Here is a 57671-nt window from a genome sequence, read left to right on the forward strand (position 1 = left end):
TTGTCGGCATCTACACCATCATGATCACCATCGTCGGCGCCCGCTTCAAGGGCGGCGACCTGGTGGGCATCTATGCGGTGGGCGGCCTGTTCTGGGGCCTCGGCGCCCTGGTGGGGCCGCTGGGCGCGGGCATCTCCATGCAGCTCCATGCCCATGGCCTCGCCCTGTTCGCGGCGGCGGCCTGCGGCGCCTTCGCCCTGGCCGCGTGGCGCCTGCGCAGCGCCTGCTGATCGCCGGGCCGGCCCGCCGGCGGCAAGGAGGAGAGAGCCCATGTCGGAAGCGGACCTGCCGGCCATCGCCATGGAGGCCCTGCGCGCCCATGTGGAGCATGCCATCGCCGACCTGCCAGGCGCGCCGACGGCGCTGGTGAGCTCGCCGTGGCGGGCGCCCGAGCACGGCGTGTTCGTGCACCTCCACGCGCTGGCGCCGATTCTCGGACAGGACGCGCGGCCTCGCCCCGCGACATCCACGCCCCCTTCTGCGGGCTGGGCGCTGCGGGTGCTCATCGGCGCCTTCGGCCCCCATGACCTGGCCGTGCACCGGCTCATGGGGCGGGTCGCCGCCACGCTTCAGGGCGCGCCCGTGCTCACCGCGGAGGCGCTGGCGGCGGCGGCCCGCGCGCTGGAGCTGGATGGGGCAGCGGTGGCGGGACGCCGGGCTCAGCTGATGCGCGAGGACCTCGGCATCGACGACATGACACGGCTGTGGCAGCGCTTCGCGCCCATGCGCTACAGCCTTTCGGAACCGTGCCGCATTCTCCTGGCCTGAGGCCCCGCCCGGCGGCTCCGAATCAGCGCCCTTCGCCGGCGACGGGCCGGAAATGTTCTGTGATAAATACGATTGATCGGTTCCCAGAACTCCTGCAACCTGGGGCACGACCGCCCGCGTATCCGGCGGAATGGCATGTTCGTCGACCGCTCAAGCCCGCCGCCCGCGCGGCGCTTCGGAACGTGAGGACAAGACCCATGACGACCGCGATCTTTTCCGTCGTCACCGTGGTGGCACTGCTCTGGATGCTGCGGGTGGAAGCCCGGCTCCGGGAGATCTTCGACCGCCTCGAGCGCCTGCAACGCCAACCCGGGCAACTGCCTGAGGGCCCGCAGGACCCCATCCGCTTCTTTTAGCCCGCCGCCCGCTCCATCGAGCGGGCATGCCAAGGACCGGGACGCGCCGGGCACGGCGGCAGCGCACACCGCATCCGCGCGCCGCGCCGATCCCGCCGGCATCGGCCGGGCCCGCGGGCCGCCCGATGCCCAGCCGGGGCCGCCCCCGGAGGGGAAGCACCCAGGCGCCGGAACCGCGCCGCCCGCCATTGACCTGCCGCCCACCCCGGGGGCACCGCCCGCCGGGTTCGCACGCCGACAGCATGCGGTGATGGCCTCCGCAGGATCAAGGTCACCGCAGGATCATTGGCGACCGATCCCCGATCCGGCCCGAGCACGGCGGTGCAGGGCATCGAATCACCCCGATGACGCCGGAGCGCACCGCCTTCGCACGGCGGCGCATCCACAGGGGACCGCGCGCGGATGCACACCCCCTGGAGAATCAACCCGCCGGGGCACCGCGTCCCCCTCCGCGATCGGTCCGCCCGTGATCGCGCAGCGGCCCGCCCCGGGCGCCGAAACCGCCCTGAAGGCCAGCCTGTCGCCGCGCCGGGCCAAGCCACGATGGCGCGATATGGCGGCCGCTGGCGCGCACGCCGCGCCGAACACGCCCGCCGCCGCAGCGCGAAGACGAGCCAGCTGCGTAGCCAGGGCCATGGCGAATAAGATGAGCTGTGGAAGAGCGGTGAGAAAGCGGGATCAGGTCCCGATGATCCGTCCCCGTGGGCAGGACTGGATTTCTAAGCGAAGCTTAGCTGGTCGGAGTGGCAGGATTTGAACCTGCGACCCCCACGTCCCGAACGTGGTGCGCTACCAGACTGCGCTACACTCCGTGGCCAGGGCTGAGCGTCTAGCATGGGTTTTTGCCGGGGCGCAAGTGCCAAGTTGAACCTTGCTCGCTTGAACGGTGGATGGCCCCATGTCATAGGAAGCCGGCCCGAGAGCGTCTCCCCTGTTCCGGAGTTGGCCCGCGCGGCATCAATGGCTTGAGAATGCGGAGTATGGGCAAATGGCGACGGACGGTTTCGCGAGCGGTCTTCTGAAGGGCAAGCGCGGGCTGATCCTGGGTGTGGCCAACAATCGCTCCATCGCCTACGGAATCGCCAAGGCGGCCCGCGCCCATGGCGCCGAGGTCGCCCTCACCTACCAGGGCGAGGCGCTGAAGAAGCGGGTGGAGCCGCTGGCCACGGAGCTCGGCGGCCATCTCGTCGGCCATTGCGACGTGACGGAGCCGGAGACCCTGGACGCCGTGTTCGCCGAGACCGAGCGGCTGTTCGGCACCCTGGATTTCGTGGTCCACGCCATCGCCTTCTCCAACAAGGACGAGCTGGACGGCCGCTACGTGGACACCACGGCCGACAATTTCACCAAGACCATGTTCATTTCCTGCTATTCCTTCACCGCCATCGCCCAGCGGGCGGAGAAGCTGATGACGGACGGCGGCTCGCTGCTCACCCTCACCTATTACGGCGCCGAGAAGTGGATGCCCCACTACAACGTGATGGGCGTGGCCAAGGCGGCGCTGGAAGCCTCGGTGCGGTATCTTGCCGCTGACCTCGGCCCCAAGGCGATTCGCGTGAACGCCATCTCCGCCGGCCCCATCAAGACGCTGGCGGCTTCCGGCATCGGCGACTTCCGCTACATCCTGAAGTGGAACGAGCTGAACTCGCCGCTGCGCCGCACCGTCACCACCGACGAGGTGGGCGACACCGGCGTCTACCTGCTGTCCGATTTGTCGCGGGGTGTGACCGGAGAGGTTCACCATGTGGACGCCGGATATCATATCGTCGGCATGAAGCACCCCGACGCGCCGGACCTCGCGCTGGTGCGCGACTGAGCCGGACCGGAGCAAGCCGAACGCGCGACGCGGCGTGATCGCCCGCGCGAACAGGAGACCGATGATGCGGACCGACCTGCGCCTCGCCCTCGCCGCCCTGGCGCTGCCGCTGGCCCTCGGCGCGGCGGCAACCGGCGCCGGCGCGCAGAGCCTGCCGACGCTGGAGCAGTACCCCCTGCGCGAGCGCATCCTGGGTCCGGGCGGCGCCTTCTTCCCGAACTATGTGACGCCGAGCCAGCCCGGCATCGCCTATGTCACCGGAGAAGGCGCGCGCGCCGGCCTGCCGAAAGGCGCCGTCTTCGCCGCCGGCACTGTCGATTTCCTGTGCCAGCAGAGCCAGGTCCCGACGATCAAGGTGCTCGCCGCACCGCCCGGCGCCAAGGTCAGCGTGGCCTATGGCCCGTTCGTCGCAACCGGCACCGACGGCGGCGCCGCCAACCCCTGCGTCGGCCGCCCGGCCAAGGGCGCGGTGGTGAGCGTCAAGGGCCGCCGCGCCGCCAACCAGAGCGTGACGCTGCGCGTCACCTATCCCACCCTCGGCGCGTGGTACGACCACGTCGTCCCGGTGCCCGCCCGCTGATGGCCGCCGCGGCGCCGCGCGGGCGAACGGCTCGACCTGCGGGCCCGGGCTCCCGGCCCGGCGAACGGCGAACGGCATCCGCGGCGGCGGGCCGCCCATGACCTCCTCCACCCGCCCGCCAGCCGATTCGACGCCGCCAGCCCCCGCCGATGCCGCCGCCGCGCCGCGTCGCTTCTTCCTGGTCCGCCACGGGGAGACCGACTGGAACGTGGCCGGCCGCCTGCAGGGCCGCCGCGACGTGCCACTGAACGCCCTCGGCCGCATCCAGGCCAGCCGCGTCGGCCGCGTCCTGCACCAGCTCGCAGGCGCGCCGCAGGCGCTCACCTTCGTCTCCAGCCCGCTGGTGCGCGCCACCGAGACCATGCGCATCCTGCGCACCAGCCTCGACCTGCCGGCGCACGAATTCGCCACCGACATCCGCTTCGCGGAGCTCTCGTTCGGCCGCTGGGAAGGACAGACCTGGCCGGAGCTGCGACGCCGCGACTTCGACGCGGTGCGCCGGCGCGACCTCCACCCCTGGACCTTCACCCCGCCCGAGGGCGAGAATTACGTGGACCTGTCGCAACGGGTGACCCGCGCCATCGAGGCGCTGCCGGGCGACGCCGTCATCGTCTCCCACGGCGGCGTCATCCGCGCGGCCCTGCACGTGCTGGCCGGCATGCCGCCGGACGAGGCGGCCGCGCTGCCGGTGCGCCAGGGCGCGGTCTATGTGGTGTCCGGCGGGCGATTCGCCGTCGCCGACTGACGCCGGCCCGGCACCGGACCGCCGTCTCTCCGGGGCTGGCGCACGCCGCTGAAGCCCGCCTCCGCAGGCCACGCCGCCACCCGGCAACGCCCTGCTGGCCCCTCGCCCCCTGGCGGGCCCTCCCTTGGCATTTTTCTTGCTGCGTCAGGCTGTTCGGGCCGGGCTGTCGCGAAGGCGACGCGGGTCCGGCGGGGCGGCGCGGCCAAATGCGCCCGCGTGCCTTTCCGACGTGGCTTTCTTTCAACCCTTCGTTCTCTCGTTTCAGGGGATTTCCATGACCGACATGGCCGAGCTGCAAAAGCGCAAGATGCCCCTCAACCTGGCCATCGTGCACGTGGACCCGGAGGCCTTCATCGCCAATTACCTGGGCTGGCTGGAGATCACCACCTACATCATGGCCCAGCGCGCGGGCGAGCCGGTGGCCCCGGTGGACGGCAAGACCCCGCCCCTGAGCCCCCAGCAGCTCGCCACCGGCGGCGTGCACACGGTGGGCAACGACACCGTGTTCGCCTTCTGCATGACGGCGGCGCTGAAGGGCGACAAGGCGGCCGTGGACAGGGTGGAAGCCGCCTTCGTCGAGAGCATGGGCAAGGAGTATCCGGGCAATTTCGCGCTCTGGCATTTCCGCGCCCAGATCGACGCGCCGCAGACCCTGGAGGACTTCGTGGGTCAGGCCGGCAAGAAGATGCTGGCCGGCGACCTCCCCCCGCCGCCCATGCGCTCCAAGGAGAACTGGAGCGCCGGGCTGCGCTTCTTCGAGAAGGCGCGCAAGTCGAACTTCGTGCACGAGATCATGTTCCCGCTCGCGCGCTGGACCCGGGAGAAGTTCACCGAGACCCAGGAGAAGGGCATCGCCTTCCTCGCCCACATCGAGGACAGCGTGCCGGTGCTGCGCGAGGCGCTGGAGGACCCGCGCAACGACCAGGCCTTCATCGCCAACATGCTGCTGAAGATGGCCCCGGCCGTGGACATGGAGCTGACCGACGAATACCAGGGCTTCCTGCGGTCGCTCGCCCGGCGCGACTGACACGCGGCGGCGCCCCCGGCTCCGCTCCAGGAGCGGAGCCGGGGGCGCGCCTCACTCGCCGTCGGCGGCCTTCTGCCGGTGCAGCACGTGGGGGCGCGAGACCAGCAGCTTGTCGATGCGCCGCCCGTCCATGTCGACGATCTCGAAGCGCCAGCCGTGGGCGTGGAAGACCTGCCCCTCCTCCGGCAACTCCTTGACGTGCGACAGCACGAAGCCCGCCACCGTGTGGAAGTCATGGTCCACCGGAATATTCACGTCGAGGATTTCCATCAGCTCGTCCACCGGCGCGTCGCCCGCCACCAGATAGGAGCCGTCCTGGCGCTCGATGACGTTGCGCTGCTCCTGGGTGTCCACCGGCACGGTGCTGGTGATGGCGTCCAGCAGGTCGTAGCCGGTGACCACGCCGACCATGTCGCCGTATTCGTCCACAACGATGCCCATGGGCACCTGCGAGCCGCGCAGGATGCGCATCGCCTCCAGGGCGCCCACGGTCTCCACCAGGAACGGCGCCGGCTGCACGAAGTCGCGCGGGTCGGGATTCTCGCCCTTCAGATAGGCGTCGAGCACGCGCTTGGCCTGGATGACGCCGATGGTCTCCTCCGGCGAGCCCTCGCAGGCGGGCAGGCGCGAATGGGGGGTCTCCAGCAGCTCGGCGCGCACCGCGTCGGGGCTCTTGGAGATGTCCACCCATTCCACGTCGGGCCGGGGCGTCATGATGGCGGTAACCGGCCGATCAGCGAGGCGCATCACGCCGGAGATCATCCGCCGCTCCGCCGGATCGATGACGCCGGCGGTCTCGGCCTCGGTGATGATGGCGCGGATTTCCTCGTCGGTCACACCGTTGGCGCCGGACGAGCCCTCCCCCAGCAGCCGCAGCACCAGCCGCGTGGAGGCGTCGAGCGCCCACACCGCCGGCGCCGAGACCTTCGACAGGGTGATCATGGCCGGAGCCACCATGCAGGCCAGCTTTTCCGGGTTCTGCAGTGCCAGGCGCTTGGGAATCAGCTCGCCGATCACCAGCGACACATAGGTGATGGCCGCCACCACGGTGGCATAGCCCACCGGCCCGGCCACGCCCACCGGCACGCCGGCATCGCGCAGCGTGTCGCCGAGCTGGGCGCCGAGGCTGGCGCCGGAGAAGGCGCCGGCCAGGATGCCGATGAGGGTGATGCCGATCTGCACCGTGGAGAGAAAGCGGCCGGGCTCGGCCCCCAGCGCCAGCGCCGCCTGGGCGCCGCGCTGGCCGCGATCGGCCATGGGTTTCAGCCGTGCCGGCCGCGACGAGACAATGGACAGCTCCGCCGCCGCAAGCACCGCGTTCAACAGCACCAGGGCGACGACAATGAGAATTTCAAGAAGAGGCATGGCGGGAAATGAGGCTCCGTCATCCCCTCCATAGCACACTCGAAGCGGCTTGTGGGACCCGTCCCGTGGATGACCATGGCCTGAGTACCTCCAAGCGGGACCGACGATGGCGCGCGGCGATTTCCATCGGCGCCATCCTCGTCTATGCAACCCCGACAGAACACAAGGCCGCGTCATGTCTTTCAACACGTTCGGGCATCTTTTCCGCGTCACCACCTTCGGCGAAAGCCACGGGCCGGCCATCGGCTGCGTGGTGGACGGCTGCCCGCCCAACCTGCGCTTCGACGTCGCGGACATTCAGGCCGCCCTCGACCGGCGCCGGCCCGGCCAGTCGCGCTTCACCACCCAGCGCCGCGAGCCGGATGCGGTGAAGGTGCTGTCCGGCACGCTGGAGCATCCCGACGGCGGCCTCGTCAGCACCGGCACGCCGATCGCGCTGCTGATCGAGAACGTGGACCAGCGCTCCAAGGACTATGCCGACATCGCCGGCGCCTACCGGCCCGGGCACGCCGACTTCACCTATGACATCAAGTACGGCATCCGCGACCATCGCGGCGGCGGCCGCTCCTCGGCGCGCGAGACGGCGACACGGGTGGCGGCGGGGGCCATCGCCGCCCGGGTGCTGCCCGGCGTCACCGTGCGCGGCGCCCTCACCCAGATCGGCGACATCGCCATCGACCGCGGCCGCTGGGATTGGGCCGAGGTGGACAACAATCCCTTCTTCTGCCCCGACGCCGAGACGGTGCCGGTGTGGAGCGACTATCTCGACGGCATCCGCAAGAAGGGCTCCTCGGTGGGCGCGGTGGTGGAGCTGGTGGCGGAAGGGGTGCCGCCCGGCCTCGGCGCGCCGCTTTATGGCAAGCTCGACGCCGATCTCGCCAGCGCCCTCATGGGCATCAACGCGGTAAAGGCGGTGGAGATCGGCGAGGGCTTCAACGCCGCCCGCCTCACCGGCGAGGACAATGCCGACGAGATGCGGCGCGGCAACGCGGGGCACCCCCAGTTCCTGGCCAACCATGCCGGCGGCATCCTGGGCGGCATTTCCACCGGGGCGCCGGTGGTGGCGCGGTTCGCGGTCAAGCCCACCTCGTCCATCCTCACGCCCCGCCGGACGGTGGACAAGTTCGGGGCGGAAACCGACCTGCTCACCAAGGGCCGCCACGACCCCTGCGTGGGCATCCGCGCCGTGCCGGTGGGCGAGGCCATGGTGTGGTGCGTGCTGGCCGACCACCTGCTGCGCCATCGCGGCCAGGTGGGAGAGACGCCGCACTGGCCGTTCAGCCGCTGAAGCCGCCGGGGACCGGACGGCCGCGGGCGGCATTGTGCTTCACCCGCACCAGGATGGCGCCGTGCACCAGCAGCGCCACCGCCAGCGCGAACAGATGCTGGGCCAGGGTGCCCGGCACGATGGCGAGGCCGAGCAGGCCGAACGGCACGAACAGCGCCACCCCGCTCCACAGCCCGGGATTATAGGCCCTGAGGCGCACCGCCATGGCCACATGGGCAAGGCCGTTGAGGCCGATGAGATAGATCGCCGCCAGCCCCCAGCCCGGCGCCAGCAGGCGCGCCGCATAGAGCGCGGCCAGGTTGATGCCCCACACGCCGGGCAGGTTGATCCACAGCACGTCGGCCACGGTCAGCGCCTCCACCCCGCCGAACACGCGGGTGTTGACGAAGCGGCGGAAGCGGTCGCCCCAATGCTCCTCCACCTGGTGCGCCATGTAGAGCGGGCCGGCGAGAAAGATCACCCGCTCCGCCCCGCCGGGGAACAGCGGGGCCAGCGCGAACAGGGCCCCGCTCATGAACAGCGCCCCGGTCACCCAATGGTCGGCAAGCCAGCCCCTCATCGTCCGCCCCCATCCCATGCCCCGCTCCAGCTTGGCCGTGGGGTCGGGCCGGCGCAAGGCCCATGATTGGGCCGGGCCGGGCCGCGCGCGCCGGCCTCCATCTGCCTCGATCGGCTGAAACCCGCGCCAATTTCAGCAATACTGAATTTCAGATAATTTCATTGCCAGTGAAATCAGCGATGATATGCTCGCCCCATGAAGCTCGCGGACTGGCTTTCGAGCACCGGCACCAAGCGGAGCGCGTTCGCGCGGCAGGTGGGGTTGTCCCCCGCCAGCGTCACCGCCTTGTGCAATGACGAGAAGGCCTGGATCTCCCGCGAGACGGCCGGGCGGATCGCAGAGGCCACCGGCCACGAGGTAACCCCCAACGACTTCCTCGGTCTACCTCCGCAAAGTCTCCGAGGTGTCCCCGTGACCGACAGCACGCAGTCCCGCGTCCAAGCTGCCATCGAAGCCTTCGCCCGTGGCGAGATCATTGTCGTGACCGACGACGACGACCGGGAGAACGAAGGCGACCTGATCCTCGCCGCCTCGCTGGCGACGCCGGAGAAGATGGCCTTCATCATCCGCAACACCTCGGGCATCGTCTGCACGCCGCTGCCGCCGTCGGAGGCCAAGCGCCTGCGGCTCGACCCCATGGTGTCCAACAACGACGCCCCGCTCGGCACCGCCTTCACCATCTCCATCGACGTGAAGCACGGCACCACCACCGGCATCTCGGCGGAAGAGCGCACCAACACCGTGCGCGCGCTCGCCAATCCCAACATGGGCGCGGCGGATTTCGTGCGGCCGGGCCACGTGTTCCCGCTCATCGCCAAGGAAGGCGGCGTGCTGATGCGCTCCGGCCACACCGAGGCGGCGGTGGACCTGTGCCGCCTTGCCGGCCTGCCGCCGGTGGGCGTCATCTCCGAGCTGGTGAATGACGACGGCACCGTGCAGCGCGGCCCCCAGGTGACCGCCTTCGCTGACACCCACAAGCTGACCCGCATCTCGGTGGCCGATCTCATCGCCTACCGCCAGGCGCGCGAGAAGCTGGTGACGCGGGCGGCCGAATTCCCCGTGCCCACCTGCGTCGGCGAGCTTCAGGGCTACTCTTATACCACCCCGTTCGACGTGGTGAATCATCTGGCCCTGGTGAAGGGCCGCATCGGCGACGGCGAGAAGGTGCTGGTGCGCCTGCACCGGGCCGACCCCATCGCCGATGCCTTCGGCGGCGGCAAGTCGATCCAGAAGGCGCTGGAGCGCATCGAGGCCGAGGGCCGCGGCGTGCTGGTCTATCTGCGCGACGGCACCGCCGGCGTGCCGGCCTCGGCGCTCGGCGCCGGGGAGAAGTCCTCCAGCGAGGTGGAGCGCGACCGCCATTGGCGCGAGGTGGGCCTGGGCGCGCAGATCCTGCGCGACCTCGGCATCGTCTCCATCCGCCTCCTGGCCTCCAAGGCCCGCACCTATGTGGGCCTGGGCGGCTTCGGCATCGAGATCGTCGAGACCGAAACCCTGGATCAGTGAGGCCGGCCGCCGCCGCTGCGCAAAAATGCGGCAGCGGCGGCGGCAAGCAGGCGACCGTAAGCCATTGCCGCCGGGCCCCGCCCGCCCCGCGCACGGCCAAGCTCCAGCCGTGCTGCCGCTTCGCGGCGCGGCCAGGGCGATCAAAAGAGGCGGCTAAGGTCTTTTGCACCCGACCGGAAGGTGTCAGCATCATCGCGACGTGATGTCGCGGCTGACCCGAACGAGGGAGCAAGGGACCATGCGCCCACGCAGGCTCTGGTACGGATCGTGGACGGCGTGTCTGGTGGCGCTGGCGGGGCTCACCCTGGGGGCGGCGCCGGCGCGGGCGGGCGGTGCCGGCGGCACGCCGGTGGACCTCGAGCTGGTGCTCGCGGTGGATATCTCCTACTCCATGGACGTGGAGGAACAGGCGCTCCAGCGCGACGGATACGCCAGCGCGGTCACCTCTCCCGAATTCCTGGAGGCGCTGCGCCTCGGGCCCCAGGGTCGCATCGCGGTGGCCTATGTGGAATGGGCCGGCGAGCACGAGCAGGAGGTGGTCGTGGCCTGGCGCACCATCGACGACCGCGCCAGCGCGAAGGCCTTCGCCGACGCCATCAAGGCGGCGCCGCTGCGGCGGGTCTACCGCACCTCCATCTCAGGCGCCCTGCTCTATGCCGCCGACCAGTTCGAGGCCAACGGCTTCAAGGGCCTGCGGCGGGTCATCGACATCTCCGGCGACGGCGTGAACAACCAGGGGCCGCCGGTGCAGCTGGCCCGCGATTCGGTGCTCCGGCGCGGCATCACCGTAAACGGCCTGCCGCTGGTGCTGAAGCGCGGCACCGCCTCCGCCATCGACGTGCCCGAGCTCGATCTTTACTATGAGGATTGCGTCATCGGCGGCGCCGGGGCGTTCGTGATCCCGGTCGAGCACATCTCTGAATTCGCCCGCGCCATCAAGACCAAGCTGGTGCTGGAGGTGGCCGGGGTGGTGCCGCCGCCCGGCGCGGGCGGGCTGGTGGTGCCCGCCGCCGCGCAACAGCCGCGCGTGTCCTGCACCATCGGCGAGAAGATGTGGCAGGACCATTGGGCCAATTGAGCCGCGGCCCATAGCGGCGCGGCGGTTGATATGCGGCGGTTGAGGCCCTGCGGAGGGCGCCCGGCGCCAGCGGGCCGGGGATCGCCTCAGGCCTCCTCGAGCAGCGGCACCCGGCGCAGCGCCGCCAGGTCGCGGGCGCCGCAGACGAAGCACGCCACCTGGAGCTGGTCCCGCAGCACCGAGAAATGCTCCACCACCGCCGCCGTCGACTCCAGCGCCGCCGGCAGCGCCGCCGCCGCCTGCCCGGCGAGATCGGCGCCGAGGCGGATGGCCTTCGCCATATCCACCCCGTCGCGCACGCCGCCGGAGGCGATCAGCGGCACCCGCGGGCAGGCGGCCCGCACCTGGCGCACCGCCGTGGCGGTGGGAATGCCCCAGCCGGCGAAGGCGGCGGCGACGGCCCGGGCCCGCCCCTCGCCCCGCGCGCCCTCCACAAGCGCCCAATTGGTTCCGCCCGCCCCTGCCACGTCGAGGGCGGCGATGCCACGCTCCACCAGCGCCCGCGCCACGGCGGCGGAGAGGCCGAAGCCCACCTCCTTCACCACCACCGGCACCGGCAGCACCGCCGCCACCCCGGCCACGGCGTCGAGCGCGCCGCGCCAGTCGCGGTCGCCGCCCGGCTGAACCGCCTCCTGCAGCGGGTTGAGGTGGATGACGAGGGCATCGGCTCCCAGCATTTCCACCGCGCGGCGGGCCTCGTCCAGCCCATAGCCGCGCACGAACTGGGCGGCGCCGAGATTGGCCAGCAGCAGGATGTCCGGCGCCAGCCGCCGCAGTTGCGGCCCGAGGCCGCCCGACCCGCTGCGCTCCAGCGCGATGCGCTGCGAGCCCACCCCCAGCGCCAGGCCCAGCTCCTGCGCCGCCTCGGCGAGGTGGATGTTGATCCGCTCCGCCAGCGCCGGCCCGCCGGTCATGGCCGAGATGAGCAGGGGCGCGCGCAACGCCCGGCCCAGGAAGGTGGTGGCGAGGCTCACCTCGTCCAGCGCCAGCTCCGGCGCCGCGCAATGGGTGAGCCGCACCGCATCGAACCCGGGGTCGCAACGGCTGAGGGCGCGGCCTGCGAGCACCACCGCGATATGGTCGCTCTTGCGCCGTCCGGCCGTCTCCCCACCTTCTGGCGGCGCCGGATCGGCGCCGGGGGACACGGGCGGGGCGGCGGTGTCGCGCTCTGAGGCCATGCCGTCCTCCCCCTGGGGCGCCGGCCTGAAACCGCGCGGCGACCGCGCCCCCGGCTCCTCTCATGCCCCACCTTCCGCCCCGCGTCCACGCCCAACCGCCGGCTCTGCTCCGGCGCTGCGGACACCGGCGGCGGAGCCGTCGCCGGGCTTGCCTCGCCTCGCCCGTCCCTTCCCGGCCCCGCCTCGCTTCCGCCGCGCCGGCGATGCAGCTTTCACACAGAACCGCACGAACCGACACCGGCACCGGCCTCTCTCCAGCCCTCCCCTGGCATCGGGCGGCGAGGGATGGTCTAAAGTCATTCAAGACAGACCCTGCCGCCCCAACCCGGGGCACAGGGAGGTCGCGAACGGAGAGCGGATGCCCATGACGCAGCAGGCAGGCCGAGGCGGCGGCGCGGACGACGCGCGCCCCGTCCCCCCGGTGGACGCGCAGCCCGCGCCAGAGGGGGCGAGCGAGGACCGGGGACCGGTCCTGCGCTCGCGGGAGCTCACCTATCTGCGCGCGGTGGTGGATCGCCGGCTCGGCCTGCTGGTGCCGCCGCCATCCGCCCACCCGGCGGCGCTGCACGCGGCCATGCGGCACATCCTGCTGGCGCCCGGCAAGCGGCTGCGGCCGCTGCTGGCCCTGGCGGCGGCGCTCCAGCTCGACGTGTCCGAGCATGCGGTGCTCGACTTCGGCTGCGCGCTGGAGATGATCCACGCCGCCTCCCTCATCATCGACGACCTGCCCTGCATGGACGACGCCGCCATGCGCCGGGCCCAGCCCACCACCCACGTGCAGTTCGGCGAGGACGTGGCGCTGCTGGCGGCGGTGGCGCTGCTGTCCCGGGCCTTCGGGGTGGCGGCGGACGCGCCGGTGGTGCCGCCCCAGGTGCGGCTGGACGCGGTGGCCGCCCTGTCGCTCGCGGTGGGCTCGCTCGGCCTGTGCGGCGGGCAGTTCGACGACCTGCGCCCCGCCCCCGGCCGCACCGTGAAGGCCACCGAGGACGTGAACCGCCGCAAGACCGGCGTGCTGTTCATCGCCGCCGCCGAGATCGCCGGCCGCGTCGCCGGGGTCGACGAGGATCGCGGCGCCCACCTGAAGTCCTTCGCCGCCCATGTGGGGCGCGCCTACCAGATCCTCGACGACATCCTCGACGCCACCGCCTCCAGCGCCAGCCTCGGCAAGGATGTGGGCAAGGATGTCCACAAGGCCACCCTGATCGCCGAGCTCGGCACGCCGCGCGCCCGCAAGCTGCTGGTGGAGCACCTGGCCAGCGCCGCGAACGCCTCGCGCCTGATCGGCGCCAATGCGGAGGGCCACGAGCCCCTCCGCCTGTTCCTCCAGTCCGCCTTCGGCGAGCTGGCGCCGGAGAGGGCGCCGTGAGCCGCGCCCCGCTGCGGCTGGTGCCGCCAGAGCCGGTGCCGGCGCCGGCCCCGGCAGCCGATGCCGCGCCGCCGCCGCTGGCCGTCGCCGGCCTCCACGCCGGCTATGGCCGCGCCCGGGTGCTCCATGGCGTGGATCTGACGGTGCCGGCGGGCGGCATCACCGTGCTGATGGGGCCGAACGGGGCCGGCAAGTCCACCCTGGTGCGGGCCATCTGCGGGCGGCTGCGGGCGCGGGCGGGCACGGTCCGCGTCTGCGGCCTGCGGGCCGACAGCGCCGCCGCGCGGTGCCAGATCGGCCTCGCGCCGCAGGAGATCGCCCTGTATCGCACCCTCACCCTCACCGAGAACCTGAGCGTGTTCGCCGAACTGTCCGGCCTGTCCATGGCCGGGGTCCGGGCCCGGGTGGAGGAGGTGCTGGCACGCACCGGCACCGCCACCCGGCGCGACACCCGCATCGATCGCCTCTCGGGCGGCTGGCAGCGCCGGGCCAATCTGGCCGCCGCCCTCATGGGGGCGCCGCGTCTGCTGCTGCTGGACGAACCCACCGTGGGCGTGGACGCCCCGGCGCGAGAGGACCTGGCGCGGCTGCTGCGCGCCCTCGCCGCCGACGGACTGGCGATGCTGCTGGTCACCCACGATTTCGACTTCGCCGAGCAGGTGGCCGACCGCGCCGCCATCCTGGTGGGCGGGCGCATCGTCCTCGAAGGACCGCTCGCGGCCCTGCTCGACGCCCGCTTCGCCCATCGCCGGCTGGTGGAGCTGACGTTCGCGGCGCCGCCGCCGGCCCTGCGCCTCGGCCCGTTGGCCACCCTGGGCCTGAGCGTGGACGGCGCCCGCGCCCAGGGCCTCATCGCCGACACGCCGCGCGCGGCGAGCGACCTGCTGACACGGCTGGAGGCGCTGGGTGCGTCGCCGCGGGCGATGACCCTGAAGACCCCCGGCCTTGCCGCCCTGTACGGCGCCGTCACCGCCGCGGAGGCGTGATGGCCGCGGTGATGGCAGCCATGGCGCTGACGCTGCTGCGCGACCGGGGCGCGCTGGCGATGACCTTCGTGCTGCCGCCGCTGCTGTTCCTGCTGTTCGCCGCCGTGTTCTCCGGCGCCGGCGGCGAGGCCGGGACCCTGAAGGTGGCCGCCGCCCGCACCTCCGACGCCGCCGCCGCCGGTGCCGTGCTCGACGCCCTCGCCGCCCAGCCCGGCACCCGCCTCGCCCTGCAGGCCGGCGCCGACCCGGTGGCGCAGGTGGACGCGCGCGTGAGGGACGGCAGCGCAGACGTCGGCCTCGTCGTGCGCGGCGACCCCGCCGCCGCCACCCGGGAACCGCCGCTGGTGATCGTCACCGATCCGGGCCGGGCCGTGGCCGGGGCGGTGCTGATGGCGCGCCTCCAGGACCTCATCGCCTCCACCCTGCCGGGGGTGGCGCTGTCGCGGGTGGCGGCGCAGATCCAGATCCTGGTGGGCCCCTTCAGCCCGGAACAGGCCGAGCGGCTGAAGGACGCCGTCGCCCGCGCGCCGGAGCTGGTGGCCGGCGGCGGCGCCGAGCTGGTGGCGCGCCGCGCCGTGGAAAGCGCCCGGGCGCAGCCGGCGGTCGCCTATTACGCAGGGGCCATCGCCCTGCTGTTCCTGCTGTTCACCGCTGCGCAGGGGGCCGCGAGCCTGGTGGAGGAGCGCCGCTCCGGGGTGTTCGACCGCATCGTGATGACGGATGGCGGGGTACGGGCGCTGGTGGCAGGCAAGCTCGCCTTCCTGGTGCTGCAGGGACTGGCGCTGGCGGCGGTGCTGTTCGCGGTGGCGCAGCTGGTCTACGGGGTGGACGTGAGCGGCCACTTCACGGCCTGGCTGCTGGTGTCGCTGGCGGCCTCAGCCGCCGCCGCCGGGGTGACGCTGCCGCTGGCCGCCGTGAGCCGCACCCGCCAGCAGGCGCAGACCCTTTCCACCTTCGTGGTGCTGCTGCTGTCGGCGGTGGGCGGTTCCATGGCGCCGCGCTTCCTGATGCCGGCGTGGCTGCAGCAGCTCGGCGTGCTCACCCCCACCGCCTGGGGCATCGAAGCTTACCAGGATGCCCTGTGGCGGGGCGCGCCGCTCGCCACCCTGGCGCTGCCGCTGGCGGTGCTGGCGGCCTATGGCCTCGCCGGCGCGCTGGCAACCGCGTGGCTGCTGCGCCGCGCGGCGCGCATGGGCTGAGCCCCCGGGGCCCCAGCCAGCCGCGGCATCCCCGGCGTCGCAGCGCCGCGACGGCGATGGCGCCCCAAGCCTTGGCGCGGCCAGGGCGCGCGAGGAGCGCGGCGCCGAGGGAACGGTGCCGAGGGAACGGTGCCAAACGGACGGCGCCGGAGGGGCGGACCAGGGCTGCGATGCAGGACCTTCGCGCGCGACCGTGCGCGGCGCCATAGGGCCCCGCTCCGGCCGCAGCCGGCAGGAGGTTGACTATCCATTGCATTCGGGTTGAACTGAAAAAAAGATCATTTAAGGGTTGCAACACCCGCAGCGGAACGGGGGCAGGGATGCGCATCGCCATTCTTCTTCTCTTGAGCGGCACCGTGGCGGCGGCCGCCGCCGAGCCCCAGCGCTATGTCGGCATCTGCGAGCCGTCCGGCGGCGCCTTCATCGACGCCACCCATTTCGCCGTGGCCAGCGACGAATCCAACGTCCTGCGGATCTACAAGCGCGGATCGCCCGACATCGTCGATTCACCGAATCTCACGAAATTCCTCGACTACGACAAATCCGACATCGAGGGCGCGGCGGTGGGCGACGGCGTCATCTATTGGACCGCCTCGCAGTCGGAGAACTCGAATCACAGGGACGGGAAGCGGAAGGTGGTCTTCAAGACCGCGATCAAGGCCGGCGAGAGGTCCCCCACCCTGGAGCCGGTGGGCGTGGTGCGCGAAGATCTCAAGGCCGACATCGTCCGCCTTTCGGGCGCCACGGCGCAGACCATCAACGTGGAAGGCCTCGCCGCCACGCCCAGCGGCGGCCTGCTGTTCGGCCTGCGCAACCTGGTGGATGGCAAGGCGGTGGTGGTGCACCTGGAAAATGCGGACGCCGTCCTCGCCGCCCAGGATAACCGGCCCCAGTTCGGCGAAACCGCGCGCCTCGACCTTCAGGGACGCGGCGTCCGGAGCCTTGAACGGGTGGGCGAGCGCTATCTGATCGTCGCCGGTAAACCGGAGGACCAGGGTTTCGTCGGCTATGCCCTGTATTGGTGGGACGGCACTCCACAGCACGCCGCGGAGCCCTGGAGCCGGCAGCCGGACTTCGCCGGGCTGGATCCCGAGGTCGCCATGCCGCTGCCCGGCGGCAAGATCATCCAGATCATCAGCGACGACGGCGACCGCTGCCCGAAGGTGAAGCTGGAGGACCCGCCCGTGTCCACGCGTGGCTTCCTCAGCATCGACGTGCCGTTCTGAGAGCCGGCCGGGCGCACGATCCAGGACGGCAACCCCTCTGGAGTACCGCCAGAGCGAGAACCGCGCCACGTCGACGCCGGCCGGAGCAGCCGGGCGGCAAGCCTCGGCAAGGGGCGAACCGCCGCCACGGCAGGGCTCGGGGCGGCGGCGCCAGCCGGGGAACCAGGCAGGAGCGCTCGCCCCCGGGCCGGGTGGCGACGGCTCATCCCCGAGCGGGTTTTGATTTTCACCATGGCGCCGCCGGCCGCCTGCGCCTAAAGCTCGTGAATTCCCTGCCAGGGAGCCGCGGGGCCGCGCGTCATGACCATCGTCTTCAACCTGCTGATCGTGCTGCTCACCGTGGCCGCCATGGAGGCCATTGCCTGGACCGCGCACAAATATGTCATGCACGGATTCGGCTGGGGCTGGCACAAGTCGCACCACGAGCCGCGCACCGGCGTGTTCGAGCGCAACGACCTTTATGCCGTGCTGTTCGCCGCCCTCGCCATCGTTCTCATCGCCATCGGCCGCCATGGCGCGCCGGTGCTGTGGGTGGGGGTGGGGATGACGGTCTATGGCTTCCTTTATTTCCTGGCCCACGACGGCATCGCCCACCAGCGCTGGCCGTTTCGCTACGTGCCCCGCCACGGCTATCTGAAGCGGCTGGTGCAGGCCCACCGGCTGCATCACGCGGTGGAGGGCAAGGACGGCTGCGTGTCGTTCGGCTTTCTCTACGCCCCCTCGGTGCCGGCCCTGAAGGCCCGGCTCAAGGCGCTCCACGGCGACCGCCTCAAGGCGCCCGACGCCGCCGGATAGGGGCTCCGGCGCGAACCCACACACGCCGCCAAGCCCTGCGGCGGCCAAGCCCTGCGGCGGCCAAGCCCTGCGGCGGCCAAGCCCTGCGGCGGCCAAGCCCTGCGAACCCGTCGCGCGACCCGAGGACGGGCAAGCCGCGCCAAACCCGCGCCAAGCCAGACCAAAGCCTTGACTCATGGGGCTTTGAGCAAGCCTGCGCGGCGCTTGAGCGGACCCACCTGGCCCCGGTCGAAGAGCGGGGCCGATGGTATCAGCGCCCAAACCAGCGCCAAGCCAGCGCCCCAACCGGGCCGGCGGCGCGGATCACCCCACCGCCGCCACGATCCGCTCCGCCGCCATGGCGACACCCCCACCCGTCGCCATTTCCGCCGCCAGGCGCCGTGCCGCCGCCCGATGAGCCGGCTGCCTCAGCACCCGGTCCAGCGCCCCGGCGAGGCGGCGCGCGCTGGCCCGGCCTGCGGGCACCACCTCCGCCACGCCGGCCCGCGCCAGCCGAGCGGCGGTGGCCGGCTGCTCGAAGGCGATGGGCAGCGCCACCAGCGGCACCCCCTCGGCCAGGGCATCCAGCGCCGTGTTCATGCCGCAATGAACCACCGCCGCCGCGCAGCGGCGCAGCACCGCGCGCTGCGGCACGAAGGCGTGCACGTCGGCCAGCGGTCGCAGCCGCGCCACCTGCGCCGGCGCCAGCAGGCCGCCATGGGCGATGACGAGCCGCGCCCCGAGCCGCCCCGCAGCCGCCGCGACCTTCACGAACACATCGCCCCGCGCGCCCTGCAACGTGCCCAGGGAACAGAACACCAGCGGCCGGCCGTCATCCGCCGGCGGGGTCCAGCCGGCATCTCCGGCGGAGAACGCCGAGGGCGCTTCGTCATCGCGCCAGGGCGAGCCGTAGTGGAAATGGGCGGGCAGCGCGGCGCGGGGAAAGTCCAGCCCGCGCGGCATCTGCGCCACCGTCAGGAGCGGCGAGAAGCCCTGGTCCAGATCGGGATCGAGGCCGAATGCCGCGCCGTGCCGGGCAAGAACCCGGCGCATGGGCGTCATCAGAAGGTCGGTCACCTGATAGCCGCCCCGGTTGCGCACCCGCCCGCGCTCGCTCCCGTCATAGGGCCAGGGCACGAACGGGGGCGGCACGCCGATCTCGCGATCAAGCGGCAGCGCCGTGGCGGTGGAGACGAACGGCAGCCCCAGATGGCGGGCGACGAGGCCGCCGGCGGCCTCGGTCTGGTCGGCGATCACCGCCTCCGCGCCGATGGCGGCGAGCGCCCCCGGCAGCTCGCGGCACAGCATGTCGGTGAGGGCGGCGGTGGCGCGCAGGGTGGCGACGAGGCCGAAGAGCCCGTTCGGCCGCGCCAGCCGCCGGAGATAGGCCGCGAGCGCCCCCGGCGGGTGGCTCGCCCGCCCCACCGCCGCGAAGCCGGCGCCGCGCCCCTCCACCAGCCCCGCCGCATCGGCCATGTGCAGGAAGGTGACGCGGTGGCCCCGCCGCCCCAGTTCCCGGGCCAGCACCAGCAGCGGGTTGTAATGCCCCGGCAGCGGCGGGGCGACGACCGCGAAATGGGTCATCGCGGGCGGGTCCACAGGTGCGCCGGCCGCACCGGCGGCGGCCCGGCGATGCGGCTGCCCATGGCCTCGGTGATGCCGCGGGCCAGCAGCACCAGCTTGTGCGCCCGGCTGGTGGACACCCGCCGGTCCCAGGCGGCAGGCCCGCGCCGGCGCACCTCCAGCCCGATGGCGCGATAGACGCCCCGTGCCGCCGCGATGGCCGACGCCGAGCGCAGCGGCAGCGCCCTGAGGCCGATGAGCGCCTGGTCGTAATAGGGCTCCGCCGCATCCAGCAGGTGCGCCACCCCCCGCGCCAGGGCGGCGCGATGGCGCGGATCGGCCAGTTGCTCCGCCGGCACCCCTTCCGCCGCCAGCAGCTCCGCCGGCAGGTAGACCCGGCCGATGCCGGCATCCTCCACCACGTCGCGGGCGATGTTGGTGAGCTGGAAGGCGAGGCCGAGGTCGCAGGCCCGGTCCAGCACCGTCTCGTCCTGCGCGCCCATGATGAGCGCCATCATCACCCCCACCACGCCGGCGACGTGATAGCAATAGGCCAGCGTGTCATCGAGCGTGTCATAGCGCCGGCCGTCCACGTCCATGCGGAAGCCGGCCAGCAGGTCGAGGGGATAGCGCTCGGGGATGGCATTGCGCCGCACCACCTGGGCGAAGGCGGCGAAGGCCGGATGGGCCGAAGGCATGCCGCGATAGGCCCGCGCCGTTTCCTCGCACAGCGCGTCCAGCCGCGCCCCAGGGGTGCTGGCCGAGGCGATCCGGCCATGACCCAGCACCTGCCCGTCCACCACGTCGTCGCAATGGCGGCACCAGGCGTAGAGCATCACCGCGTCGGCGCGGGTGCGCGCATCGAACAGGCGGGCGGCGGCGGCGAAGCTCCTGGAGCCCTGGGCGATGGCCTGCTCGCTCGCCCCGAGCACGCTTTGCCCGCTGTCCGCCGTCATGCGCGCTGCACCCCAATCTTCCCGGCGGCGAGGTCGGCGAGGATCAGACCGGCGGTAGCCTTGGCCGAGCCCACCACCCCCGGCACGCCCGCCCCCGGATGGGTGCCGGCGCCAGTGAAATAGAGATTGGCGATCTTGTCGTCGCGATTGTGCGGCCGGAACCATGCCGACTGGGTCAGGATCGGCTCCACCGAGAAGGCCGAGCCCAGGTGGGCGTTCAGTTCGTCGCGGAAGCCGAAGGGGGTGAGAAGCTGCGTGGTGACGATGGACTCGCGCAGGCCCGGCAACAGGCGCGCCTCCAGGTGCGCCAGGATGCGCTCGCCATATTCGGGGCCCACCCTGTCCCAGTCCAGGTCCGCCTTGCCCAGGTGCGGCACCGGCGACAGCACGTAGAAGGCGGTGCAGCCGGGCGGCGCCAGGCTTTTGTCAGTCACGGTGGGGGCATGGAGATAGAGCGAAAAATCGTCGGGCAGCCCCGGGCCGCTGAAAATGTCGTTCACCAGTCCGCGATAGCGCGGGCCGAACAGCACCGTGTGATGGGCGAGATGGTCCCAGGTGCGCCGCGCCCCGAAATAGGTGACGAACAGCGACATGGAATGCCGCTTGCCCGCCAGCCGCGCACCCTCGCGCCGGCCGCGCGGGGTGTTGCGCAGCAGCTTGCCATAGGTGTGCACCACGTCGGCGTTTGAAGCGACAAGGTCACACGGTACCGTCTCGCCGCCCTTGAGGCGCACCGCCCGGGCGCGCCCGCCCTCCACCAGCACCTCCTCCACCGGCGTGGACAGGCGGATCTCGCCGCCTAGTTCCTCGAACAGCCGCACCATGGCGCGCACCAGGGCGCCGGTGCCACCGCGCGGAAAGAACACCCCCCATTTGCGCTCCAGCGCATGGATCAGCGCATAGATGGAGGAGGTGGAGAACGGATTGCCCCCCACCAGCAGGGAGTGGAAGGAGAAGGCCTGGCGCAGATGGTCGTCGGAAATGAACTTCGACACCATGGAATAGACCGAGCGCCACGCCTGCAGCCGCATCAGCTGCGGAGCGGCCTTCATCATGTCCGCGAAGTGCAGGAACGGCACCGCCCCAAGCTTGAGATACCCTTCCTCGAACACCGCCTGCGAATAGACCAGGAAGCGCCGGTAGCCCTCCACGTCGGCGGGGGCGAAGGCGCGGATCTGGGCATCGAGGGCGGCCTGGTCGTTCACATAGTCGAATGTGCGCCCGTCCGGCCACATGAGGCGGTAGAAGGGCGAGACCGGGATCAGCTCCACATAGTCGGCGAGCCGCCGGCCCGCCGCCGCGAACACCTCCTCCAGGCAGGTGGGATCGGTGATGACGGTGGGCCCGCCGTCGAAGGTGAAGCCGTCGTCCTCGTAGACATAGGCGCGGCCGCCGGGCTTGTCGCGCTTCTCATAGAGGGTGGTGACGAGGCCAGCCGCCTGGAGGCGGATGGCGAGGGCGAGGCCGCCGAAGCCGGAGCCGATGACGGCAGCGGTGCGGAAGGTGCGGTTGGCATCGAGCATCATGGGCGGGTCGCGGCGCGTCGGGTCTCGGGAAGGCAGCGCGCGGCGCGCAGGATCGACACCGGCGGCCGTCCGGTGAGAATGCGCGCCTTGTCCGCGAGGGTGAGCCGGTCCGCGTAGAAGCGGGCGATCAGGTCCTCGGACAGGCCATAGAAGCGTTGCAGGATGATGTAGCGCCGCTCGGGCGCGGCGGCGCGGAACAACATGCGGTTGAGCAGGCGGAAGAAGCCGCGCCGCTCCCAGGTCTCCACCGCGTGGCGGCGCACCGCAGCGGCCAGCGCCGGGCCGGACAGGTCCGCCAGGGTGCTCACCCGCTCCGCCAACGCCACCGCGTCGGGCAGGGAATAGCCGGTGGTGGGATGGAACAGCGCCGCGCGTAGGCCGGTGCGGGCGATAGCCCCATCGGTTTCCGCGAAATGGGCGCGGATATCGCCGCCGAGCGCGATGGGCAGCACGCCGGTTTCCTCCCGCGCCACATAGTCCAGTTCCCAGCCCTGAGCGGCGATATAGGCGCCGATGCGCGCGCGCACCGCCTGCACCGGCAGGTCCGGCCCGTCGGCGTAATAGGTGTCCTCCACCAGCAGGGTGTCGGCGTCGAGCGGCAGCACGTAGACGAAGCGATAGCCGTCCAGCTGCGGCACCCGCGCGTCCATGAGCAGGGGACGCGTCAAGCCGTGGGGGCGGGCAAGCCGCAGTTCCTGCCCCACGAACTTCTGGAAGCCGAGATCGAGCTGGGGCGCCGGCTGCGCGCCGCGCCCGTCCACCACCGCATCGGCGACAAGGCGCGTGCCGTCGGCCAGGACGACATGGGTGGGCGCCAGTTCCACCACCGGGGCATGGGTGCGGATGCGCGCGCAGATGCGCTCGGACAATACGGTGGAAAGCTGCTCGGACGTCACCGCCCCGTACTGACCGGAAAGGGTGCGCGAGAAGGCGGGGAAGCGCACCTCATGGCCGCTCCAGGCGAAGGCGCGGAACGGGGCGATGAAGGCATGGCCAGCGGCGTCGAGATCGGACCCGTGGAACGACCAGGTGTGGTTGCCGCCCACGCTGTCGCCGGCCTCCAGCAGCAGGAAGCGCACATCGCGCCGGCGCTCGAACAGGCGGGCGGCGATCAGGCTGTTGGCAAGCCCCGCCCCGACGAAAAGGATCTCCATGCGCCGGCCCCTCCCGCCCGGTTTCCCATCCGCCCCCCCATTTCGCATATCGCTTTCGCGGCGCCACGGCCAGCTTTTCGCGCTGCACGAGCAGGACGACGGCCGCCACCGGCACCCCCGTGCCGTCGCGGCCGGCGCCTTGCCCCACCGCCGGTGGACAGCGCGGGTCCCCGCGCGGGAAGCCCCGGGCGGATCGCGGACGCCGCGGTGCCTCATTCCGGTCAGCGCGGGCGGGCCGGCGACGGGCCGCGCAGCCTCCTGCCCTGGAGGGGCGGACGGATTGGAGGCTGACGAGCGCCGGCCCGGCGGCCACCATCAGAACGGGCGGAGGGGAACGCAGGGCCACGCCGCTGCGGGAGACGCCGCCGTGGCGCCGGAGCATGCTTCGCGCCGGTGACGGCCGGACCACCGCCTCGGAGACTGCCCAAGCAACGGGCAGGACGGGGCGGGCCGGAAGTGATTCGCTTGACTCATGGCCAATGACTCATGGCCAAGGTGTTTCGCTCCTGGGAGATGGATCAGGGCTGGCCTTTGCCGGCCTCGCTGCGTGAGCTTGTGCCAGCGGGGCACGTGGCTCACTTCATCCGGAACACGGTGCGGGAGACTCGGACCTCTCTATCATTCTCGAGACCTGCACCGGGGAGCGCGGCTACCCGCCCGACCATCCTGGCACGATGGTGGCGCTGCTTCTCCCCGGCGACAGCCGAGGGATGTCGTCCTCGCGCCAACTCGCCCGCGCCGGCGCGGAACGGGGCGACGTGATCGCGCCGGCGGGCCTGAGCCGACCCGACTTCCGCACCATTTCCGACTTTCGCAAGCGCCACGTCGTGGCTCTGTCGCACCTGTTCGTGCAGGTTGCATGGCTCTGCCGGTCCTACTGCTATGGCGGGGAGCCGGCCTGGTCCAGTTTGCCCAGGTGGCAACGGACGGGACCAAGCTGACGGCCGACGCCTCGCGCCATGAGGCGATGACCCACGGGCGGAAGAAGACGAGGACGCCGGCGTTGGCGGCTGAGGGCGACGCCGGGCTGGAACGGGCGCGCGTGGCGGATGCGGACCATGAGCGGGCCCAAGGCGCGGACCGGCGCGGACCGGCGCGGCGACGGGATGCCAAGCTGGACGGCCGACAAGCGGCGCCGGCTGGAGGCGATCCGCGCCGCCGAGGCCGCGCTGGAAGCCGCGGCTGCCGATCCGCCCGATCCTGACGACGAGAGTGGGCCAGGAGCCATGTCAGGCATGCGCTGACAGGGGCGGCCGCTCTGCGGCGAGGACGGCAGCCCGCCCGACCGGGCGCAGCCCACCTTCACCCACCCGGACGGCCGGACTTTTCCCACCCGCGACGGGTTCGTTCAGGGCCAAAATGAACAGGTGGCGGTCGATGCCGCGCATCAGGTGATCGTGGCGCATCACCCCGTGACGAACTCCGCAGACACCCGCGCCGCAGGTGTTCAATCCCGGCTCGTCATGGCTTTGCCCGCGAGCCGAACCTGGCTGCGCTGAAGGCGCGCGATCAGGGCCTGTCTCACTCCGGGCCGCGCGCGTCACCGCGAGGCGGATGCGTTCGACCGGCGGAGGCAGGCGAAGATGCCCCTGATGAGCGCGATGGCGGCGCGGCGGAAGAGGACCGGCCGGTGGAGCCGCCGCCGGGTCAGACAGCAGAGGGTCGAGCCGGTGTTCGGGCAGATGAAGCACGCCACGGGCTTCCGCCAGTTCCTGCCGCGCGGGCTCGATCAGGTCCGAGGCGCATGGGTCTTGATCTGCACCGGCCACAACCTCCCGAAGCGGGCTCGGGTCATCCACCGATCCCGGCAACCACGCTTCGTCCCACCGGATCCCGCCATCAAGCAGGACCTCCACACTCATTCCTCGGACAGGCTCGAAGCTGGGTGCCCCTGTGGAAGATGGGATCATCCGCCCCGCCCACGGCGATGGGGGCCTTCTTTCCATCGCGCAGGGAACAACCCGCCGGCCTGAGAGCCCGTTTGGAAATTCGTGCTCTGGGGATTCCTTTCTGTTGTTGGTGCTTATGATTCAAGCCCTGGATGTGGACAGCAGAGCAGCGGGACCGGATGGCCAGGATCGCCCGGAAGACGAAACGCTATCCGTCGGATCTGACGGATGAAGAACGGGAGCGGGTGGCGCCGTTAATGCCGACTACCGGGCGACGGGGCGGCCCCGCGAGATGGAATTCCGGGAAGTCATCAATGCGGTGCGCTATCTGGTGCGTTCAGGCGGCGGCTGGCGGATGCTGCCGATCCATTTCGGACACTGGCGCACGGTCTGCGGCTGGTTCCGGGAACTGGCGCGCCGGTTCCTGTTCCAGACCATCCACGATGTTGAACTGATGCTCGACCGTGAGCGGGCGGGGCGTGAGGCAAGCCCGACGGCGGCGGTGATCGACAGTCAGACGATCAAGGCGCCGCAAGCCGAAGCCAGGGGTTACGACGCCGGCAGGAAGAGCGTCGGGCGCAAGCGCCACATCGCGGTCGATACCGATGGGCGGCTCCTGCCGGTCAATCTGACCACCGCGGACATCTCCGACAGCGCCGGCGCCCAGATGATCCTTGATGCGATGCGCAAGCGCTGGCCGTGGGTGAAACACCTTTTCACCGGCGCCGCCTCCGACCGGCTCAAGCTCATGGACAAGGCCGCCTCTCTCGACTTCGTCGTCGAGATCATCCGCCGCCGGGTCGTCGAGCGCACCTTCGGCTGGATGACCCGATGGAGCCGCCTCGTGCGCGACTAAGAGCGCCGCATCGACGTCTCAATGGCCATGATCCTCGTCGCCATGGGCGCAAATCTCGCCCGAAGAAATGCCCAGCCGTGAGTTTCCAAACGGGCTCTGAGGCCTCGCCCCGCGCCGCGGGGTGCCGCCAGTCCCGGCCAGAAACGCCACGCGGGCAGCCGCTGCGATGCGACGAAGCCGGTTCCCACCGGAGCAGCGCGCCAGCGACCCATCCCCTCGCCGCTTCGGCAAGAGGCCGCCCGTTTCAGGGCAGAGAGACCGCTCTCCCGCCTGGTATGCCAGCGAACTTGTGGCCGGCATCCAAGTGGGATGTCGGGTGGCGACGCCCAGAAGCATGCAGGCGGGCGACGGGCAGGTCTACCCGGTCACATGCGCCGCGAGCGAACGCGGGATCACCGCCCCTGGGGAACGTCGATGAGCACAACCGGCGGGGGCGCGCCGATGGAGAGTGACGCCGCCCAATCCGCCAGGCAATCCCGGGCACAAGGGCGCGAGGCGTTCCCGCACCACACCAACAACCGCCAGCCGGCCGCGCGTGGCGGCCGACTGGCCAGAACGTCACTCGCCGAACAACTTGCGCTGCCACCAGCCCGAGCGCGGCTTGGCGGACGGGGACGAGGAGTCCTCGCCGGGGCCGTCGGGGGTATCCGCCGACGGCTCCCCAGGCGCGGGCTCTGGCGGCGTTGAAGGCTCCGATTCGCCGGTGTCGGGGGCGGCTTCGGCCACCGTCTCGGGCGATGGGGTCGCCTCCGCCGCCGGCACCACCGGCGTCTCCACCGCGGACACCGCCGGCGCCTTCTCGCGCACAGTGGAGCGGCGCCGGCGCCGGGTGGGCTCCGGCTCGGCCGGGGCCTCAGCCTCGACCGGCGCCGCCGGAGCCGGAGCCGGCTCGGCGGCCACGGGCTCGGATCCGTCGGCCACGACGGGAACGGCGGCGGGAGCACGTGCCTCGACCGCCTCCGGCGGTGTCACCACCGGCCCAGCCTCCGGCTGCTGCTCGCCGGTTTCCTCCACCGCAGGGGCGGCGGGGGTGGCGGCGAGGACCTCCTCCGGCACTTCGGCGGCATCGCCGGCGCCTTCGGAGCTTTCCTCATCGAATGCGGACGAGCCCTCCTCGCCCTCACGGTCACGCCGGTTGCGGCGACCGCCGCGACGGCCCCGGCGGCGACGGCGGCGCTCGCCATTGTCGTCCTCCTGCTCGTCATCGGCGGCGGCATCGTCCTCTGCGTCGGCGGCGGCATCGGCAGTCTCCACCGCCTCGGCCTCCTCGCCCTCCCCGGCGTCCTCATCCTCATCCTCGCCCTCGGCGGCCGGATCGCGCGTCTCCTCGCGCTCGCCGGGACGGCGACGACGGCGACGACGGCGGCGGCGCGACTTGCCTTCGTCCCCCTTGTCGGCGCTCTCCCCGCCATCCGCGTCGGTCTCCTGGACCTCCTGCGCGTCCTCGACCTCCTCCTCGTCCTCCTCGATGAAGGCTTCCTCGGGGGCGATGGAATCGGGATGGACCGCCGGCGCGGCGCGGGGCGGCGGGGCCGGGGGCACGGCGAGGTCGCCCTTCTCGATGACGAACGGCTGGTGGCCGGTCACCGTCTCGTCGGCGGCGATGGACAAGGTGACGTTGAAGCGCTCCTCCAGGTCGCGCAGGTGAGCGCGCTTCTGGTTCAGCACATAGAGCGCCACCTCGGTGCGGGTGCGGGCCACCAGATTGTGGCTGGCCGCGCGCAGCAGCTGCTCTTCCAGCGCACGCAGGAGCTGCAGCGACACCGAGGCCGCCGAACGCACATGGCCGGTGCCGCCGCAGTGCGGGCACACCTCGATGGAGCTCTCCAGCACGCCGGTGCGGATGCGCTGGCGCGACATCTCCAGCAGGCCGAAATGGGAGATGCGGCCGATCTGGATGCGCGCCCGATCGTTCTTCAGGCAATCCTTGAGCTTACGCTCCACCGCCCGGTTGTTGCGCTTCTCCTCCATGTCGATGAAATCGACGACGATGAGGCCGGCGAGATCGCGCAGGCGCAGCTGGCGGGCAATCTCCTCGGAGGCCTCCAGATTGGTCTTGAGCGCGGTGTCCTCGATATGGTGCTCGCGGGTGGCGCGGCCCGAGTTCACGTCGATGGAGACCAGGGCTTCCGTCGGGTTGATGACGATATAGCCGCCGCTCTTGAGCTGCACCACCGGCGAGAACATGGCGTCGAGCTGCTGCTCCACCCCGTGGCGGGCGAAGATCGGCTGCGGCTCGCGATAGGGCAGCACCAGCTTGGCATGGCTCGGCATGAGCATGCGCATGAAGTCCCGGGCCTCGGTATAGCCCTCCTCGCCGGCCACCAGGATATCGTCGATATCCTTGTTGTAGAGGTCGCGGATGGCCCGCTTGATCAGCGAGCCCTCCTCATAGACCAGGCTCGGCGCGGCGGACGAGAGGGTGAACTCGCGCACCGTCTCCCACAGCCGCAGGAGGTATTCGAAGTCGCGCTTGATCTCGGTCTTGGTGCGGTTGGCGCCGGCGGTGCGCAGGATGATGCCCATCCCCTCCGGCACCTCCAGGTCCTGCACCACTTCCTTGAGGCGCTTGCGGTCCACGGCGTTGGTGATCTTGCGGGAGATGCCGCCGCCCCGGGCGGTGTTGGGCATCAGCACCGAATAGCGGCCGGCCAGCGACAGGTAGGTGGTGAGGGCGGCGCCCTTGTTGCCGCGCTCCTCCTTGACCACCTGCACCAGCATCACCTGGCGGCGGCGGATGACCTCCTGGATCTTGTAGGTGCGGGCACGCCGCTGCGGCGCGCGCTCGGGCACCTCCTCCAGGGCGTCCTCGTCGGAACCCAGGTGCTCGATCTCGTCCTCTTCGTCGATCTGCTCGACGTCGCCGTCGTCCTCTTCCTCCTCGTCGTCCTCGTCGGCCCGGCGCGACTCGGCCGGGGCATCCAGAGGGGCGTCCTCATCCGAGGCCAGCCGGGGCGCGGGATGCACCTCCGCCTGCTCAGCCTCCTCGCGGCGCTCGGCCTCGTCGGCGCGCTCGTCCGCGCCCGCCTGCTCCACCGGCTCCGGCAGCGGAGCGCCAAGGGCCGCTGCGGCGGCCGCCTCGGCCACCGCCGCGCGAGCCTCCTCCGCTTCGGCCGGGAGCAGCAGATCGCTGACGGTATCGACATGCCCGACCGGGGCCGGGGCGTCCGTGTCCGCGCCGACCAGCGGTCCGTCCTCGTCGGGACCGGCGGCATCGACAGCGCCCCCCTCGGCGGCCACGTCCCGCGCTTCGGCGGCCGGAGCGGCGGCCGGCTCATCGGCCTCCTCGCTCACCGCCGCATCGGGGCGGGCCTTGCGGGAGCGGGCGCGCTCGCGGCGCTTGTCCCGCAGGTCGGCCTCGTCCTCGGCAAGGCGCGCGGCGCGCTCCTCCTCCTCGATCAGCGCCATCCGGTCGGCCATCGGGATCTGGTAATAATCCGGATGGATCTCGCTGAAGGCGAGGAAGCCGTGGCGGTTGCCGCCATATTCGATGAAGGCGGCCTGGAGCGAGGGCTCCACGCGCGTGACCTTGGCGAGATAGATGTTGCCCCGCAACTGCTTGCGGGATGCGGACTCATAGTCGAACTCTTCGACCCTGTTCCCGCGCACGACCACGACCCGGGTCTCCTCCGGGTGGGTCGCATCGATGAGCATCTTGTTGGCCATGGAAATCTCTCTTCACGGCGCTGGAGCCAAAGCTCCGCCGCAAGTGCCGGGGGGTCTCGCAGGGACCCGCCAGACCACCGCGCGAACGCCGGATGTGATGTCGGATAGAGGCAGAGGATCGGTCGCGCGGGGGCGTGTCGCTCACACCCTCGACGTCGGGGCACACTCTGGCGCGGCGAACGCGCCGGTCGTGCGGATAAAGGTCCATGCCCTCGGTTACCCGGTCCTCGATGAAAGGTCCAACCGGCGCCGGAGCCTAGGCCCCGATCCGGCTGCGGTACACGCCCGCCCGATTCCCCAGATCGTCCCTCGAAGGCGTCATTCGGAAAGGTTGCCGGAGCCGCCGCGCGGAGCGCCGCCGGTTCCCTTTCGCGGCTTGACCACGGCGAGGGGGAACGACCGGCGACACAGGCTGAGCACCCCCGCTCCATGGCGCGCCGCCGAAGGACGACGCGCACTCCGGCCCGGGAAGGATCACCCGCGGCAGCCGCGGCAGCCGGTGGCCGAAGAGAGCCTGGTCCGGAACGCGAACTGTGTACCCTCCTTTTGTAGACGCCCCGCTTCCTGCTTGGCAAGGTTTATGCGTGTGCCGATGATCTGCGGGACCGTCGCAAACGGGCGCCACGGCTTGCGGGCGCACGGTCGGCGGCGGCGCGCGCCCCTTTCGGGAAGACCGCGGCCCGGCGGCCCGCCTCCGGGCCCGAGCGGCCCTTTCCGCATGGGCAGGGGGGATGTCAACCAAAGGTTAACGGACCCGCCCCTATCCGTGGAGAGACTGCGGCACGGCGTGGCGATCCCCACCGCGCGCCTCGCCCGGCGACCGGCAAGACGGGATGCGCATGGTCCAAACCACTTGGCACATCACATTTTTCCGCCCAACCGGGGCCGCCGGAGCCAGCCGGCCGCCCGGCCCCGCCCCCTGCCCCGCTCCCCGCCCGGAGCGGCCGGGCGGCGCCGCCATCGGCGCGATTCGGGGCCGATGCGGGCGGCGAAGGCCAACCCTGCCGGCGCCACGGACCGGCCGGGGCCCAGGCCTGGCCACCGTGCTTGCGGCCATCCTTGGCGCCGGCCTCGCCCTGTCGGCGCCGGCCATGGCGGCCGGGGTCGGAGGTCCGCCGGCGACGACGACAGCGACAGCGCCGGACCACCCCGCCATCGCCCGCGACGCCCGCCTGGCCGGCGACGAACAGCGCACCCGCCTGATCGTCGACCTCGACCGCGCCGTGGACATCCGCACCTTCACCCTGGCCAATCCCTATCGGGTGGTGGTGGACCTCGGCGACGTGGTCTTCGCCATGGCGCCCGAGCCGGCGCAGAAGCAGCGTGGGCTGGTCTCCGCCTACCGCTACGGCGTGCTGGCGCCGGGCAAGGCCCGCATGGTGCTGGACACCAGCGGCCCGGTGGCCATCGAGCGCGCGTTCGTCCTCGACGCCCAGGACGACCAGCCGGCCCGGCTGGTGGTGGATCTCGCGCGCACCGACGCCGAGACCTTCGCCCGCGCGCTGGGCGCGCCCGCCTCCGGCCGCGGCGCGACCCCACCCGGCCCGCCTCCCGGCGCGCCGGGCGCATCGGCGGCGGCGCCCGCCGCCGGCGCGAGCGACACGCGGCCGGTGATCGTGCTCGACCCCGGCCACGGCGGCCTCGATTCCGGCACCACCGGCTACAGCGCCTACGCGGAAAAGAACATCGTGCTCGAAACCGCCCTGGCACTGCGCGACAAGCTGGAGAAAACCGGCGCCTACAAGGTGGTCATGACCCGCAGCACGGATATCTTCATTCCCCTCGGCGAGCGGGTCCGCATCGCCCGCGCCAGCCGCGCCGCCCTGTTCATCTCGCTGCACGCCGACGCCCTGGCCCGCAATGACGGCAAGGCGCGCGGCGCCAGCGTCTACACCCTGTCCGATACCGCCAGCGACGCCGACGCCGCGCGGCTGGCCGAAAAGGAGAACAAGGCCGATCTCATCGCCGGCGTCGATCTCAGCGACGAATCGGAGGAGGTGGCGGGCATCCTGGTGGATCTGGCCCAGCGCGAGACGCGCAGCTTCTCCGCCCACTTCGCCCGCGAGCTGGTGAACACCATGAAGGGCGTGGCGCGGACCCACAAGGGCGCGCTGAAATCCGCCGGCTTCCGGGTGCTGCGGGCGCATGACGTGCCCTCGGTGCTGGTGGAGCTCGGCTACATGTCGAGCCGGGACGACCTGAAGCTGCTGACCTCCGAGAGCTGGCGCGACCAGGTGGCCGACGCCATGGTCGCCGCCGTCAACGACTTCTTCGCCGCCGCCGGAACCGGCGCCCGTGCCCCGGACGGCAGCCAGGCGACCGCCCGCGCCGAGCCGGCCAAGGGCGGCAACTGAGCGCACGGAAGACGCGCCTCCTTCCTCTTTGGATCGCGCCGGGCGGCCCGCCGCCGCCAACATGCGCGCGCCGGTTGCCGCGGTCGCGAAGCGGCCATGTTTGGCGGCCATAGCGGGCCCCGACACCGGCCCCAGGGCCGCCCTCCCGCGCATCCCAGGGGGAGCACGGGCGACGCGGCGTGACTTCCGTTGCGGAAGACGACACCTGTCGCGGGGAAGTGATGGCGAACGGGCATGGCGGCGGCACTGCGCCCGCCTCCACCGCTTCGCAGTGGAGCCGAGTCGCGGTAAGGCGTAAGCGTCGCCGCCGTGGCGCGGCGGTGGCGCAGGATCTGCGTGCCCCGGCGGCGCGCACTGAATGACGTGCTCGAATGACGCGGAGGAGCCCGGCGAGATGAGTGTGATGATGCGGTTTCTGGGCTTCCTGTTCGCGCTCTTCACCCTCGTGCTGCTGGTGGGGGCCGCGGGCGCGACCTATTTCGTCTGGAAGTATTCCCGGGATCTGCCGGATTACACGCAGCTCCAGAATTACGAGCCGCCGGTGATGACCCGGGTGCACGCGGCCGACGGTTCGCTGGTGGCCGAATACGCCAAGGAGCGCCGCCTCTACGTGCCCATCCAGTCGGTGCCCAAGCTGGTCATCGAGGCCTTCCTGTCGGCCGAGGACAAGAATTTCTACGAGCACGGCGGCGTCGACCCGACCGGCATTTTCCGCGCCGCCTCGTTCTTCCTGCAGAACTACGGCAAGAACGTCCGGCCCCAGGGCGCCTCCACCATCACCCAGCAGGTGGCCAAGAACTTCCTGCTGACCAACGAGGTCTCCATCGACCGCAAGGTCAAGGAGGCGCTGCTGGCGCTGCGCATCGAGCGGACCTATTCGAAGGACCGCATCCTGGAGCTCTACCTCAACGAGATCTACCTCGGCATGGGCGCCTACGGCATCGCCGCCGCCGCGCTGGTCTATTTCGACAAGTCGGTGGAGGAGCTGAACATCCAGGAGGTGGCCTATCTCGCCGCTTTGCCGAAGGCCCCGTCCACCTATAATCCGTTCCGCGAGCGCGCCCGCGCCACCGACCGCCGCAACTGGGTCATCGACCGCATGGTGGAGAACGGCTTCGTCTCTCCCGAGGACGGCGAGGCGGCCCGCAACGCGCCGCTGGAGGTGACCCCCCGGCCGACCGGCGCCCAGATCTTCGCCGCCGAATATTATGCCGAGGAAGTGCGCCGGCAGATCTATGAGCGCTACGGCGAGGGCAAGCTCTACACCGGCGGCCTCTCCGTGCGCACGCCGCTCAACCCGCAATTGCAGGCGCTGGCCAAGAAGACCCTTTCGGACGGGCTGGTGCGGTTCGACGAGCAGCGCGGCTGGCGCAAGCCCGTCACCCATATCGAGATCGCCGGCGCCGACTGGGGCGCCAAGCTGGGCGAGGTGAAGGAGCTCACCGACATTCCCTGGCGTCTCGCCGTGGTGCTGGACGTGAACAAGGACGCCGCCCGCATCGGCCTGCAGCCGCAGCGCACCAAGTCCGGCGCCCGCTCCACCGAGCGCGAGGTCGGCCTCATCACCGCCGACGGCGCCAAGTGGACCCGGCGCCCCGTCAACAGCTTCCTGAAGACCGGAGACGTGGTCTACGTGGAGGCCATGCCCGACCGCCAGGGCCAGTACCGCCTGCGCCAGCTGCCGGCCGTGGAAGGCGCCATGGTGATCATGGAGCCCACCACCGGCCGCGTGCTCGCCCTGTCCGGCGGCTTCTCCTATGACGAGAGCCAGTTCAACCGCGCCACCCAGGCCATGCGGCAGCCCGGCTCCTCGTTCAAGCCCATCGTCTACGCGGCCGCCCTGGACAATGGCTACACGCCCTCCTCCATCGTGGTGGATGCCCCGTTCGAGCTGGAGCAGGCCGGGCAGGCCACCTGGCGGCCGGAGAATTATTCCGGCAAGTTCTATGGCCCGCAGACCCTGCGCTTCGGCCTCGAGCAGTCGCGCAACGTGATGACCGTGCGCCTCGCCAACGATATCGGCATGCCGATCATCGCCGAATACGCCAAGCGCTTCGGCGTCTACGACAACATGGCGCCCATGCTGTCCATGGCGCTGGGCTCCGGCGAGACCACGCTGATGCGCATGACCGGCGCCTACGCCATGATCGCCAATGGCGGGCGCAAGGTGACGCCGTCGCTGATCGACCGCATCCAGGATCGCTATGGCCACACCATCTACCGCCATGACGAGCGCGAGTGCCGTGGCTGCGACGCCGACAAATGGGACAACCAGCCCGAGCCGACCCTCATCGACCGGCGGCCGGTGGTGCTCGACCCCATGACCGCCTATCAGATCACCTCCATGATGGAAGGCGTGGTGCAGCGCGGCACCGGAACCGCGCTGAAGGAGCTGGGCAAGCCCATCGCCGGCAAGACCGGCACCACCAACGACGAGAAGGACGCCTGGTTCGTCGGCTTCACCCCCGAGATGGTGGTGGGCGTCTATCTCGGCTACGACCGGCCCAAGCCCATGGGCAAGGGCTCCACCGGCGGCGTCATCTCCGCCCCCATCGTCCGCGACTTCATGAAGGTGGCGCTGGCCGATCGCCCCGCCATCCCTTTCAAGGTGCCGGCCGGCATCAAGCTGGTCCGCATCGACCGCAAGAGCGGGCAGCGCACCGGGTCCGGCGACGGCAACGCCATCCTGGAAGGCTTCAAGCCCGGCACCGCGCCGCCCGACAGCTACTCGGTGTCGGATTATTCCGGCTCCGGCGGCGCCACGGCGCCGGGCGACTCCCGGTCCAGCACCGGCGGCCTGTATTGAAGAAAAGGCGGCCGCCCGGGCCGCCCGCCGCCCGGGCGGTGGACCAGCATGTTCTCGCCGGCGCGCGCCCCGCACGCGGAACGTGCAAAACCGGGCCAGGCACCCATATTTGAACCGATTTCGCGGGCCAGCCGGCGCAAATCTTAGCCGCGCTCAGCCAATTAGATACGCGACGCGCGGGGCCGCCGTGTTGTAGCATCGCAGGGCATCGTTTAAGCTTGGCGGTATTATGGCGGCCTGCAGGATCAAAACGCGCAGCTCAATCGCACGGGCGGGACGCGCACGTTCCCCCGGTCAGGCGGCGGGAACGACATGGGGCGGGCGTGATGAGTGAGAGCGTGTTCGGGGATCTCAACACGCTGGCGTTGAGCAAATGCCTGGACGCGGTGGTCTTCATCGACGACAAGAACGACGTCATCTTCTACAACGATGCCGCCGAGCGCCTGTGGGGATGGCCGCGTGAGGCAGTGCTGGGGCGCAATGTGTCGTTCCTGGTTCCCGTGCGGTGGCGCGACCAGCACGATTCCCTGGTCGACGCCCATCGCCGCTCGGGCATCGACCGGATCGTCGGCACCACCCGCGACGTCCCCATCGAGCGGGCGGACGGGGCCCAGGCCTGGGGCCAGCTTGCCCTGTCCCACGCCAAGCTCGACGGAAAGTCCTTCTACGCCGCCTTTGTGCGCGACATCACCGCCGACGTACGCCGCCGCGAGCAGATGCGGATTCTCTCCCTGGTCGCCGAAACGACCGGACGGGTCGTCATGGTCATGAACGGTCAATCGCAAGCCGTTTACATTAACCATGCGTTTACGGAGATATTCGGCTATGCTACCGCAGAGATGGTGGGGCAGCGGCCCTTCGACGTTCTGGCCGGCGCCCCCGCCAGCAAGGACTTGACGGACCACCTCCTCGACCGGCTGCAGCAGTTTCCCGGCATCACCGAAGAGATCCTGCTCACCAACAGCTCAGGAAGGGGCGTCTGGGTGTCCGCGACCTTCAATCGTGTGGTCGACAGCACGACGGGCGAGATCTCGAACATCGTCGCCGTCCTGGCCGATATCACGCAGATCAAGCAGATCGAGGAACTGCAGCGCGACGTGCTCGCGGCGGTGGTTTCCGACGAACCCATGACCGACGTGGCGGACCTGATCTGCCGCAAGGTGGAGGCCATCGCGCCGGGCGTGATGAGTTCCATCATCGCGGTGACCGACGAAGGACTGCTGCAGCCCATCGCCGGCCCCAGCCTGCCCCAGAGCTTCAGCGCCGCGGTGGAGGGCATCGCCATCGGCCCCGGCGCCGGCAGTTGCGGCACCGCCGCCTTCCTGGGCGAGCCGGTGCTGGTGGAGGACATCGCCACCAGCCCGCTGTGGGACGATTTCCGCTGGCTGCCGCTGCCGCCGCTCCTGCAGGCCTGCTGGTCGGTTCCGATCAAGCTGCGCTCCGGCAAGGTGGCAGGCACCTTCGCCTTCTACTTCACCGACCGCCGCAACCCGTCGGCGTGGCACGAGCAGATCGTCAACGCCTGCATTCATTTGTGCGCGCTCGCCATGGAGCGTCAGGAATCGAAGCGCCACATCGCCCGGCTCGCCTCCATCGACACCCTGACCGGCCTGCCGAACCGCACCGAGATCCTGCACCTGATGGGGGACGAGCTGCTGCGCGCCGATGCGCTGAAGCTGCCCTTGGCGCTGCTGTTCCTTGATCTCGACCACTTCAAGGACGTCAACGATACCCTCGGCCATTCCACCGGCGACCGGTTGCTGGTGGAGATCGCCCGGCGGCTGAAGGCGCAGTTGCGCACCGGCGACGTGGTGGGACGCATCGGCGGCGACGAATTCGTAATCCTCATCCACAATTGCCGGGGCGACGAGGCCGCCCGCATCTCGGCCCGGCTGCTCGAATATCTCGCCATGCCGGTGAACATCGAGGGGCTGAACCTCGCCATGTCGGTGAGCATCGGCATCACATTGTTCCCGGACCACGGGCGCGATGCCGAGACCCTGCTGAAATATGCCGACGCCGCCATGTACGAAGCCAAGCGCGAAGGCCGTGGCAAGTTCCGCTTCTTCACCGAGGATCTCAACCAGCGGGTCCAGAACCGCCTGGTGTTGTCGGTGGCCTTGCGCAAGGCGATCCAGAACAAGGCGTTGAAGCAGTATTTCCAGCCCCAGGTGTGCATCGCCGACGGCTCGCTGCACGGCGTTGAAGCGCTCAGCCGCTGGCACGACCCCATCCATGGCGACGTGCCGGCGCCGCGCTTCATCGCCCTGGCCGAGGAATACGGGCTGGTCGACGGCATCGACGAATGGGGCGTGGAAACCGCGTGCGCGCAGATCGCCAAGTGGCGCGCCGAGGGCCTGCCGGTGCCGCACATCTCGGTGAATCTGTCCCCCCTCAGCTTCCGCAGCGGAACCATCGTGGACGTGATCGCCGCCGGCCTTCGGCGGTACAACATCCAGCCCGACGACCTGCGGGTGGAGATCACCGAGCGGGTGATGATGGACCAGCACCCGAATTCCCTGGCCACCGCCCGCGCCATTGAGGCGCTGGGGGTGCGGATCGCCATGGATGATTTCGGCACCGGCTATTCCAGCCTGTCGTCGCTGGCCCGGCTGCCCATCGCCGAGCTCAAGATCGACCGCTCCTTCATGATGAGCCTGGAGCAGGACCAGAACGCGCAGGCGCTCGCCACGGCCGTCGTGCGCATCGGCCAGAGCCTGGGCATGACGGTGGTGGCCGAAGGCGTGGAGACCGAGGCCCAGATGGCACTGCTGCGCGAGCTGAACTGCCACGCGGCCCAGGGCTACCTGTTCGCCCGCCCGCTGGCCTGCGAGGATTTCGAGGCTTGGTATGCCGCCCGCCTGCAGGGCGGCTGCGCCATCGCCGTCGGCAGCGCCTGACCTCGCGCTCCACCACGAGACCCTGGCGCGCGCCGGCGTGACCCCTTCCCCGAGCCACGGGCCCGCCCCCTCCTGGCGCGGAGCAAACGTTCCTTTGCCCGCTGACCGACGGGCCCCCACCCCACCCCGCCCGGTTGTCTGGCCCCCGCGCCTGTCATCCGCCGCGCGACGCCGACGGGACCCGCCGACGGCTTCGCGGCCCGGAGCCGGCGAACGGGCGTTTACACCTGCGCGCCCGGCCGCTATTTTCCGCGGCCCTATCCGGAGACCATGAAGCCATGCGCGCGGAACTCGCCGCGAAAGTCGACGAGATCAAACAATCTCTGGACCTGTTGCGCTCACATCTCGACGTGGACCGCTCGCGCCGCCGCCTGGCGGAGCTGAACGCCATCGTCGAGGACCCCAGCTTGTGGAACGAGCCGGAGCGCGCCCAGAAGATCATGCAGGAGCGCACCACCCTGGAGGACGGCCTTAGCGCCATCGACCGGGTAGAGCGTGACCTGGCCGACAATATCGAGCTCATCGAGCTGGGCGAGGCCGAGGCCGACGAGGGGGTGATCGCGGAGGCCGCCGGTGCTCTCGACGGGCTGAAGGCGGAACTCGCGCGCCGGGAGCTGGAGGCCCTGCTCTCGGGCGAGGCCGATTCCAACGACACCTACCTGGAAGTCCACGCCGGCGCCGGCGGCACCGACAGCCAGGACTGGGCGGAAATGCTGCTGCGCATGTACCGCCGCTGGTGCGAGCGCCATGGCTTCAAGGTGGAGCTGATGGACGAATCCCAGGGCGAGCAGGCCGGCCTCAAGTCCGCCACCATCCAGGTGAAGGGCCACAATGCCTATGGCTGGCTGAAGACCGAGGCCGGCGTGCACCGCCTGGTGCGCATCTCGCCGTTCGATTCCAACGCCCGCCGCCAGACCTCGTTCGCCTCGGTGGACGTCTATCCGGTGGTGGACGACCGCATCGTGGTGGACATCAAGGAAGCGGACGTGCGGGTGGACACCATGCGTTCCGGCGGCGCCGGCGGCCAGCATGTGAACAAGACCGAATCAGCCGTGCGCCTCACCCACATTCCCACCGGCATCGCCGTGGTGAGCGAGGGCGACCGCTCCCAGCACAAGAACCGGGCCACCGCCTGGAACATGCTGCGCGCCAAGCTCTACGACCTGGAGCTGAAGAAGCGCGAGGCCGAGGCCATGGCCGAGCAGGCGGCCAAGACCGACATCGGCTGGGGCCACCAGATCCGCTCCTACGTGCTCCAGCCCTACCAGCTGGTGAAGGACCTGCGCACCGGCGTCACCTCCGGCACGCCGCAGGAGGTGCTCGACGGCGATCTCGATCCGTTCATGCAGGCCGCCTTGGCGCAGCGCGCCTATGGCGGGGGACCGGACCAGGTGGAGGACGTGGACTGAGGCACCCGGCGCCCCCCGCGGGGGCGCCACGCCGTGAAGACCCACACGCCGGGGACACAGCGGGCGCCCCCGCTCACCACTCGCCCCCGCTCTGCGGTCCGGCGGCCGGCGCCGGGCGCGGTGCCGCCATCGCCCCCGGCCTCGGCTCTGCGAGGCCCGGAGAGGCCCGTTTCCTGCATGCCGGCGGGGACAGCCCGCGTCCCACCTTTGGGAAGGGGCTGCCTGTCTGGGAGGGCACATGTCATGGCTGAGCTGTTCGCGGTCTGCGCCACGTACGAAATCGACCGGGGAGACGCGCGGGGCTTCGTGCTCGCCCGGCTGGAGGCCGATGGCAGCAGCCGGCCCTGGCCCATCCTCATCACCCGCACCGGCGACAGCTTCCACGGCTTCGAAAATGCCTGCCCGCACCAGGGCACGCGCCTGGACACCGTCCCCGGGGAATTCCTGGACAAGGACGGTGCCGTCCTCGCCTGCGGCCGGCACGGCGCGACGTTCGATCTCGCCAGCGGGCAGTGCCTCGACGGCCCGTGCCAGGGCCAGGCACTGACGCCCATCGCGCTGGTTATCGACGACGGCGACGTCTGCCTGGTGGACGTCGCCCTGGCCGAGGAAGACGGCATGGACATCGAGGACCCCAACGAGGTCCCGGAAGTGATGATCACCGGCGACTGACGGCGGCGCGCCCCGACGCCGAGGGCGGGCCGCGCCCCCCATGCCGCGGGACGGCGGAGCGCGAAGCCCGCGTGGGCGGGCGGGCCCGGGACACCGCCGCTCAGGCCGATCAGACCACTGTTTTTATTGACATGACATGGCACCCGCGCATGCTGGCCGGGATCGATCCTGGCCGGCCCGGAGCGTGCGCAGGATTGGGCGCCTCCGGTTCGGTGTGGCAGCGTCTCGCGCGGCGGGCGGGGGCGGCTCCGGCGCCGGGCGCGTACGCGGTGGTGCCGGCCGCCGGAAAAGGGCGGAGACCACGATGACGGCGACGCAGGACGCGCTCACCCCGCCCACGCCCCGGGACAGCCTCGGGTGCACGCTCGATGCCCTTGAGCGTCACCAGGAGGTCAGCGGGCCGGGCTATGTGGTCTATCGCAAGACGCTGGCCACCACCGGGCCGCGGCCGGTGGAAACGCCGCCGAGCGGGCGCGGCCTGCTGGTGGGCATCTCCCTGTCCGCCGGTCATCAGCGGCGGGTGATGAATGGCGGCCGCTCCACCCTGTGCCACTTTGCCCCCGGCAGCTGCTACATCCGCCCCTTTTCCGACCGCTACCGCGCCGACATCGAGACCGGCTTCGACTTCTGCCTGCTCGAGCTCACGCCGGAAGCGCTGCAGGGCACGCTGGCGGAACTGGAGCTGCCCTCCACCGAGGCGCTTTACTGCGCACCGGGACAGAACGATGAGGTGCTCGGCAGCCTGGCGCAGGCGCTGCTGCCGAGCCTTGCCACGCCGGGGCAGGCCACGCCGTTGTTCGTGGACCAGGTGGTGAGCGCCATGCGCACCCATCTCGCGCAGCGCTATCATGGCGCCACGGCGCGCGCGCCGCGCAGCCGGGGCCTCGCGCGCGAAGACCTTGCCCGCGCCAAGGAAATGTTGGCCGCCAGCCTGGATGGCCAGATCCTGATCGGCGACATCGCCTCCGCCTGCGGCGTGTCGCGCAGCCATTTCATCCGCGGCTTCCGCGCCGCCACCGGCGTCACCCCCTATCATTGGCTGCTGCGCCAGCGGGTGGCCCGCGCGCGCGATCTCCTGGTGCAAACCGATCTCTCCCTCGCCGATGTGGCCGTGAGCTGCGGCTTTTCCGACCAGAGCCACATGACGCGCCTGTTCACCAAGATCACCGGCGCCACGCCCGGCGCCTGGCGCCGGCGGGCGTAGCCCCCAGGGCCCGCCGCGCGCGGCGGGTCCACGCCGGTGGCGGCGCGCCCGCCATCCCCCCCATCTCCGGACATGCCCCTGCCGGCGGCGACCCGCGCGCTCCCGTCCCGTGCGCGGCCGCAGGCGCGGGGACACCTGGGCGCGGGACACCTGGGCGCGGGACCCGGCTCCGATCGTCCAAAAGCTCTGCCTTTCGTGCAAGACGCCGACGCGGGTGCGGCGCGATAGTGCCGGCGCGACACAAGGACCGCCGGTGCTCACAGCCATGACCGTCCCCTTGGACCCACCCCCGCGCTGCCCGTGGGCGGCCTCATCCACGCGGCCCGGAAGGCCCGGCCCAGCGCCTATGGAACCCATTCCCACATGACCGCGTTCAGGCGGCAAACCGGCGGCTGTGCAACCGCCGCTGCGACGCCCGAGCCCGACACAGCCCCCACCCGCGCTGCCGCTGGGCCCGGCCGCTGACCCTTTCACACGCCCGCCGGTGCGCCTCTCGACGCGCACCCAGCGGAAAGAGCTGCCACCGTGCCGCACCACCGGCGCGGCCCGCGCCCCCCGAGCCGGCGCCCGCGCCGACCCCAGTTCACGCCTTCACCCACAGGAGACTTGCCTTGCCCCACGCCGTCGCTGCCCCCGGCGCCCTGTTGCTGACCCCCAAGGACCACACCCTGATCCTGATCGACTTCCAGTCGCAGATGTCGTTCGCGACCAAGTCCATCGATGCCGTGAACCTGCGCAACAATGCCGCCCTGGTGGCCCACGCCGCCGCCGGGTTCGGCGTGCCCACCATCCTCACCACGGTGGCCGAGAAGAGCTTCTCCGGCCCCATGTTCGCCGAGATCACCGCCGCCTTCCCGGGCCAGCCGCTGCTCGACCGCACCTCCATGAACACCTGGGAGGATGCCGCCGTCATTGCGAAGGTGAACGAGATCGGCAAGCCCCGCATCGTCCTGGCCGGGCTGTGGACCGGGGTCTGCATCGTCGGCCCGGCGCTGTCGGCCATCGATCAGGGGTTCGAGGTGTATGTGATCGCCGACGCGTGCGGCGACGTCTCCCAGGAGGCCCACGACCGCGCCATGGACCGCATGGTCCAGGCCGGCGCCCGGCCCATCACCTCGCTTCAGTACCTGCTGGAGCTGCAGCGCGACTGGGCCCGCACCGAAACCTATGACTTCACCACCGGCGTGGCGAAGGCCTACGGCGGCGCCTACGGCCTCGGCATCATCTACGCCAAGACCATGTTCGGCGCCTCCGAAGGCCACTGAGGCAACGCCGATGCCCACGCCCGAACCGCATCCGGCACCCGGCCCCGGCGAGTCGGTCGCGCCGACCCGCCGGGCGGTGCTCGGCCTCGGTGCCGGGGCGGCGCTCGCCGCCGCCCTCGGATCGCCTGACCCCGCGCAGGCCGCCACAGCCCCCGCCACCACATCCCCCACCACAGCCAAGGGAGCCCCCACCATGCCGAGCGTCACCACCCGGGACGGCGTCGAGATCTTCTACAAGGACTGGGGCCCGAGGGAGGCCCAGCCCATCGTGTTCCACCACGGCTGGCCGCTCTCCTCCGACGACTGGGACGCCCAGCTGCTGTTCTTCGTGCTGAACGGCTATCGCGTGGTGGCCCATGACCGGCGCGGCCACGGCCGCTCCACCCAGGTGGGCGACGGCCACGACATGGACCACTACGCCGCCGACGCCGCCGCCGTGGCCGAGCATCTGGACCTTCGCAACGCCGTGCACATCGGCCATTCCACCGGCGGCGGCGAGGTGGCCCGCTACGTGGCGCGCCACGGCCAGCCCCAGGGCCGGGTGGCGAAGGCGGTGCTCATCGGCGCCGTGCCGCCGATCATGCTGAAGACGCCGGCCAACCCCGGCGGCCTGCCCATCGAGGTGTTCGACGGCTTCCGCGCCGCGCTCGCCGCCAACCGCGCGCAATTCTTCCTCGACGTGCCCACCGGCCCCTTCTACGGCTTCAACCGGCCCGGCGCGACCGCCAGCCAGGGTGTCATCGAGAACTGGTGGCGGCAGGGCATGCAGGGCGGCGCCAAGGCCCATTATGACGGCATCAAGGCGTTCTCCGAGACCGACTTCACCGACGACCTCAAGGCCATCACCGTGCCCACCCTGGTGATGCACGGCGACGACGACCAGATCGTGCCGATCGCCGATTCCGCGCTGCTGTCGGTGAAGCTGCTGAAGCACGGCACGCTGAAGGTCTATCCCGGCTATCCCCACGGCATGGCCACCACCCAGGCCGACGTCATCAACGCCGACCTGCTCGCCTTCGTGAAGGCGTGACCCCCTCCGGCGCCGGCACCGCGCCGGCGCCGCCTCCCGCTCAAGGCACCGCTGGCATGAAGCTCTACCTCGCCTCGCTGGGCGCCGGCCTGCTGGTCGGCATCGTCTACAGCCTCATCAACGTGCGTTCGCCGGCGCCACCGGTGGTGGCGCTGGTGGGCCTGTTCGGCATCCTCATCGGCGAGCAGGTGGTGCCGGTGGCCCGCCACCTGCTCCAGGGCGACGGCCTGCGCGCCGCCATCGGCCTCGCCGACTGCAGCGACCACGTGCTCGGCCAGCTCCCCGGCCGGCAGGCCACGGCCCGCGCGCCGGAGCCGCCCACGGCGCCGCCGCCGGACGCCCCCGCCCGCTCCTGACCCTCGCCCGAAGACGCCCGAAGGCCCCGCCATGACCGAAGCCCCCGCCGCGACCGCCGACCTCATCCTCATCAACGGCCAGGTGACCACCCTCGACCGCGCCAACCCGCAGGCGGAGGCGGTGGCGGTGAAGGACGGGCGCATCCTGTTCGCCGGCGCCACCGCCGACGCCCTGCGCCACGCCGGGCCGGACACCGCCATGGTCGACGCCGGCGGGCGCCGGGTCATTCCCGGCCTCATCGACAGCCACATGCACATCATCCGGGGCGGGCTGAACTACAACATGGAGCTGCGCTGGGACGGGGTGCGCTCGCTCAGCCACGCCATGGAGATGCTGAAGGCGCAGGTGGACGCCACCCCGGCGCCGCAATGGGTGCGGGTGGTGGGCGGCTTCACCGCTCACCAGTTCGCCGAAAAGCGCCTGCCGACCCTGGAGGAGCTCAACGCGGTCGCGCCGGACACGCCGGTCTTCATCCTGCACCTCTACGACCGCGCCCTGCTCAACGCCGCCGCCTTGCGCGCGGTGGGCTACACCCGCGACACGCCGAACCCGCCCGGCGGCGAGATCGTCCGCGACGGCGCCGGCAACCCCACCGGCCTGCTCATCGCCCAGCCCAACGCCACCATTCTCTACGCCACCCTGGCCAAGGGACCGAAGCTGCCGCCGGACTACCAGAAAAACTCCACCCGCCATTTCATGCGCGAGGTGAACCGGCTGGGCGTCACCTCCGTCATCGACGCCGGCGGCGGCTTCCAGAACTATCCGGACGACTATGCCATCATCGAGGAGCTGCACCGCGAGGGGCACCTGACCGTGCGCATCGCCTACAATCTCTTCACCCAGAAGCCGAAGGGCGAGCTGGCCGACTTCGCCGGCTGGGCCAGGAGCGTGACGCCAGGCGCCGGCGACGACCTCTACCGGCACAACGGCGCCGGCGAGATGCTGGTCTATTCCGCCGCCGACTTCGAGGACTTCCAGCAGGCCCGCCCCGACCTGGCGCCGGGCATGGAGGGCGACCTGGAACCGGTGGTGCGGCTGCTGGCCGAGCAGCGCTGGCCGTTCCGCCTGCACGCCACCTATGACGAGACCATTTCCCGCGCCCTCGACGTGTTCGAAAAGGTGAACGCCGATGTGCCGCTCACCGGCCTCAACTGGTTCTTCGACCATGCCGAGACCATCACACCGCGCAACATCGACCGGGTGGCGGCGCTGGGCGGCGGCATCGCGGTGCAGCACCGCATGGCCTACCAGGGGGAGTATTTCGTGGAGCGCTACGGCACCCGCGCCGCCGAGCACACCCCGCCCATTCGCCGCATGCTGGCCGCCGGGCTGAACGTGGGCGCCGGCACCGACGCCACCCGCGTCGCCTCCTACAATCCCTGGGTCTCGCTCTCCTGGCTGGTCACCGGCCGCACCGTCGGCGGCCTCGCCCTCTACCCGCATGCAAACCGCGTCAGCCGCGAGGACGCGTTGCGGCTGTGGACCGAGGCCAACACCTGGTTCTCCACCGAGACCGGCAAGAAAGGGCAGATCCAGGCCGGCCAGCTCGCCGACCTGGTGGTGCTCTCCGACGACTATTTCGCGGTTCCCGAGGACGCGATCCAGGACATCACCGCCGTGCTCACCCTGCTCGGCGGACGCCCCGTGCACGGGGCCGGCGACTTCCGGACGCTGGCCCCGGAGCTGCCGCCGGCCATGCCCGACTGGGCGCCCACGCGCACCTTCGGCGGCTACCAGCCGCGCCCGGCGGGGCAGACGCGCCTTGCCTTCAGCGCCTGCGGCTGCGCCAATGCCTGCACCGTGCATGGCCACGCCCATGCCCAGGCCTGGAGCGCCGGCCTGCCGGTCAGCGATGCCCGCTCCTTCTTCGGGGCGCTGGGCTGCGCCTGCTGGGCGTTCTGACGCCCCATGGCGGCCCACCCCACCCCCGGCCCCGCGCCACGGGCGCGGCGTCTCCTCGCCCCCGCGCCGGTGCGCGCCCTGGCCCTGCTGGCCCTTACCGGCGCCTATATCCAGGGCGGCCTCGTCAAGGCGCTGGATTTTCCCGGCGCGGTGGCGGAGATGGCCCATTTCGGCCTGGCCCCCGCCGCCCCCCTGGCGCTGGCGGTGATCGGCCTGGAACTCGGTGCCCCGGCGCTCCTTCTCGCCGGGGTCTGGCGCTGGGCCGCGGCGCTGGCGCTGGCCGCCTTCACCCTGGCCGCCACGCTGCTGGCCAATCGCTTCTGGACCCTCGCTGGCGCGGAGCGGATGATGGCCGCCAACGCCTTCTTCGAGCACCTGGGCCTGTGCGGCGCGTTCGTGCTCGTGGCGTGGTTCGACCTGACCCACGGCACCAAGGGGAGCCCCCCGTGAGCGACGCACCCGCCACCCCCGCCCCAGAACACGCGCCCGCCGGCGCCTTCGCGCCGTTGCGCCGCACCGTGTTCCTGGTGCTGTGGGGCGCCACCATCCTCGGCAATACCGGCAGCTTCATGCGCGATGTCGCCAGCGCCTGGCTGGTCACCGACCTGTCGGCCTCGCCAGCGGCGGTGGCGGCGATCCAGGCGGCGGCCATGCTGCCAGTGTTCCTGCTCGCCATCCCGGCCGGGGTTTTGTCCGACATCCTCGACCGGCGGCGCTTCCTCATCCTCATCCAGCTCGCCCTGGGCGGCGTCAGCCTGTCGCTGGCGATCCTCGCCCACACCGGGCTCATCACGGTGTGGTCGCTCATCGCCCTCACCTTCCTGGGCGGCGTGGGGGCGGCGCTGATGGCGCCAACCTGGCAATCCATCGTGCCGGAACTGGTGCCGCGCGCGGAGCTGCGCAGCGCGGTGGCGCTCAACTCCCTGGGCATCAACATCGCCCGCTCCATCGGCCCGGCGGTGGGCGGCCTGCTGCTGGCCGCCTTCGGCGCCGCCGTCACCTATGGGGCGGACGTGGCGAGCTATATCGTCGTCATCGCCGCCCTGTGGTGGTGGCGCCGGGCGCCCAGCGCCGAGGACGAGCTGTCGGAGCGCTTCTCCGGCGCGTTCCGGGCGGGGCTGCGCTATGCGCGAGCCAGCCGCGAGCTGCATCTGGTGCTGCTGCGGGCGGTGTTCTTCTTCGCCTTCGCCAGCTCGGTGTGGGCGCTGCTGCCGCTGGTCGCGCGCCAGCTGCTCAAGGGCGATGCCGCCTATTACGGGCTGCTGCTGGGCGCGGTGGGCGCCGGCGCCATCGTCGGCGCCCTGCTGCTGCCGCCCCTGCGGGCGCGACTGAATGCCGACGGGCTGCTGCTGGCGGCCGCCGTGGTGAGCGGGGCGGCCACCGCGGCCCTGGCACTGGCCCCACCGCCGCCGCTGGCGCTTCTGGTGCTGCTGGCCCTGGGCGCGGCCTGGATCATCGCCCTGACCACCCTCAACGCCACGGCCCAGGCGATCCTGCCCAACTGGGTGCGCGGGCGGGCGCTGGCGGTCTATCTCACGGTGTTCAACGGCACCATGGCCGGCGGCAGCATCCTCTGGGGCATCGTCGCCCAGCAGATCGGCGTGGCAGCGACACTGGCGGCGGCCGGCGCCGGGCTGGCGGTGGCCGGCCTGCTGCTCCACCGCGTGGCGCTGCCGGCCGGCGACGACGACCTCACGCCCTCCCTGCACTGGCCGGAACCGCTGCTCGCCACGCCGGTGGACACGGACCGCGGGCCGGTGCTCATCCTCATCGAGTATCAGGTGGCGGGCGACGAGCGCCCCGCCTTCCTGGCCGCCCTCCGCCGCCTGTCCGCCGCGCGGCGGCGCGACGGCGCCTATGCCTGGGGCGTGACCGAGGATGCCGCCGACCCGCGCCTCATGGTGGAGTGGTTCATGGTGGAATCCTGGGCCGAGCACCTGCGCCAGCACCGCCGCGTCTCCCATGCAGACGCCGATGTTCAGGCCGAGGTGGCGCGGTTCCACCAGGGCGAGGCCCCGCCCCGCGTCCGCCACCTCATCGGCGCGGAGCACCTGCCGCGCGGATAACGGCCGCGCCCCGGCGCGCGACGCCCCGCCCGCAGCAACGCCTCGGCCCCCTGGTCCGGGGCCTCTCGCGTCCGGGCCAGATGACCGGTGGCGGCAGCGCGGCCAGGCTGCGCCGCACGCAGGCGCCGCGGATCTATCCCATTCAGGATATTTCTTCTTGCAAACATTGAGAGTAGGCGATCCAGGCTTGCTTCCGCGGATCGACTGCGGCTTACTATCGGTAACTGGAAGCGGCTCGAAAAGGATTGCGCGACCACCTGCCCTGCATCGGCTGTCGCAGAGGACCCGGCAATAAGCACAACGAAAACCTCGAAGCCTGGAGGGAGCACCGCATGGGTGAACGAAACCTGAGAGGCACTGACCTTATTGGCAACCGGACCCGTGCCGGCTTGAGAAACCCGCCCGCCGCGTCCAGTCTTCGCCGCCCGTTCCCGGCACGAGCGCTCCACTACGCGCGCGCGTGGTAATTCCGACCCGCGGACGCTGCACCAACCAACCGGACCGGCTCCGAGCCGCTGGCGAGGTCCTCGCCGCCGACCTCGCCCGATGGCGCGCACGGGCGCCGTGAGAGATCTGTTTCCTTCATCGCCGCCATGCCGGACCCGACGTTTTCCCAAGCTACGGCGTGGCGTTTCAGCAGCCTAGAGGAGGCCGAGCCATGACATCAGACCCCTCCCAAACCCTTTCCACCAGCGCGCTGCGCCGCGAGCTGCTCGATGACGTCTATTCGTCCAGCGAGCTGCATCGCGCGTTGCCAAAGTACAAGTTCCCGGAGACGGAAAAGGCGCCGCGCAACGTCTTCACCGCCGTTCGCGACGAGCTGATGCTGGACGGCAATTCGCGCCAGAACCTCGCCACCTTCTGCCAGACCTGGGTGGACGAGGAAATCCAGGACCTCATGGCCTTGTCCATCGACAAGAACATGATCGACAAGGACGAGTATCCGCAGACGGCGGAGATCGAGGAACGCTGCGTGCACATGCTCGCGGACCTGTGGAACGCGCCGTCCGCGCAGACCACGCTCGGCTGCTCCACCGTCGGCTCGTCGGAGGCGGCGATGCTGGGCGGGCTGGCGCTGAAGTGGCAGTGGCGCAAGAAGCGCGCCGCCGCCGGCAAGCCCACCGACAAGCCGAACCTCATCTGCGGCCCGGTGCAGATCTGCTGGCACAAGTTCGCCCGCTATTTCGACGTGGAGCTGCGCGAGATCCCGCTCGAGGGCGACCGGCTCATCATGAACCCGGAGGAAGTGCTGAAGCGGGTGGACGAGAACACCATCGGCGTGGTGCCCACCCTGGGCGTCACCTTCACCTGCCAATACGAGCCGGTGAAGGCGGTGCACGACGCCCTCGACCAGCTCCAGAAGGACACCGGGCTCGACATCCCGATCCATGTGGACGGCGCCTCCGGCGGCTTCCTCGCCCCCTTCTGCGCGCCCGACGTCGCCTGGGATTTCCGCCTGCCGCGGGTGAAGTCCATCAATTCGTCGGGCCACAAGTTCGGCCTCGCGCCGCTGGGCGTGGGCTGGGTGATCTGGCGCGAGGCGTCCGACCTGCCGGAAGAGCTGATCTTCAACGTGAACTACCTGGGCGGCAACATGCCCACCTTCGCGCTGAACTTCTCGCGCCCCGGTGGACAGGTGATCGCCCAATACTACAACTTCCTGCGCCTCGGCCGCGAAGGCTACGCGCGGATCCAGAACGCCTGCTACGAGACCGCGCAATATCTCTCGCGCGAGATCGCCGCGCTGGGCCCGTTCGAGATCCTGTTCGGCGGTGACAGCCAGGCCGGCATCCCGGCCCTGTGCTGGAAGCTGAAGGACCAGGGCGGCATCGGCGGCTACACCCTCTACGACCTCGCCGACCGGCTGCGCTCGCGCGGCTGGCAGGTGCCGGCCTATTCCATGCCCGCCCACCGCGAGGATCTGGTGATCCAGCGCATCCTGGTGCGGCACGGGGTGAGCCGCGACCTCGCCAGCCTGCTGATCGACGACATCAAGCGCGCCCTCGACTATTTCGAGAAGCACCCGGTGACCAAGCCGCTGACCTCAGAGGAAGCCAGCGGCTTCAACCACAACTGACCGGCGCCGCCCGCCCTCCGCGAGGGGGCGGGCGGCCCGCCACCGCGCCGGGCACCCCGGCCTCAGCCGAGGGCGCCCCGCGCCCCCCAACACGGCGCCGCGCCGCATCGGCCAGCCCTTCACCGGCCGGCCCTCATCGGCCTCGCCTCATCCGCAACGCCTCACCCCGGGGGGTCTCATCATGGCGACCAACGCCGCGAACGCGCCTGCAAAGCAACTTACGCTGCTGGGTTTCTTCGCCATCACCGCCTCCATGGTGATGGCCGTCTACGAATACCCCACCTTCGCCACCTCGGGCTTCAGCCTGGTGTTCTTCCTGCTGCTCGGCGGCATCCTGTGGTTCATCCCGGTCGCCCTGTGCGCGGCGGAAATGGCCACCGTGGAAGGCTGGGAGGAAGGCGGCGTGTTCGCCTGGGTCTCCAACACGCTGGGCGAGCGCTGGGGGTTCGCCGCCATCTCCTTCACCTATCTGCAGATCGCCATCGGCTTCCTGCCGATGCTCTATTTCGTGCTCGGCGCCCTGTCCTACATCCTCGGCTGGCCGGCGCTGAACAACGACCCGGTGGTGAAGACCATCGCCGGCCTCGTCATCCTGTGGGTGCTGGCCTTCACCCAGTTCGGCGGCACCAAGTACACCGCGCAGATCGCCAAGATCGGCTTCTTCGCCGGCATTTTGCTGCCGGCGCTGCTGCTGGTCATCCTCGCCATCTGGCACCTGGCCAGCGGCGCCCGGCTGGAGATTGCCATGAACGCCTCCACCTTCTTTCCCGACTTCACCAAGATCGGGACGCTGGTGGTGTTCGTGGCCTTCATCCTGAGCTACATGGGCGTCGAGGCCTCCGCCACCCATGTGAACGAGATGAAGAACCCCGGGCGGGACTATCCGCTCGCCATGTTCCTGCTCATGATCGCGGCCATCTGCCTGTCGTCCATCGGCGGCCTGTCGGTGGCGTCGGTGGTGCCGCTCAACGAGATCAACCTGTCGGCCGGCGTGGTGCAGACCTTCCAGGCCCTCATCACCAGCCACGGGCCGGGGTTTGAGTGGGCGGTGCGCGTGGTGGCGGCGCTGCTGGCGCTCGGCGTGCTGGCGGAGATCGCCGCCTGGATCGTCGGCCCCTCGCGCGGCATGTATGTCACCGCCGAGCGCGGCATCCTGCCGGCGGTGGCGGCCAAAGTGAACAAGAACGGCGTGCCGGTGCCGCTGGTGATCTTCCAGCTCTGCATCACCACCGTGGCGCTGATCGTCTTCACCAACACCTCCGGCGGGAACATGTCGTTCCTGATCGCCATGGCGCTGACCGTGGTGCTCTACCTGATGACGTATTTCCTGCTGTTCCTCGCCTATATGAGCCTCACCTTGAAGCAGCAGGACAAGAGGCGCAGCTACCGGCTTCCCGGCGGCACCGGCTTCAAGCTGGTGGTGGCGAGCGCCGGTTTCCTGATCTCGGCGCTGGCGTTCGTCGTCTCCTTCTTCCCGCCGAGCGGCCTGCCCGGCGCCGAGGGCGACGAGATCTACGTCGGCCTGCTGGTGGTGAGCTTCGTCGTGGCGCTCACCATCCCCTTCATCGTCTACGCACTGCACGACAAGCGCGGAAAGACGCCGCAGGCCGACCTCGTGCACATCAAGTCCCACAACGCGCCGGAGGGGCATTTCGCCATCCACCCGCGCGCCCGCGCCACCCATATCCTGGTGCCGCGCGAGAAGTGACTCTGCCCGCAGGGGCGCCATGACCAACAGCCAGCGGCCGGGCCGGGATCCCCCCGGGCCGGCCGGCTCCCCCCTCGGGGCGCATTCGCGCGGGACGGACCGGGAGGCTCCCATGCCAGGAACTGAGATCGAAGCCGCGCTCGCCGCCGGCCTTGCCGCCGCCCGGGCCACTCGTGGCGGCAAGAATGCCGATTATATTCCCGCCCTGGCGGAGGTCCCCCCCGATCTGGTGGGCCTTGCCGTGGTGACCGCAGCGGGCGAGATCCACAAGGCCGGCGACGCGGACCATCCGTTCGCCATCGAGTCCCTCTCCAAGGTGTTCACCCTGGCGCTGGTGATGGAGATCATCGGCGCCGCCGCCGTGCGCGAGAAGCTGGGCGCCGACCCCACCGGCCTGCCGTTCAATTCCGTGGCGGCGCTGGAGCTGCACAAGGGCAAGCCGCTCTCGCCCCTGGTGAACGCCGGCGCCATCGCCACCGCCAGCCTGGTGCCGGGCACCGATGCCGAGGCCGCGTGGGCCGCCATCCTCGACATGCAAAGCCGCTTTGCCGGCCGGCCGGTCGCCCTCAGCGCCGCAGTGAACGGCTCCGAGCAGGCCACCAATTTCCATAACCGCGCCATCGGCTGGCTGCTCTACAGCGCCGGCACCTGCTACGGCGATCCCATCCGCGCGGTGGACATCTACACCCGCCAGTGCTCGACCCTCGTCTCCACCGTGGACCTCGCGGTGATGGGAGCGACGCTGGCCTCCGGCGGCGTCAACCCGCGCACCGGCGAACGGGTGATCGCCCGCGAGCACGTGCCGCCGATCCTCGCCGAGATGATGATGGAAGGCTTCTACACCGCCTCGGGCGACTGGGCCTACACCGTGGGCCTGCCCGGCAAGAGCGGGGTCGGCGGGGGCATCCTGGCGGTGGTGCCGGGCGAGATGGCCATCGCCGCCTTCGCCCCGCCCCTGGACGAGGCCGGCAACAGCGTGCGCGGCCAGGTGGCGGTGGCGACCGTGGCGCGGCGGCTCGGCCACAACCTGTTCGCGCCACGCGCCTGACGGGCGCGGGTGCGGGCACCGGGCCGGACCGCGGGAGGTATTTCACGCTTCAGCGCCGGCGCGAAATGCGCTACAGCATCGACAGCGGGCGCCGGTTCGCGGAAGCCCCCGCGAGGTGTCGCCTCAACGCCGTCTCGGGCGCAGCCCCGCCGCCCAGGGGGCTGAAGATGCTCCCCGTGCCCGCCGATCGAGGCACGACGGGTGCCGTGCGCCCATCAACATATGAGGTCGTTCTTCCATGATCGGAGCCAGGTTCCGTTCGCCGGCGCTGCTGCTGGCGCTGCTCGCCGCCGTTGTGGTGCTGGCGCTGCTCACGTCCCATGGCGGCATCGATGCCTCGATCGCCTGCACCGCCCTGCTCTATCGCGACAACAAGGGCGGGGTCTATGCCGGGCGCACCCTGGAACTGCCCATGGAGTTGCCCTACCTGCTCTCCTACCTGCCGGCGGGCCGGAAGATCGCCTCCGCCGTTCCCGGACGCGAGCCGCTGACCTTCGAGACCCGCCACGCCATCCTCGGCATCACCGTGCCCAACGGCACCGTCGAGGACCTGAAGGTGGTGGAGGGGGTAAACGACAAGGGCCTCACCTTCTCGCTGCTGGCGTTCGCCGGCGCCGAGGGCCCCGGAACCAGCCTGCGGACCACCCGGGCCGTGCTCGCCGCCATCGACCTCGGCGCCTGGACCCTCGGCCTGTTCGAGACGACGGCGCAGACCAAGGCGGCGCTTGCCGAGCAACCGGTCCTGCTGTCCGCCCTGGAGGCCCTGCACGGGGCGCGCACACCGTTTCATTTCATCGTCCACGACCGTTCCGGCGCGTCGGTGGTGATCGAGTTCGCCAACGGCCGCCAGAGCGTCTACGACAACCCGGTCGGGGTGATGACCAACGGGCCGGACTTCGCCTGGCACCTCACCAACATGAACAATTATACGTTCCTGACCAACCTCGACCGGTCGGAGGGAACGTTCGGATCGCTCACCGTGCGCCAGCCCGATTCGGGCATCGCCACCGCCGGCCTGCCGGCCTCGAACACCGCCGTGGGCCGGTTCGTGCGCGCCGCCTATTATGCGCACTATGCCGAGCATGCGGCGCCGGACGCCGCGCTCTCCACCCTGGCCCACATCATGAACAATTTCGATCGGCCCAAGGGCATCACCATCGATCCGCGCGGGCCCGGCGGCCTGGAGGTGGAAGGCGCCGCGCCGGACGGCAATGCCGACACCACCACCGAATATACCTCCTGGACCTCGCTGACCGACCTTGGCGCCAGCCGCTTCCTGGTGCGCACCTATGACGGGCTGAACTATGTCGCCCTCGACATTGCCGGCCTCGCCGCCGCGGCCGAGGTGAAGCTGCTGCCGCTCGCCGCGGTCGGGCGCCTGCCGCTGGCGGATGCCACCGCCCAGCTCCTCGCCGCCAAACCCCTCGCCTGAGGCCCGGCCATGGACGGCGTGGAGCGGGTGCGCCGCGCCCTGGCGGCGGCGGGTCATGACGACAGCATCGCCGCCTTCGCGGAGGGCACGCACAGCGCCGCCGACGCGGCGGCGGCCATCGGCTGCGACGTGGCGCAGATCGCCAAGTCCATCGTCTTCCGCCATGGCGACGCGGTGGTGCTGGTGATCGCCTCCGGCGGCAACCGCATCGACCGCAGGAAGGTGGCAGCCGCCCTCGGGCATCCGGTGAAGCCGGCGGACCCGGAATGGGTGGCCCAGGCCACTGGCTTCGCGGTGGGCGGGGTGGCGCCGGTGGGCCATGCCTGCCCCGTCACCGTGGTGCTGGACACCGACCTGCTCACCCTCGACCCGGTCTGGGCGGCGGCGGGCTCGTCCACCCACGTTTTCCGCACCACCGCCGCCGCGCTCGCCGCCCTCACCGGTGCCCGGGTGGCCGAGGTGCGGCAGGATGGAGCGCAGCCCGCCTGAGGGCCGACGGCCGGCACGCGGCGGCGGCGATTTCACCCGCAGCCCGCGTCGCGCCATTTGACGCGGAGGCCCGCGCTCTCTACCTCTGCCCTGCGTGCCCACCGGGGGCGCGGCGTGCCTCGGAGGCCCCATTGTCCCTCGTCGCCACCATTCGCAAGTCGCTGGTGCCCATCCACCGGGAAGGCTATCCCTTCATCGCCATCGCGGTGGTGCTGGCGCTGCTGCTGCTGTCGGTGTCCACCATGCTCGGCATGATCGCGGTGGGCCTCGCCATCTGGACCGCTCTGTTCTTCCGCGATCCGCCGCGGGTGACGCCGGTGCGCGAGGGCCTGGTGGTGGCGCCGGCCGACGGGCGGGTGTCGCAGGTGGGCCTTGCCCGGCCGCCGCGCGAACTGGACCTCTCGGATGAACCGCTGCTGCGCGTGTCCATCTTCATGAACGTGTTCAACGTGCACGTGAACCGGGCGCCGGTGACGGGCCGCATCAGCCGTGTCGCCTACAAGCCGGGCATCTTCCTCAACGCCGACCTGGACAAGGCGAGCGAGGACAACGAGCGCAACGGCCTCGTCATCGCCACCACCACCGGCCAGGGCGACAGCCTGGACGTGGGCGTGGTGCAGATCGCCGGCCTCGTCGCGCGGCGCATCGTCTGCTTCGTGCGGGAGGGGGAAGCGATCGGCTCCGGCGAGCGTTTCGGCCTCATCCGCTTCGGCTCGCGGGTGGACATCTACCTCCCCCAGGGCACCAAGGTGCAGGTGGCGGAGGGGCAGATCACCACCGCCGGCGAAACCATCATCTGCGATCTCGCCGCCCCCGCCCCGCGTGAGACCGCCTATCGGGTCAGCTGATGGCTCCTCCCTTCCCCCCATTCCCCCGCTTCGATCCGGAACGCCCGCGCTTCGGCCGCCTGGGCAAGGTTCCGGTGCGGGTGCTGATTCCCAATCTGGTGACGCTGCTGGCGCTGTGCTCCGGCCTCACTGCGGTGCGGCTCGCCATCGAGTCGCGCATCGAGCTGGCGCTGGCCGCCATCGTGTTCGCGGCGCTGCTGGACGGCATCGACGGGCGGCTCGCCCGGGCGCTGAAGGGCACGTCGCGCTTCGGCGCCGAGCTCGACAGTCTGGCCGACTTCGTGAACTTCGGCTGCGTCCCGGCGCTGATTCTCTATTTCTGGGGCCTCAACGAGGCTGGCTCCTTCGGCTGGATCGCGGCGCTCATCTACGCCATCTGCGCAGCGCTGCGCCTCGCCCGCTTCAACGTGATGCTGGACGACCCGGACAAGCCCGCCTTCGCCGGAGACTTCTTCACCGGCATTCCCGCTCCGGCCGGGGCCATCACCGTGCTGCTGCCGGTCTATCTGGAGCTCATCGGCCTGCCCCATGGCCGGGTGAGCGCGCCGATCGCGCTGATCTATTGCCTGGCCATCGGCTTCCTGATGATCTCCACCCTGCCGGCCTGGTCGGGCAAGACCATCGGCCGGCGCGTGCGGCGCGACATGGTGCTGCCCCTGTTCATCGTCGTGGCGCTCTATTTCGCGCTGCTGGCCAGCTACCCCTGGATCGTGCTTTCCGTGTGCTCGATCATCTATCTAGCGCTACTGCCGGTGTCGGCGCTGCGCTACCGCCGCCTGATGGCGGCGCACCGCGCGGCGGAAGCCACCGCCGCGAGCGCCCCGGCCGCCTCCGCCCCGGCGGAAGACTGACGCAGCGCCATCGGCGCCGGCATACGGACTATCCCGGATTCCGGCGCGGCAGCGGTTTGCATTAGCTTCGTGGCGCCATGTGGAACGCCATCGACACCGAGACCGAGTCCCCCGCAGGTCGGCCGCGCGCCCGCCGCCGCGCCACGCCGGTGCGCGCCGTGACGCGCACCGAGGAGCTTCGGCTTCAGATCGCCGACGAAATCACCAGCGGGCGGCTCGCCCCCGGAACGGCGCTGGAGGAGGTCGAGATCGCCAAGCGCTACGGCGTCTCGCGCACCCCGGTGCGGGAAGCCATCCGCGATCTCGCCGCCTCCGGACTGGTGGAAGCGCGGCCCCATCGCAGCGCCCTCGTCGCCCACCCCTCCTCGGAGCGGCTAAGGGGCATGTTCGAGGCCATGGGCGAACTTGAAAGCCTGTGCGCGGCGCTCGCGGCCGTACACATGACGGCGGCCGAACGCGCCGGCCTGGAGCGGCTCCATGCGGACCTCGCGGCCGCCATCCGCTCCGGCGAGGAAGCGCAGTGCGACTGCCTGGACGAACGTTTTCACGCGGCGGTCAACGCGGGCTGCCACAATGACTACTTGTCCGAACTGGCGATGACCACCCGGATCAGGCTGCGTCCCTTCCTGCGCGACAAATATCGCGGCCTGGAGCGGCTTGCCCAGTCCTACGCCGAGCATGGTCGGGTGCTCACCGCCATCCTGCGTGGCGAGCGCACCGAGGCCGGCGCCGCCATGCGCGCCCATGTGATGACCGCGCCGGTGCTCGACACCCCGCTTGGCGACGCGCCCGGCGCGCCGGCCGCCCTTCCCCTGGCCTGATCCTTCGCCCCATCGCCACCTCCGGCCCATCCCGGCCCGCCCGCCCCTCGGCCGGCGGGCCGCGCGGCGTGGCGCCCCCAGGGTACCCCCCATATCTTGTGATGCCGGCCGGGCCGACCCGGGGGAAGGCGCCGCGCGGCGGCGCGGCCTGTGGAAGACGGGAACGACTCCGCCAACGCCGCTCGCCTGCCCGGGCGCGGCGGCGCAAGGCGAAAACCCGCTCCAGCACTGGCCTCGTTACCCTTTGTTAACGGATTATTGGCTACTATATTTAGTAGCAGTGGCACCTGGATACACCAGATCAAGCCGAAACTTCGTTTGACGATCCCGGAGGACTCGCCTAGCGTCGCCTCCTGTTCGTCGGGCGTTCCTCTCGGTCACGGGATCGGTGGGAACGTTTGTCGCGTTTCTCGACATGTAGCTCAAGGTCAGGGGCGGTGCCGTGCGGCCCGCTCGCCGACCGGTCACGCCCGCTACATTTAGCTGTTATACTCTTCGGCTCTGGCGGGGCCGAGCGAAGGAGCACCGGTCATGCGCGTTGAACGTCGCTACACGCAGGAGGGCCGTTCCCCTTACGCGGAAATTCCGTTCCGCGAGACCGTGAGCGAGATCCGCAATCCGGACGGTTCGGTGGTGTTCCGCCAGGAGGGGATCGAGGTTCCCGCCCAATTCTCGCAGGTGGCGAGCGACATCCTCGCCCAGAAATATTTCCGCAAGGCCGGCGTGCCGGCGCGACTGCGCAAGGTGGAGGAGAACACCGTTCCCGCCTTCCTGTGGCGCTCGGCCCCCGACGAGGCGGCCCTGGCGGCCCTGCCGGAGACGGAGCGCGTGGTCGGCGAGACCTCCGCCAAGCAGGTCTTCGACCGCCTCGCCGGCACCTGGACCTATTGGGGCTGGAAGGGCGGCTATTTCGACGCCGAAGCCGATGCCCAGGCCTTCTTCGACGAGCTGCGCTACATGCTCGCCATGCAGATGGCGGCGCCCAACTCGCCGCAATGGTTCAAC

Annotated in this window: 44 protein-coding genes, 1 tRNA gene and 2 pseudogenes (2 of these 47 cut by a window edge); 38 read left to right on the forward strand and 9 right to left on the reverse strand. The window is 71.0% G+C overall.

Annotation, left to right across the window (positions count from 1 at the left end; genetic code table 11):
* The 3 genes from V5F53_RS10405 to V5F53_RS10415 form a co-directional block, all read left to right on the forward strand.
* A protein-coding gene (locus V5F53_RS10405) for an MFS transporter (protein ID WP_393996364.1) crosses the window boundary here: on the forward strand, positions 1–230 show its final stretch. Its footprint begins 940 nt before the window's first position; 230 of the gene's 1170 nt are visible here — the last part of the coding sequence; its start codon lies off the left edge, out of view; it ends in the stop codon at positions 228–230.
* A gap of 40 nt (positions 231–270) precedes the next feature.
* Positions 271–768: a Pvc16 family protein gene (locus V5F53_RS10410; protein WP_393996365.1), complete on the forward strand. Its 498-nt coding sequence runs from the start codon at positions 271–273 to the stop codon at positions 766–768.
* Between the two features lie 197 nt (positions 769–965).
* Positions 966–1124, forward strand: coding sequence for a hypothetical protein (locus V5F53_RS10415; RefSeq protein ID WP_393996366.1), 159 nt, complete (start codon positions 966–968; stop codon positions 1122–1124).
* Between the two features lie 735 nt (positions 1125–1859).
* Here V5F53_RS10415 and V5F53_RS10420 read toward each other — a convergent pair.
* Positions 1860–1936 (reverse strand) — tRNA-Pro (locus V5F53_RS10420).
* 176 nt (positions 1937–2112) lie between these two features.
* Here V5F53_RS10420 and fabI point away from each other — a divergent pair.
* The 4 genes from fabI to V5F53_RS10440 all read left to right on the forward strand — a co-directional run bounded on the left by fabI (position 2113) and on the right by V5F53_RS10440 (position 5292).
* A complete protein-coding gene (gene fabI / locus V5F53_RS10425) occupies positions 2113–2940 on the forward strand; it encodes an enoyl-ACP reductase FabI (protein ID WP_393996367.1) in 828 nt (275 codons plus the stop codon).
* Between the two features lie 61 nt (positions 2941–3001).
* The gene (locus V5F53_RS10430; RefSeq protein WP_393996368.1) at positions 3002–3520 is read left to right on the forward strand and encodes a hypothetical protein; all 519 of its coding nucleotides are present in this window, start codon (positions 3002–3004) and stop codon (positions 3518–3520) included.
* Between the two features lie 97 nt (positions 3521–3617).
* Positions 3618–4265 (forward strand): histidine phosphatase family protein, encoded by a 648-nt coding sequence (locus tag V5F53_RS10435; protein ID WP_393996369.1) that lies wholly within the window; start codon positions 3618–3620, stop codon positions 4263–4265.
* A 274-nt stretch (positions 4266–4539) separates the two neighbouring features.
* Positions 4540–5292, forward strand: coding sequence for a hypothetical protein (locus V5F53_RS10440; protein ID WP_393996370.1), 753 nt, complete (start codon positions 4540–4542; stop codon positions 5290–5292).
* Positions 5293–5343: 51 nt separating this feature from the next.
* Here V5F53_RS10440 and V5F53_RS10445 read toward each other — a convergent pair whose 3' ends face one another.
* Positions 5344–6657, reverse strand: coding sequence for a hemolysin family protein (locus tag V5F53_RS10445; protein WP_393996371.1), 1314 nt, complete (start codon positions 6655–6657; stop codon positions 5344–5346).
* A gap of 175 nt (positions 6658–6832) precedes the next feature.
* Between V5F53_RS10445 and aroC the strand changes: the two genes are divergently transcribed.
* Positions 6833–7945: a chorismate synthase gene (gene aroC, locus V5F53_RS10450; RefSeq protein ID WP_393996372.1), complete on the forward strand. Its 1113-nt coding sequence runs from the start codon at positions 6833–6835 to the stop codon at positions 7943–7945.
* Here aroC and V5F53_RS10455 read toward each other — a convergent pair.
* A complete protein-coding gene (locus V5F53_RS10455; RefSeq protein ID WP_393996373.1) occupies positions 7935–8504 on the reverse strand; it encodes an HXXEE domain-containing protein in 570 nt (189 codons plus the stop codon). The genes aroC and V5F53_RS10455 overlap by 11 nt on opposite strands.
* Positions 8505–8699: 195 nt before the next feature.
* On the opposite strand from V5F53_RS10455, the gene ribB reads away from it, so the two are divergent.
* Both ribB and V5F53_RS10465 read left to right on the forward strand, forming a co-directional pair.
* Complete coding sequence (ribB, locus tag V5F53_RS10460; protein ID WP_393996374.1) at positions 8700–10010, forward strand: 3,4-dihydroxy-2-butanone-4-phosphate synthase; 1311 nt, start codon at positions 8700–8702, stop codon at positions 10008–10010.
* A 238-nt stretch (positions 10011–10248) separates the two neighbouring features.
* Positions 10249–11088: a DUF1194 domain-containing protein gene (locus V5F53_RS10465; RefSeq protein WP_393996375.1), complete on the forward strand. Its 840-nt coding sequence runs from the start codon at positions 10249–10251 to the stop codon at positions 11086–11088.
* 86 nt (positions 11089–11174) lie between these two features.
* Here V5F53_RS10465 and fni read toward each other — a convergent pair whose 3' ends face one another.
* On the reverse strand, positions 11175–12266 hold the full coding sequence (gene fni, locus V5F53_RS10470) for a type 2 isopentenyl-diphosphate Delta-isomerase (protein WP_393996376.1): 1092 nt from the start codon (positions 12264–12266) through the stop codon (positions 11175–11177).
* Positions 12267–12630: 364 nt separating this feature from the next.
* Between fni and V5F53_RS10475 the strand changes: the two genes are divergently transcribed.
* From V5F53_RS10475 to V5F53_RS10495, 5 genes are all read left to right on the forward strand, one after another.
* Positions 12631–13632, forward strand: a complete 1002-nt coding sequence (locus V5F53_RS10475) for a polyprenyl synthetase family protein (RefSeq protein WP_393996377.1) — start codon at positions 12631–12633, stop codon at positions 13630–13632.
* Positions 13629–14618 carry an ABC transporter ATP-binding protein gene (locus tag V5F53_RS10480; protein ID WP_393996378.1) on the forward strand — a complete coding sequence of 330 codons (990 nt, stop codon included), beginning with the start codon at positions 13629–13631 and terminating at the stop codon, positions 14616–14618. The genes V5F53_RS10475 and V5F53_RS10480 overlap by 4 nt, the downstream gene beginning before the upstream one ends.
* Positions 14618–15817: an ABC transporter permease gene (locus tag V5F53_RS10485; protein WP_393996379.1), complete on the forward strand. Its 1200-nt coding sequence runs from the start codon at positions 14618–14620 to the stop codon at positions 15815–15817. Before V5F53_RS10480 ends, V5F53_RS10485 begins: the two co-directional genes overlap by 1 nt.
* 320 nt (positions 15818–16137) lie before the next feature.
* Positions 16138–17043 carry a DUF3616 domain-containing protein gene (locus V5F53_RS10490; protein WP_393996380.1) on the forward strand — a complete coding sequence of 302 codons (906 nt, stop codon included), beginning with the start codon at positions 16138–16140 and terminating at the stop codon, positions 17041–17043.
* 300 nt (positions 17044–17343) lie between these two features.
* Complete coding sequence (locus V5F53_RS10495) at positions 17344–17838, forward strand: sterol desaturase family protein (RefSeq protein ID WP_393996381.1); 495 nt, start codon at positions 17344–17346, stop codon at positions 17836–17838.
* 303 nt (positions 17839–18141) lie between these two features.
* On the opposite strand, the gene V5F53_RS10500 is transcribed toward V5F53_RS10495, so the two are convergent.
* Genes V5F53_RS10500 through crtY form a run of 4 tightly spaced genes read right to left on the reverse strand, consistent with a single transcriptional unit; the run spans position 18142 to position 23016 of the window.
* A complete protein-coding gene (locus V5F53_RS10500; protein ID WP_393996382.1) occupies positions 18142–19401 on the reverse strand; it encodes a glycosyltransferase in 1260 nt (419 codons plus the stop codon).
* Positions 19398–20336 (reverse strand): phytoene/squalene synthase family protein, encoded by a 939-nt coding sequence (locus tag V5F53_RS10505; protein WP_393996383.1) that lies wholly within the window; start codon positions 20334–20336, stop codon positions 19398–19400. Before V5F53_RS10505 ends, V5F53_RS10500 begins: the two co-directional genes overlap by 4 nt.
* Entirely contained in the window at positions 20333–21862 is a 1530-nt protein-coding gene (locus V5F53_RS10510; RefSeq protein ID WP_393996384.1) for a phytoene desaturase, read from the reverse strand. The genes V5F53_RS10505 and V5F53_RS10510 overlap by 4 nt, the downstream gene beginning before the upstream one ends.
* The gene (gene crtY / locus V5F53_RS10515; protein WP_393996385.1) at positions 21859–23016 is read right to left on the reverse strand and encodes a lycopene beta-cyclase CrtY; all 1158 of its coding nucleotides are present in this window, start codon (positions 23014–23016) and stop codon (positions 21859–21861) included. The genes V5F53_RS10510 and crtY overlap by 4 nt, the downstream gene beginning before the upstream one ends.
* A gap of 486 nt (positions 23017–23502) precedes the next feature.
* On the opposite strand from crtY, the pseudogene V5F53_RS10520 reads away from it, so the two are divergent.
* Both V5F53_RS10520 and V5F53_RS10525 read left to right on the forward strand, forming a co-directional pair.
* Positions 23503–24815, forward strand: a pseudogene (locus tag V5F53_RS10520) (transposase); the annotation flags it as partial.
* Between the two features lie 242 nt (positions 24816–25057).
* Positions 25058–25842: pseudogene (locus tag V5F53_RS10525) on the forward strand (IS5 family transposase).
* A 477-nt stretch (positions 25843–26319) separates the two neighbouring features.
* Here V5F53_RS10525 and V5F53_RS10530 read toward each other — a convergent pair.
* The gene (locus V5F53_RS10530; RefSeq protein WP_393996386.1) at positions 26320–29427 is read right to left on the reverse strand and encodes an Rne/Rng family ribonuclease; all 3108 of its coding nucleotides are present in this window, start codon (positions 29425–29427) and stop codon (positions 26320–26322) included.
* Positions 29428–30470: 1043 nt separating this feature from the next.
* Here V5F53_RS10530 and V5F53_RS10535 point away from each other — a divergent pair.
* The 21 genes from V5F53_RS10535 to V5F53_RS10635 all read left to right on the forward strand — a co-directional run.
* Entirely contained in the window at positions 30471–31781 is a 1311-nt protein-coding gene (locus V5F53_RS10535) for an N-acetylmuramoyl-L-alanine amidase (RefSeq protein WP_393996387.1), read from the forward strand.
* A gap of 394 nt (positions 31782–32175) precedes the next feature.
* Complete coding sequence (locus tag V5F53_RS10540; protein ID WP_393996388.1) at positions 32176–34587, forward strand: penicillin-binding protein 1A; 2412 nt, start codon at positions 32176–32178, stop codon at positions 34585–34587.
* A 326-nt stretch (positions 34588–34913) separates the two neighbouring features.
* Positions 34914–37487 carry an EAL domain-containing protein gene (locus V5F53_RS10545; protein WP_393996389.1) on the forward strand — a complete coding sequence of 858 codons (2574 nt, stop codon included), beginning with the start codon at positions 34914–34916 and terminating at the stop codon, positions 37485–37487.
* 278 nt (positions 37488–37765) lie between these two features.
* Complete coding sequence (prfB, locus tag V5F53_RS10550) at positions 37766–38896, forward strand: peptide chain release factor 2 (RefSeq protein WP_393996390.1); 1131 nt, start codon at positions 37766–37768, stop codon at positions 38894–38896.
* A gap of 243 nt (positions 38897–39139) precedes the next feature.
* The gene (locus V5F53_RS10555; RefSeq protein ID WP_393996391.1) at positions 39140–39568 is read left to right on the forward strand and encodes a Rieske (2Fe-2S) protein; all 429 of its coding nucleotides are present in this window, start codon (positions 39140–39142) and stop codon (positions 39566–39568) included.
* 304 nt (positions 39569–39872) lie between these two features.
* Positions 39873–40772 (forward strand): helix-turn-helix domain-containing protein, encoded by a 900-nt coding sequence (locus V5F53_RS10560; protein WP_393996392.1) that lies wholly within the window; start codon positions 39873–39875, stop codon positions 40770–40772.
* Between the two features lie 611 nt (positions 40773–41383).
* A complete protein-coding gene (locus V5F53_RS10565) occupies positions 41384–42037 on the forward strand; it encodes a hydrolase (RefSeq protein ID WP_393996393.1) in 654 nt (217 codons plus the stop codon).
* Positions 42038–42047: 10 nt separating this feature from the next.
* Entirely contained in the window at positions 42048–43067 is a 1020-nt protein-coding gene (locus tag V5F53_RS10570; protein WP_393996394.1) for an alpha/beta fold hydrolase, read from the forward strand.
* A gap of 56 nt (positions 43068–43123) precedes the next feature.
* A complete protein-coding gene (locus V5F53_RS10575) occupies positions 43124–43423 on the forward strand; it encodes a XapX domain-containing protein (RefSeq protein ID WP_393996395.1) in 300 nt (99 codons plus the stop codon).
* Positions 43424–43454: 31 nt separating this feature from the next.
* Positions 43455–45326: an amidohydrolase gene (locus V5F53_RS10580; protein WP_393996396.1), complete on the forward strand. Its 1872-nt coding sequence runs from the start codon at positions 43455–43457 to the stop codon at positions 45324–45326.
* Between the two features lie 6 nt (positions 45327–45332).
* Positions 45333–45776: a DoxX family membrane protein gene (locus V5F53_RS10585; RefSeq protein ID WP_393996397.1), complete on the forward strand. Its 444-nt coding sequence runs from the start codon at positions 45333–45335 to the stop codon at positions 45774–45776.
* Positions 45773–47392: an MFS transporter gene (locus V5F53_RS10590; RefSeq protein ID WP_393996398.1), complete on the forward strand. Its 1620-nt coding sequence runs from the start codon at positions 45773–45775 to the stop codon at positions 47390–47392. Before V5F53_RS10585 ends, V5F53_RS10590 begins: the two co-directional genes overlap by 4 nt.
* Before the next feature lie 658 nt (positions 47393–48050).
* Positions 48051–49469: a glutamate decarboxylase gene (gene gad / locus V5F53_RS10595; protein WP_393996399.1), complete on the forward strand. Its 1419-nt coding sequence runs from the start codon at positions 48051–48053 to the stop codon at positions 49467–49469.
* A gap of 181 nt (positions 49470–49650) precedes the next feature.
* Positions 49651–51177 carry a glutamate/gamma-aminobutyrate antiporter gene (gene gadC, locus V5F53_RS10600; protein WP_393996400.1) on the forward strand — a complete coding sequence of 509 codons (1527 nt, stop codon included), beginning with the start codon at positions 49651–49653 and terminating at the stop codon, positions 51175–51177.
* 112 nt (positions 51178–51289) lie between these two features.
* On the forward strand, positions 51290–52225 hold the full coding sequence (glsA, locus tag V5F53_RS10605) for a glutaminase A (protein ID WP_393996401.1): 936 nt from the start codon (positions 51290–51292) through the stop codon (positions 52223–52225).
* A gap of 238 nt (positions 52226–52463) precedes the next feature.
* The gene (locus tag V5F53_RS10610) at positions 52464–53657 is read left to right on the forward strand and encodes a linear amide C-N hydrolase (RefSeq protein ID WP_393996402.1); all 1194 of its coding nucleotides are present in this window, start codon (positions 52464–52466) and stop codon (positions 53655–53657) included.
* A gap of 9 nt (positions 53658–53666) precedes the next feature.
* A complete protein-coding gene (locus V5F53_RS10615; protein ID WP_393996403.1) occupies positions 53667–54146 on the forward strand; it encodes a YbaK/EbsC family protein in 480 nt (159 codons plus the stop codon).
* 131 nt (positions 54147–54277) lie between these two features.
* A complete protein-coding gene (locus V5F53_RS10620) occupies positions 54278–54994 on the forward strand; it encodes a phosphatidylserine decarboxylase (RefSeq protein ID WP_393996404.1) in 717 nt (238 codons plus the stop codon).
* Positions 54994–55845: a CDP-diacylglycerol--serine O-phosphatidyltransferase gene (pssA, locus tag V5F53_RS10625; RefSeq protein WP_393996405.1), complete on the forward strand. Its 852-nt coding sequence runs from the start codon at positions 54994–54996 to the stop codon at positions 55843–55845. The genes V5F53_RS10620 and pssA overlap by 1 nt, the downstream gene beginning before the upstream one ends.
* A gap of 77 nt (positions 55846–55922) precedes the next feature.
* A complete protein-coding gene (locus tag V5F53_RS10630) occupies positions 55923–56666 on the forward strand; it encodes a GntR family transcriptional regulator (protein WP_393996406.1) in 744 nt (247 codons plus the stop codon).
* Between the two features lie 531 nt (positions 56667–57197).
* Positions 57198–57671: the 5' portion of a vitamin B12-dependent ribonucleotide reductase gene (locus V5F53_RS10635; RefSeq protein ID WP_393996407.1), read on the forward strand. The gene runs 3261 nt beyond the window's last position; only the first 474 of its 3735 coding nucleotides appear in the window; its start codon is at positions 57198–57200; its stop codon lies beyond the right edge, outside the window.

The sequence above is a fragment of the Xanthobacter cornucopiae genome (genome assembly GCF_043195065.2).
Classification (GTDB): domain Bacteria; phylum Pseudomonadota; class Alphaproteobacteria; order Rhizobiales; family Xanthobacteraceae; genus Xanthobacter.

What these genes read in the sequence shown, in the direction of transcription:
- V5F53_RS10410 (WP_393996365.1), top strand. Translation starts at nt 271, where the DNA reads ATGTCGGAAGCGGACCTGCCGGCCATCGCCATGGAGGCCCTGCGCGCC.
- V5F53_RS10415 (WP_393996366.1), top strand. Translation starts at nt 966, where the DNA reads ATGACGACCGCGATCTTTTCCGTCGTCACCGTGGTGGCACTGCTCTGG.
- fabI (WP_393996367.1), top strand. Translation starts at nt 2,113, where the DNA reads ATGGCGACGGACGGTTTCGCGAGCGGTCTTCTGAAGGGCAAGCGCGGG.
- V5F53_RS10430 (WP_393996368.1), top strand. Translation starts at nt 3,002, where the DNA reads ATGATGCGGACCGACCTGCGCCTCGCCCTCGCCGCCCTGGCGCTGCCG.
- V5F53_RS10435 (WP_393996369.1), top strand. Translation starts at nt 3,618, where the DNA reads ATGACCTCCTCCACCCGCCCGCCAGCCGATTCGACGCCGCCAGCCCCC.
- V5F53_RS10440 (WP_393996370.1), top strand. Translation starts at nt 4,540, where the DNA reads ATGACCGACATGGCCGAGCTGCAAAAGCGCAAGATGCCCCTCAACCTG.
- V5F53_RS10445 (WP_393996371.1), bottom strand. Translation starts at nt 6,657, where the DNA reads ATGCCTCTTCTTGAAATTCTCATTGTCGTCGCCCTGGTGCTGTTGAAC.
- aroC (WP_393996372.1), top strand. Translation starts at nt 6,833, where the DNA reads ATGTCTTTCAACACGTTCGGGCATCTTTTCCGCGTCACCACCTTCGGC.
- V5F53_RS10455 (WP_393996373.1), bottom strand. Translation starts at nt 8,504, where the DNA reads ATGAGGGGCTGGCTTGCCGACCATTGGGTGACCGGGGCGCTGTTCATG.
- ribB (WP_393996374.1), top strand. Translation starts at nt 8,700, where the DNA reads ATGAAGCTCGCGGACTGGCTTTCGAGCACCGGCACCAAGCGGAGCGCG.
- V5F53_RS10465 (WP_393996375.1), top strand. Translation starts at nt 10,249, where the DNA reads ATGCGCCCACGCAGGCTCTGGTACGGATCGTGGACGGCGTGTCTGGTG.
- fni (WP_393996376.1), bottom strand. Translation starts at nt 12,266, where the DNA reads ATGGCCTCAGAGCGCGACACCGCCGCCCCGCCCGTGTCCCCCGGCGCC.
- V5F53_RS10475 (WP_393996377.1), top strand. Translation starts at nt 12,631, where the DNA reads ATGACGCAGCAGGCAGGCCGAGGCGGCGGCGCGGACGACGCGCGCCCC.
- V5F53_RS10485 (WP_393996379.1), top strand. Translation starts at nt 14,618, where the DNA reads ATGGCCGCGGTGATGGCAGCCATGGCGCTGACGCTGCTGCGCGACCGG.
- V5F53_RS10490 (WP_393996380.1), top strand. Translation starts at nt 16,138, where the DNA reads ATGCGCATCGCCATTCTTCTTCTCTTGAGCGGCACCGTGGCGGCGGCC.
- V5F53_RS10495 (WP_393996381.1), top strand. Translation starts at nt 17,344, where the DNA reads ATGACCATCGTCTTCAACCTGCTGATCGTGCTGCTCACCGTGGCCGCC.
- V5F53_RS10500 (WP_393996382.1), bottom strand. Translation starts at nt 19,401, where the DNA reads ATGACCCATTTCGCGGTCGTCGCCCCGCCGCTGCCGGGGCATTACAAC.
- V5F53_RS10505 (WP_393996383.1), bottom strand. Translation starts at nt 20,336, where the DNA reads ATGACGGCGGACAGCGGGCAAAGCGTGCTCGGGGCGAGCGAGCAGGCC.
- V5F53_RS10510 (WP_393996384.1), bottom strand. Translation starts at nt 21,862, where the DNA reads ATGATGCTCGATGCCAACCGCACCTTCCGCACCGCTGCCGTCATCGGC.
- crtY (WP_393996385.1), bottom strand. Translation starts at nt 23,016, where the DNA reads ATGGAGATCCTTTTCGTCGGGGCGGGGCTTGCCAACAGCCTGATCGCC.
- V5F53_RS10530 (WP_393996386.1), bottom strand. Translation starts at nt 29,427, where the DNA reads ATGGCCAACAAGATGCTCATCGATGCGACCCACCCGGAGGAGACCCGG.
- V5F53_RS10540 (WP_393996388.1), top strand. Translation starts at nt 32,176, where the DNA reads ATGAGTGTGATGATGCGGTTTCTGGGCTTCCTGTTCGCGCTCTTCACC.
- V5F53_RS10545 (WP_393996389.1), top strand. Translation starts at nt 34,914, where the DNA reads ATGAGTGAGAGCGTGTTCGGGGATCTCAACACGCTGGCGTTGAGCAAA.
- prfB (WP_393996390.1), top strand. Translation starts at nt 37,766, where the DNA reads ATGCGCGCGGAACTCGCCGCGAAAGTCGACGAGATCAAACAATCTCTG.
- V5F53_RS10555 (WP_393996391.1), top strand. Translation starts at nt 39,140, where the DNA reads ATGGCTGAGCTGTTCGCGGTCTGCGCCACGTACGAAATCGACCGGGGA.
- V5F53_RS10560 (WP_393996392.1), top strand. Translation starts at nt 39,873, where the DNA reads ATGACGGCGACGCAGGACGCGCTCACCCCGCCCACGCCCCGGGACAGC.
- V5F53_RS10570 (WP_393996394.1), top strand. Translation starts at nt 42,048, where the DNA reads ATGCCCACGCCCGAACCGCATCCGGCACCCGGCCCCGGCGAGTCGGTC.
- V5F53_RS10575 (WP_393996395.1), top strand. Translation starts at nt 43,124, where the DNA reads ATGAAGCTCTACCTCGCCTCGCTGGGCGCCGGCCTGCTGGTCGGCATC.
- V5F53_RS10580 (WP_393996396.1), top strand. Translation starts at nt 43,455, where the DNA reads ATGACCGAAGCCCCCGCCGCGACCGCCGACCTCATCCTCATCAACGGC.
- V5F53_RS10585 (WP_393996397.1), top strand. Translation starts at nt 45,333, where the DNA reads ATGGCGGCCCACCCCACCCCCGGCCCCGCGCCACGGGCGCGGCGTCTC.
- gad (WP_393996399.1), top strand. Translation starts at nt 48,051, where the DNA reads ATGACATCAGACCCCTCCCAAACCCTTTCCACCAGCGCGCTGCGCCGC.
- gadC (WP_393996400.1), top strand. Translation starts at nt 49,651, where the DNA reads ATGGCGACCAACGCCGCGAACGCGCCTGCAAAGCAACTTACGCTGCTG.
- glsA (WP_393996401.1), top strand. Translation starts at nt 51,290, where the DNA reads ATGCCAGGAACTGAGATCGAAGCCGCGCTCGCCGCCGGCCTTGCCGCC.
- V5F53_RS10610 (WP_393996402.1), top strand. Translation starts at nt 52,464, where the DNA reads ATGATCGGAGCCAGGTTCCGTTCGCCGGCGCTGCTGCTGGCGCTGCTC.
- V5F53_RS10615 (WP_393996403.1), top strand. Translation starts at nt 53,667, where the DNA reads ATGGACGGCGTGGAGCGGGTGCGCCGCGCCCTGGCGGCGGCGGGTCAT.
- pssA (WP_393996405.1), top strand. Translation starts at nt 54,994, where the DNA reads ATGGCTCCTCCCTTCCCCCCATTCCCCCGCTTCGATCCGGAACGCCCG.
- V5F53_RS10630 (WP_393996406.1), top strand. Translation starts at nt 55,923, where the DNA reads ATGTGGAACGCCATCGACACCGAGACCGAGTCCCCCGCAGGTCGGCCG.